We start from the raw sequence: 55,199 nt of genomic DNA, 5'->3' as shown, positions 1-55,199 counted from the left end.
CGATGTCACCTGTAAACGAGCGAATCGGGAACGGCCCTTCGCTGCGGTCAAGGCACACCGCGTCGAAGCCACTGCGCGCCAGTAGAAAGATGCTGTCACCCAGGCTCGCGCACAGCCGCAGCAGCACCGGCCGGCAGATAGAACGCAGGTCGCCCGGGTTGCCCGCGCTCGCGGCGAGCGCGAAGAAATCGATGCTCAGCCGGTAGAGCTTGCTGCGCTCGTCCTGCTCGACCATGCCTTCGGCCATGAGCGATTGCAGCAAACGGTGCGTAGTGGCCTGCGTGAGGCCCACGGAACGTGCGATCTGGGTCACGCGGCCGCCTTCGGCCTGCACCGCGCCGAGCGCGCGGATCACCGAAAAGACGCGCGGCACGCCGCCGCTGGCCGCCGGCGACGCCGAAGAGGTCTCCATACCTTGCTCCTGTGGAATCCGATGTATCAATCGTAGCCATCATATTCCATTGATCGGAATAAATTGAAGAAAGATTCTGATTAATGGAATACCCGAGGCGATCTGGCGCAATCGTTGCAATAGAGTGAATCAAGAGCAGCAAGCTGTCCATGGCCCGCACCAAGGTGAAACAAGGTGCCTGAAGCCATCTTTTCGCCCCCGAAAAAAGGCCCGTTCCATGTCATTCCTCCGGCTTACCGACGTGACCAAGTTCTATGGCGCCACCCGCGCGGTGTCGGCCATGAGCCTCACTGTGGAAAAGGGCGAGTTCGTCTCGCTGCTCGGCCCCTCGGGCTGCGGCAAGACCACCACGCTGCAGATGATTGCTGGCTTCGAGGCCGTGAGCAGCGGCCGCATCGAGCTCGCGGGCAAGGACATCACGCATGCCAAGGCCAACACGCGCGGGCTGGGCATCGTGTTCCAGACCTACGCCCTGTTCCCGCACATGACGGTGGCCGACAACGTGAGCTTCGGCCTCGAGATGCGCAAGATGCCCAAGGCCGAGCGCATCGAGCGCGTGAAACAGGCGCTGGCGCTGGTGCACCTCGAAGCGCATGCCGGGCGCTACCCGCGTGAACTGTCGGGCGGCCAGCGGCAGCGCGTGGCGCTGGCGCGCGCGCTGGTGATCGAGCCGCCGGTGCTGCTGCTCGACGAGCCGCTGTCCAACCTCGACGCCAAGCTGCGCGAGGAAATGCAGTTCGAGTTGCGCCAGATCCAGCGCAAGGTCGGCACCACCACGGTGATGGTCACGCACGACCAGAGCGAGGCCATGTCGATCAGCGACCGCGTGGTGGTGATGGAAGGCGGCTGCGCCACGCAGATCGACCATCCGCAGCGCGTGTACGAACACCCGAGCACGCGCTTCATTTCCACCTTCGTAGGCAAGGCCAACCTGCTGGACTGCCGCGTGTCGAACAGCGGTGCCACGCGCACCTGCGTCGAGGTCGGTGCGCTCTCGCTCGACGTGGACGACACGGGTTTCAGCGTCGACGCCGCCGCGCTGCTGAGCGTGCGGCCCGAAAAGCTGCAGCTGGTGCCGCCGGGCCAAGGCCGCCTCGACGGCGAAGTGCAGGAGCGCTTCTTCCTCGGCAGCCAGTGGCTCTACCGCGTGGCCACGTCCGTCGGTGATCTCACGGTGCTGAGCCCCAACGACGGGCGCGAAGCACTGGAAGAAGGCAGCCGCACGGGCCTCGACTGGCCGGCGCACTGCATGCGGCTGCTGCCAGCGGAAGAAAAGGCTGTCGCGGCATGAGCAGCGTATTGAAGAGCAAGGCCACCCCGTGGTGGCTCTCCGGCCCCGCGCTGCTGCTGTTCACAGCGCTGCTGCTGGTGCCGCTCGCGCTCACTGCCGTGCTGTCGTTCAACGTGTACGACCCGGCCACCGGCCCCAAGTCCGGCGAGTTCACGCTCGCGCACTACGCGCTGGTGTTCTCCGACTCGTACTACCTCGGCATCTTCTGGCGCACCTTCTGGGTCTCGGCCCTTGTCACGCTGATCTGCGTGCTGGTCGGTGCGCCCGAGGCCTATGTGCTGAGCCGCATGCGCAACCCGTGGCGCTCGGTGCTGCTGCTGGTGGTGCTGGCGCCGCTGCTGGTGTCGGTGGTGGTGCGTGCCTTCGGCTGGAGCATGCTGCTGGGCCCCGAGGGCGCGGTGAACGGGCTGCTGGGCCTGCTCGGCATCGGGCCAGTGAAGATCCTCTACACCAGCACGGCCGTGGTCATCGCGCTGGTGCACGTGATGCTGCCCTTCATGGTGATCCCGGTGTGGACATCGCTGCAGAAGCTCGACCCGGGTGTCGAGAACGCAGCGCTCTCGCTCAACGCCACGCCCTTCACCACGCTGCGGCGCATCGTGCTGCCGCAGGTGATGCCGGGCATTCTCTCGGGCAGCCTGATCGTGTTCGGCCTGGCCGCGAGTTCGTTCGCCATTCCGGGGCTGCTGGGCGGGCGGCGCCTCAAGATGGTGGCGACCATCGTCTACGACGAATACCTCAGCGAGCTCAACTGGCCGCTGGGTGCAGCCGTGGCGCTGGTTCTGCTGGTGGCCAATCTCGTCGTGATGCTCAGCTACAACCGCCTCGTCGAAGGCCGCTACAAGAAAGCGCTGGGCTGAAGCGATGAACAAGAACGGCCCCATCGCCCTCGCGTTCAACGCGCTCGTCATCGTCTTCATGCTGGCGCCGCTGGTGGTGGTGTGCATCGTGGCGTTCACGCCCGAGAACACGCTGACCATTCCGACCACGCACTTCTCGCTGCGCTGGTTCAAGGCAGTGTTCGCGCACCCCGACTTCATGCAGTCGTTCTGGAACAGCCTGTGGCTCGCGCTGAGCTCGGCCACCATCGCCACGCTGCTCGCGGTGCCAGCCGGCATGGCGATCACGCGCTATGAGTTTCCGGGACGCAACTTTCTCAACGGCCTGTTCCTGTCGCCGCTGATCGTGCCGCACCTGGTGCTGGGCGTCGCGTTGCTGCGGCTGTTCGCGCTGGTCGGCGGCACGGGCAGCTTCGGCTGGCTGGTGATGGCGCATGCGCTCATCGTCACGCCCTACACGCTGCGGCTGGTGGTGGCGGCGCTGGTGGGCTTCGACCGCAGTGCCGAGCAGGCAGCGCTGTCGCTGGGCGCGAGCCAGGCCACGGTGTTCCGCCGCATCACGCTGCCGATGATCCTTCCGGGCGTGACGGGCGGCTGGATGCTGTCGTTCATCAACAGCTTCGACGAAGTGACGATGTCGATCTTCGTCACCGCGCCGAGCACGGTGACGCTGCCGGTGCGCATGTACATGTATGCGACCGAGTCGATCGATCCGCTGATGGCGGCGGTGTCGGCGCTGATGGTGGCGATCACGGCCTTCGCGATGGTGCTGCTCGACCGTGTCTACGGGCTGGACCGCGTGCTGGTGGGGCGCAGATAAGCAATGACAACAACGACAACTTCGAACGCACTGCTGCACCGTGTGGCCGAAACCACCGGCCGCGACGCCGTGCCATTCACACTCGACGGCGCACCCGCGAGCGCACTGGCCGGCGACACCGTGCTCACGGCCGTGCTCACGCAATGCGCCCAGCTGCGCCGCAACGAATTCAGCAACCTGCCGCGCGCCGGCTTCTGCATGATGGGCGCCTGCCAGGACTGCTGGATCTCCACCGGCGAAGGCGAACGGCTGCGCGCCTGCTCGACCTTCATCGCGCCCGGCATGGCGCTGGTCACGGGAAGGAATGGCGCATGACGACGGCAAGCGAAATCCGCCCCGCGATCGTCGGCGCCGGCCCGGCCGGCGTGCGCGCGGCGCAGACGCTGGTGGCGCATGGCCTGCGGGCTGTGGTGATCGACGAGGCGTCGCGCGCCGGCGGGCAGATTTATCGCCGTCCGCCCGCCAGCCTCTCGCAACGCACCGCGCGAACGCTCTACGGCTTCGAGTCGAAGCGCGCCGATGCCGTGCACGCAGCCTTCGACGCACTGCGGGGCAGCATCGACCACCACCCCGACAGCCTCGTGTGGAACGCACAGGACCACAAGCTCGACGTGATGCACAACCCGACGTGCAGCACCCGTCGCGTGCCCTACAGCCACCTGATCGTTGCGACCGGCGCCACCGACCGCGTGCTGCCGGTGCCGGGCTGGACGCTGCCCGGCGTCTACACGCTCGGCGGCGCGCAGGTCGCGCTCAAGTTCCAGGGCTGCGCCATCGGGCGCCGCGTTGTGTTCATGGGCACCGGGCCGCTGCTGTATCTGGTGGCGTACCAGTACGCGAAGGCCGGCGTGGAAGTGGCTGCGGTGCTCGACACCGCGCGCCTCGCCGACCAGATCGCCGCCACGCCCGCGATGCTGACGCAGCCCGCCGTGTTCGCGAAGGGCGTGTACTACGTGGGCTGGCTCCGCGCGCACGGCGTGGCGCTGCACAGCGGCGTGCGGCCGCTGCGCGTGCTCGGCGACGAGGCGCAGGGCCGCGTCACCGGCGTGGCATGGCAAGACGGCAACGAAGAACGCACACTGGCCTGCGATGCCATCGGCTTCGGCTACGCGCTGCGCTCCGAAACGCAGCTCACCGACCTGCTCGGCTGCCGCTTCGACTACGCGCCGATGCACCGCGCCCACCTGCCGGTGCGCGATGCGGCCGGGCGCTCCAGCGTCGAGGGCGTGTACCTCGCGGGCGACGGCGCCGGCATCATGGGCGCGGACGCGGCCGAGTGGGCAGGCGAACGCGCAGCACTGGCGCTGCTGGCCGACAGCGGCGTAGCGGTCGACACAGCACGCGCCGCCGAACTCGAACGCAAGCTCGGCAAGCTCGCCGGATTCCGCCAGGGCCTTGAACGCGCCTTCCCCGTGCCGCAGGACTGGGCCGCGCACGCGAGCGACGATCTCGTGATCTGCCGCTGCGAAAACATCACGGCCGGCACGCTGCGCCAGACTGTCGCCACCAACGGCGCCGACGAGATGAACCGCCTGAAGGCGCTGTCGCGCGTCGGCATGGGCCGCTGCCAGGGGCGCATGTGCGGCGTGGCGGCGGCGGAGATCCTCGCGCATGCCACGGGCCAGCCGCTGCAGCAGGTTGGCAGGCTGCGCGGGCAGGCGCCGATCAAGCCGATTCCGATCATGCTCGTGCCCGCGGAAGGAGCTGGCGCATGAGCACGATCAAGAAGCTGCAGACCGACGTCGCCATCGTCGGCGGCGGCATCGTCGGCTCTTCTGCCGCGCTGGCCTTGCGCCGCATGGGCCTGGGCGTGGTGCTGCTGGAGCGCGATCTTTGCGGCTCGCGCTCCAGCGGCGTGAACTTCGGCGGCGTGCGCCGGCAGGGCCGGTCATTGAGCCAGCTGCCGCTGACGCAGCGCGCGCACCGCATCTGGGGCCAGCTGCCCGAGCTGCTGGGCACCGACGGCGAATACATCCGCTCGGGCCATTTCAAGATCGCGCGCAGCGAATCGGACATGGCCTCGCTCGAACGCTACCGCGCGCTGAGCAGCGACTTCGACCTGGGCCTCGAGCTGATCTCCGGCGCGCGCCTGCGCGAGCAGTGCCCCTGGCTCGGCGCGCGCGCCGTGGGCGGCTCGCTGTGCGCGGAAGACGGGCAGGCCAATCCGCGCCTCGTGTCGCCGGCCTTCGCGCTCGCGGCGCAGCGCGCGGGCGCGCAGATCTTCGAGCGCCACAAGGTCGACGAGGTCGCGCATGACGGCGCCATGTTCATGGTGCGCAGCGGCAACGCGCTCGAGGTGCAGGCGCCCGTGCTGCTCAACTGCGCGGGCGCCTGGGCCGGCGCCATCGCCAGCCAGTTCGGCGAGACGCCGCCGCTGCGCGCGCGCAGCCCCGTGATGGCGGTGACCGAGCCGGTGCCGCACTTCATGCAATGGAGCCTTGGCGTGGAAGGCGGCGGCATCTACTGCCGGCAGGTGGCGCGCGGCAATCTCGTGCTCGGCGGCGGCACGGGCATCACGCTCGATGCCGAACGCGCGCGCGCCGAGCGCGACGCCATCGCCACGCTCGCGATGCAGGCCGTGGAGCTGTTGCCCGTGCTGCGCCATGCGCACATCATCCGCACCTGGGGCGGCACCGAAGGCTACCTGCCCGACCGCGAGCCGGTGCTCGGGCCCAGCCGCACCACGCCCGGCCTGTTCCACGGCTTCGGCTTCTCGGGCGCGGGCTTCCAGATCGGCCCGGCCGCCGGCGAAGTGCTGGCCGAGCTGGCGCGCGACGGGCGCACCGAGACGCCCATCGACGCCTTCGCCATCGAGCGCTTCGACGAACAACCCCTTACCGTTTCCCCCACCTGAACCTGAACCTGAACCTGATTGGAGAGCATCGCCATGTACCGCATCGCCAAGTCCCCCCGCTTTCTCCTCCTTGCCGCGTTGCTCGCAGCCGCCGGCAGCGCCAGCGCGCAGACCAAGACCATCTACATCGGCATGAACGGCGGCACCATGGAGAAGGCGTACACGCAGTACGTCTTCCCGGCCTTCGAGAAGGCCTACGGTGCCAAGGTGGTGGTGGTGCCCGGCACCTCGTCCGACATCCTCGCGAAGGCGCAGGCCAACAAGGACAAGCCGCAGATGCACGTGATGTTCCTGGACGACGGCGTGATGGTGCGCGCCATCGGCATGGGCCTGTGCCAGAAGCAGAAGCCCAGCCAGTCGCTCAGCGAGATCTACCCGGCCGCGCGCTTCAAGGACGACATGGCCAGCGGCGTGAGCCTGGGTATGACGGGCCTTGCCTACAACGCCAAGATGTTCAAGGAAAAGGGCTGGGCGCCGCCCACCTCGTGGATGGACCTGGCCGACCCCAAGTTCAAGGGCAAGGTGGTGTTCCAGTCGATGTCGTCATCGTCCTTCGGGCTGCACGGCTTCCTGATGTTCAACCGCATCCAGGGCGGCAACGACAAGAACGTGGAACCGGGCTTCAAGGCGTGGCCCACCACCGTCGGCCCGAACGTGCTGGAGTACATCCCCAGTTCGGCCAAGCTGTCCGAGATGATCCAGACCGGCGAGGCGGCGATCTTTCCGCTGACGCCCACGATCGTGGGTGCGCTCAAGGAAAAGGGCATCCCGGTCGAATATGCGCCGCCCAAGGAAGGCGCGGTGGTGCTGGTCACGGCCCAGTGCGTGATCGCCAACAACAGCGAGCCCGAGCTGTCGCAGAAGCTCGCCGAGTTCCTGCTCAGCCCGGTGGCCCAGGCCAACGTGCTGCAGTACGGCGCGCAGATCCCGACCAACCCCAAGGCCCCGGTCGTGGGTGAAAGCGCGACGCAGGTGGCGAACATCAACAAGTGGATGAAGGCCGCTGTCACCATCGACTGGGAGAGCATCAACGCGAACCGGCCCGCATGGAACGCGCGCTGGAACAAGACGATCGAGAAGTGATTCGTCAGCCCTGCGCGGCGGCTTGCTTGGTCCTGCGCAGCAGCACCGGCAGGCACAGCAGGTAGAGCGACGCTCCCGCCAGCCACACGATGCCCGGAAAGCGCGTGCGGAACGCGAAGTAGAGCGGGCTGATGAGCAGCGGGCCGAACACCGCGGCCAGGCTGGTGATGCTCGCGAGCACGCCCTGCAGCCGCCCCTGCTGCGCCTCGCCCACGCGCGCCGAGAGCGTCGCCTGCAGCGCGGGTGCGCAGACGCCGCCCATGCACAGCAGCGGCAGCAGTACGATCACCATCCAGCCCTGCGTGGCGAAGGCGATCAACGCATAGCCCGTGCCGTCGGCGATGGTGCCGACGGCGATGGCTGCGCGTTCGCCCCAGCGCTCGACCAGCGGACCCGCCACGAAGCCCTGCACCAGCGCATGGAGCAGGCCGAAGACCGCCAGCGAGAGGCCGACCATGGTGCCGTTCCAGGCGTAGCGGTCCTGGCCGTAGAGCACCCAGGTCGTGCCGGCGACTTCGCCCACCAGCACGAGCAGCAGGAACACGCCGAGCAAGGGCAGCAGCGCGGGAAAGCTCCCGGCCCAGCGCAGCGGCGCGAGCGGATGCAACACGCCGCGGTCGAAGGGCTGCGACGCGAGTGCCGGCGGGCGCGACTCGCGCAACACCAGCAGACCCACGAGAAAGGTCACGCCATTGAGCAGTGCGGCCGCGATGAACGGCAGCCGCACGCCGTGGTCGCCGAGCACGCCGCCGATCGCCGGCCCGGCGATGAAGCCCAGGCCGAAGCAGGCGCCCATGCGGCCGAACCAGCGCGCGCGCTGGTGCTCGGGCGTGAGGTCGGCGATGGCGGCGGAGGCCACGGCGGTGCTCGCGCCCGTCATGCCCGCGATCGCGCGGCCCACGAACAGCATCCACAGCGAGGGAGCGAAGGCCATGAAGAGCGCGTCGACAGCCGCGCCCAGCACGGAAGCCAGCAGCACCGGGCGGCGGCCGAAGCGGTCGCTCAGTGCACCGAGCACGGGCGCACAGAGGAACTGCATCAGCGCATAGAGCGAGAGAAAGGCACCGAAGTGCCAGCCGAGGTCGCCGGTGTGGCCGACCTCGCGCAGCAGGCTCGGCACGATCGGCATGACCAGGCTGATGCCGATGGCGTCGAGCGTGACGATCGCGAGGATCACGAACTGCGCGTGGCGGCCGTTCGTCGCGAAAGAAGTTGAAGAACTGTTGGAATTTATCATTGATAAGGAATTATCAGCGATAAATTCCAGGCTGTGAAGTACCCGCACGAACTGGCATCGACATCGACATGAAACTGGACCGCGAAGTGATCCTCGAGGCAGCGCTCGCGCTGCTCGACGAGGTCGGCATGGACAAGCTCAGCACCCGGCTGCTGGCCGAGCGGCTCGGCGTGCAGCAGCCCGCGCTGTACTGGCATTTCAAGAACAAGCGGGCTCTGCTCGACGCGATGAACAGCGAGATCCTGCACCGCGCCCACGAGCGCAAGCTGCCGCTGCCTGGCGAGACCTGGGACGGGTTCCTGCGCGAGAACGCGCACAGCTTCCGCCGCGCGCTGCTGGCGCGGCGAGACGGCGCGCGGCTGCATGCCGGCTCCGAGCCCGACCCGGGCGACCTCGACATGGTCGAGGCCCAGCTTGCAGCCGTGGTCAACCTGGGCGTGCCGGCGACGCAGGCGATGACGCTGCTGATCGCGCTGGGCCGCTACACCGTGGGCTGCGTGCTGGAAGAACAGGCGGCGCCACCCGACGCGGAGATGCGCCAGCAGGCGCTCGATGCCGCCGCGGCCTCGCGTCCGCTGCTGGCCGAGGCGTTCGCCCACTACCGCCGGGCCGGGCCCGACGCGCTGTTCGAGATCGGCGTGGACCTGATGCTCGAAGGCGCGAAGGCGCGCCTCGCGGGCAAGGGCCAGGCCGCCGAGGCTAGCCCCCCGCCCCGCCGAGAATCCAGCCGGCGGCCTTCTCCGCCATCATCAGCGTAGGGCTGTTGGTGTTGCCGCTGGTGATGGTCGGCATCGCGCCCGCATCCACCACGCGCAAGCCCTGAATCCCACGCACCCGCAGTTGCGAATCGAGCACGGCCATCGGGTCGCTCCCGGCGCCCATCTTCGTGGTGCCCACCGGATGAAAGATGGTCGTGGCGATGTCGCCGGCCAGGCGCGCCAGGTCTTCGTCGGTCTGGTACTGCACGCCGGGCTTCCACTCCTGCGGCTTGTACTTGGCAAGCGCGGGCTGCTCGGCGATGCGGCGCGTGACGCGCAGCGAATCGGCCGCCACCTTGCGGTCTTCGTCGGTACTCAGGTAGTTGGGCGCGATGGCCGGCGCGTCTTCGAATCGCTTGCTCTTGATGCGCACCGAGCCCCGGCTCGTGGGGTTGAGGTTGCACACGCTCGCGGTGAAGGCCGGAAAGCTGTGCAGCGGATCGCCGAAGGCGTCGAGCGACAGCGGCTGCACGTGGTACTGCAGGTTGGGCCATTCACGATCGGGCGAGCTGCGCGTGAAGGCACCGAGCTGCGACGGCGCCATGCTCATCGGGCCGCTGCGCTTGAGCAGATATTCGAGGCCGATCTTCGCCTTGCCGACCATCGACGAAGCCATCACGTTGAGCGTGGGCGCGCCCTCGATCTTGTAGACCGCGCGGATCTGCAGATGGTCCTGCAGGTTGGCGCCGACACCTGGCGCGTCGAGCACCACGTCGATGCCGTGCTGGCGCAGCAGGTCGGCCGGGCCGATGCCCGAGAGCTGCAGGATCTGCGGCGAGCCGATGGCGCCCGCGCTCAGGATCACTTCGCGCGTGGCGTGCGCAGTGGTCATCTCGCTGCCGTTCCACACCTCGGCGCCGGTGCAGCGGCGCGTGCCGTCGGGCAGCGTCTCGAACAGCAGGCGCGACACCTGCGCGCCGGTCCAGAGCTCGAAGTTGGGCCTGCCATAGCAGGTCGGGCGCAGGAAGGCCTTGGCGGTGTTCCAGCGCCAGCCGTTCTTCTGGTTGACCTGGAAGTAGCCCACGCCTTCGTTGTTGCCGCGGTTGAAGTCGGCGGTGTGCGGCACGCCGGCCTGCGAAGCGGCTTCGGCAAAGGCGTCGAGGATGTCCCAGCGCAGGCGTTGTTTCTCGATGCGCCACTCGCCGCCGGCGCCGTGCATTTCGTCGGCGCCGAGGTAGAAGTCCTCGTGCTTCTTGAAGGCCGGCAGCACGTTCTGCCAACGCCAGCCTTCGTCGCCGGTGAGATCGGCCCAGTGCTCATAGTCGCGCGACTGGCCGCGCATGTAGATCATGCCGTTGATGCTGGAGCAGCCACCCAGCGTCTTGCCGCGCGGGTAGCGCAGCACGCGGCCGTTGAGGCCGGCGTCGGGCTCGGTGCTGTAGAGCCAGTCGGTACGCGGATTGCCGATGCAGTACAGGTAGCCCACCGGAATGTGGATCCAGTGGTAGTCGTCCTTGCGGCCCGCCTCGATGAGCAGCACGCGCTTGCTCTTGTCGGCACTGAGCCGGTTCGCCATGAGCGAGCCGGCGGTGCCCGCGCCGATGATGATGTAGTCGAAGGTGTTGTCGTTGTCTCTCATCTTTTTTCTCAGGGTTTCACGGTCATGGTCTGGGCGGTGCCCTCGCCGAAAACTTCGGGCGCGTACATGGCCTCCACGCGCACCGGGGGCAGCTTGAAGTCGCCCGCGTTGTTCAGCCGCACGGTGTATTCCACGCGCCAGTTGCCGCGCGGCACGTAGCGGAAGTACGCACGGTAACTGTCGGTGGCGCGTTCGATGTAGCTGGGCCAGGCCCAGCCCTCGCTGGTCTCGCCGCGCTGCGCGAGATTGCTCTCGCGGCCCAGGCCGCGGCCGAGCTGGCTCGCGCCCGAGGGCACGGCGTCGCGCACCACCACCCAGGTCTGCTCGGCGGTCGATTCGAGGTCCAGCCGCACCCGGTAGACGTCGCCCACCGACCACTGGCCTTTGCGCTTCTGCTCGACCGGCGCGACGCTGCGGCGTACCACGAGACCGTTGGCGACGGGCTGCGTGTTGCGCACTGCTGCCAGCGTGCTGATGGTGGCCCATGGCTTGCCGCTGCCTTCGTGGCGCAACTGCAGCGTGCCCTGGGCGCCTTGGGCTGGCCAGGGCAGCAGCACACTCGGAGCCTTGGCATCGGTCCACGCCGCATCGCGCGTGGCGCGGCCCAGCGTGGCACGCGTCACGCCATCGACCGGGCCGGCTTCGAACTGCTGCTGGAAGCGGCGCAGCGCGACCGTGCTCCAGGCATTGCCGGTGGTGGTGCTCCAGCGGCCGGCGCTCTGGCGGCCGACCAGCCCTTGCGTGATGAGCGGCGCATCGGCCTTCCAGCTTGCGTCGGTCTCGGCCCATTGCTGCGCGAGCAGGGCCATGCGCGCGGCGGTGCTGTCGCCGCTCCACATGAACCACCACCAGTGCAGCGACGATTCATCGCGCCAGCGCAGGCGCGTGCCCTGCACGTCGAAGCGGCTGCGCAGCTGCGCGCCGGCTTCCTTCAGCGCAGCATCGCGCTCGGCATCGGCGGGCATCGCCATGAGCGCGCGCGACCAGTCGACCAGCGACTGGGCCGAAAGCGCGTCGAGCGCCTTGGGCTTGACCACGATCTTCGCGCGGCCATGCTCCACCAGCGTTGCCTGCGCGGCGAGCTGCTGCGGCTCCAGGTAATTGCGCGGCGCCCAGTCTTGCGCGGCCAGGCGGCCTTGAAGCAGGGCATCAAGCGCCTCGAGCATCTGGCGGCGTGGGACTTCGGGCACAGGCCAGCTCTTGGCGTGGGCGAGGTCGAGCAGCTGCACGGTGAGCATCTCGCTGCCGGACAGCGAGGATTCGGGGAAGTAGCGTGCCAGCCCCTTGCCGTCGATGTACTTGGGCAGCTGGGCCATCAGCTTGTCCCAGCTCGCGCGGTCGTCGAGCGACACGTAGCGCGAGCTCTGCTGCTCGAGGCAGCTGTACGGGTACTGCGCCATCCAGCGCGTGGATTCGGCCAGCGCCGCATCCACGAGGCTGGACTGCAGCGCCACGCGCACGCCCCCTGTGAGCGGCACGGCATCGCGCGGCTGCACAACGGGCACCGCGCCCGCGTCGGCCACCGACAGCAGCGTCGACTGGCGCACCGTGGCGGTCAGTGCTGGCACCACGCGCTGCGTGATCTCCAGCGCGTCGCTCTCTTCGCCGCCCTGCGCACTGATGCGCCAGCGCAGCGTGCCGGCACCACCGGGCACGGCCACAGGCCACAGCACTTCCTGCGTCTGGCCGGCCGCAAGCTGCACGCGGCGCTCGATCTTCAGGCCGCGCGCGGCCAATGCATCGGCGGGCACCACATCGCGTGCGCCGGACCATTCGCCATTGGGCTCGACGACGGCCTCGGCCTTGAGCACCACAGCGAGCGGCGACGCGCCGGTGTTGCGCAGGCTGAGCTTCTGCACGATGGCATCGTCCGCGCGCAGCAGCTCGGGCAGGCCGCTGAAGATCTGCAGCGGCTGCGTGCTGGTGATGGTGGTTTCGCCCTGGCCGAACTGCGCCTCGCCCGCACTGGCGATGGCGACGATGCGGAACTGGGTGAGCGCGTCGTTGAGCGGCACCGTGGCGCGGGCGATGCCTTGGGCGTCTGTGCGCAGGTCGGTGCGCCAGAGGATGAGCGAGGAGAGGTCAGTGCGCGGGGGCGGTTCGTCCGGCGCGTCCGGCTTCGAGGCGCGCATCGCGGCGGCCGCGACCGGGGCCGGAGCGCCCGGTACGGCGCCGAACAAGCCGCGCGCGGCCTCATCGTCCGGCCGGTGCTGCGGCTGCAGACCGAGCTCGACCCGGCGCAACAGGCGGGCATCGAGCGCCGTGCTGGTGACCGAGTTGCCGCGCGCTGCGAGCATCGCCCGGGCCAGCGCCCAGGTGCCATTGGGCTTGAGCGCCAGCAGGGCCTGGTCCACCGCGACCAGCGTCACGCGCGCGCCACCCATGGGCTGGCCGGCGACATCGCGCACCGCGATTTCCATCGGCAGCTGCGTGCGCGGCCGCGCCGTTGCAGCCTCGGGACGCAAACCGACGGAAAGCGTCCACGCGTCGGGACGCACCGGCACCTCCGCGCGCTGTACGCTCGCCAGCGGTGCGTCCTTGCCTGCGTCCTGCAGCGGATACACATAGCGCGCCGCCAGATGCACGTTGGGCGCATGTTGCGCAGTCAGCGGCAGTTCGATGCGCTGCGCCATCGCGGTGATCGCATGCACGCTGGCTGCCATCACACCTTCGCGTTCCACGGTGAGCAGCAGGTTCGCCGGCAGACGCTCGGGACGCGCGATCACGATGGCGGTCTCGCCAGGGCCGAAGGCCGGTCCGTTCTCCAGCTGCAGCGCTGAACGGGCCAGCGCCTCCTGCCAGCCCAGTGTCCAGCGGTACTGCAGCATGTCGGTGCGCACGACGGCGCGGCTGTGCTTCAGGCTGCTGGCGCTCGCGCTGAACAGCCATTGCTCGGGCACCTGCTGGCCCGACACCGCGGCGGGTAACTGCCACTCGCAGGCCCACCGCCCTTGCGCGTCGGTGCGGGTGCTGCACACATCCACCTCGGGGCCGAGGTCGGTGATTCGCGTCTGTCCGTTGTTCCAGTTCCGCTGCACCGGCTTGACACGCACGCTCACGGGTTCGTCGGCCACCGGCCGGTTCTGGTCGTCGAGTGCAATGCCTTCGATGGCCTGCGGCCGATCCCGGTCTTTCGCCCGCACGCGCAGGCCGAGCTTCATGCGGTCGGGCCACAGCATGGTGCTGGCGCCGACGGTCTGGGTTTCGCCGTTGGGGTCCTGGAACTTCAGCTCGGTCTGCAGCAGCATCGGCCGTTCCAGCGATGGCGCCTTGAGCCGCAGTTGCGTCCTGCCAGCGGCATCGAGCTTCGTGGCCTGCGGTGGAATGGACGGCGGCATGGCAGGCACGGCATCGAGCGTTTCGTCGTAGAACGCGTAGCCGGGCTGCGGACCTTGCACCTGGCGCGCCCAGCCCTGCTGCACGGTCACCGGCAGCCCGGCCGCGGCGCCGCCGGCGAAGTAGCTCAGCCGCGCATCGACCACCGCGAGTTGAGCGTCGCGCTCCCACAGCGCCTTGGTGCGCAGTTCGCTGTCGAACACCGGCGTGCGGAACTCCTCGACCTGGAACTGCGCACTGGCCAGCTGCCGGCCGCCCTGCAACACCAACACGGTGTAGTTGCCGAGCTTGGCGTCGAACGGGATCGTCCATTGGCTGGTGGCGCTCCCGTCGGGGCTGAGCGGCACACTGGACGTGCTCACCTTGTCGCTCCAGCTGTAGCGAATCTCGATATCGAGCGTGCCTGCCGGCGGCAGCGCGAAGCCGCGGCTTTCAAGCAGCCGCACGACGTGCTGCATGCTGACGGTCTCGCCTGCCTTGAACAGCGTGCGGTCGAGCACGGTGTGGGCGCGGAAGTTCTGCGCATCGCGACCTACGGGAAAGCCGTTCCACCCTGCGAAGACCTGCATCAGCGCCATGTCGTCGCCCGCGCGCACCACCACCCAAGGGCCGTTGTTGCCGCCGCCACCGTAGCGTGGCGTCACGGCGCGGGTGTTGTTGCTGCACGCCAGCTTGCCACGCAAGGCCTCGTCCGGCCGGGCCAGGCCCTGCGCGTCGGTCTTGCCGCGCCAGAGCAGTTCGCGGTTGCACGAGTACACGGCCACGTCGGCGCCCGCCACCGGCTTGGCGCTGTCGAACGCGGTGACCCAGATCACCGAAGCACCTGCATTGCCGAAGCTCGCGCCGGGGTTGAGGTTGGTGGCCTGCACCACCGCATAGCGCTGGCGTGGCGAGGCATCCCGGGTTTCGTTCGGACCAAGCGGGCGTGTGTCGATGTATTGCGTGAAGGCGGCGCTGTCGGCGCGCACCACGTGCAAGCCGGGCGCGGCGAGCGGCACGCCGACGAATTCCATTGCATCGCCTTGCGTGGCCAGCGTCGATATGCGCGGTGCCCCTGCCTTGGCGTTCAGCTCTTCGGTGGGCCACTGGCCGGCCTGCTGGCTCTGCAGCAGTTCGATGGCGTAGGCCTCGATGCCCACGCCCATCTCGCCGCCGAGCCGCCATTGCCGCAGCGGCACCGACTTCTCGACGCGGCGCACGGCAAAGGCCGCCACTGCGTCGGACTTGCCGGCTTGCCACGGCATGACGGCGAGAGAGTTGGCCACACCCAGATATGGCGGCAGGCGAGCGAATTCGACTGTCTTGGGAAACTCCGACGCGTTGACCAGCGGCCGGCCGAGCACGTCGCGGAAGTCTTCGGGCAGGCGCGCAGTGAAGCGGGTTCCCTCGCCGAAGCTGCCCTTGGGCGGCATCACGCGCAACTGCCGGACCTCGTCACGACGCCATGTGTCGACGGCATCGAAAGACAGGTCGGCGCCCGACGCGTCGGTCAGGCGAATGCCGCCGGACCCCATGAGGCCGATGCCGGCGGAGAAAGTCAGTTCGACCGGCCGTCGCGGGTCGCAGGCCTTCTGTCCCTGGGGGTAGTCGAGCACCGTGCACTCGACACGCGCGGTGAAGCGCGGACGAGTGGTGTAGTTGAAGAGCTTCGGCTCGGCACCGCCCACGGGCGCCTGGCGCAAGCGCAATTGCACGCCTTCGGGCAGCGGCTGCACACAGCGCAGTGCCAAGGCATAGGTACCCGACTGGGCTGCGCGCAGCGCCGAGGCCAGGGCGGCCCCGGTGACCAGCTCCGCCGGCTGGCTCTGCACCTTGTCGCCGTCGCGCAGCTCGCAGGTGAAGCCGGCCGCCAGCGTCTGCGGATCACCCACGGGCTGGGGGTCGTAATGGCGCAGCAGGAAGACCTGGTCGGGCGCAACCTGCGAGCCCTCGGCCGGAAAGGAAGTAGAGAAACCATGGGGGCCGGCCACGAAGCTCGCAGCCGGCAGCGTGGTCACCGCCTCGCCCGCCAGCGTCTTCAGCCCAGCCTTGAACACGACATTGCATCGCGTCCCACCACGCACATCCTTCTCGAACTCAAAGGCCCAGGCGCGCGGACCGATCCAGCGCGCGCGCCCTGCCGGTGTCTGCGGCGAGCACTGCACGTTCGCGGGCTCGGCGCCTTCGCTCTGGCCCAGCGGCACCATGTCGGCGTCGAAGCGGATCGACACCTGCCGCACGTCGCGCGCTTCGCCTTGCGGGCTCACGCTGAGCACGCCGGCAGCGTGCAGCGTCGGCGCCGCGACGAGCGCCACGGCCAGGGCCAGCAGCCGCCAGAGCGCGCCGCCGGCCGAAGCCGGGTTTCGGAAAGTCCTCGTGTTGTTGTTCGCAGCCATGTCTCCTCGGTCCTCTCTGGTCTTCTGATGCTGGACGCGGGATGCGTCCGGGTTTCTAGGCGGTCATGGCGAACTCTACGGAAGAAACGTTTCAGAACCCGAAGGATCGGAGAGACCCCGGCGACGGTGGCCGGGGGGCCTGCTTTTACTTGGCAGTCGGCATCACGAACTCGGCGCCCTTGCCGATGCTCTCGGGCCAGCGCTGCATCACCGACTTCTGCTTGGTATAGAAGCGCACGCCCTCTTCGCCGTAGGCATGCATGTCGCCGAACAGCGAGCGCTTCCAGCCGCCGAAGCCGTGCCAGGCCATGGGCACCGGGATCGGCACGTTGATGCCGACCATGCCGACCTGGATGCGGCGGCTGAATTCGCGCGCCACGTTGCCGTCGCGGGTGAAGCAGCTCACGCCGTTGCCGAACTCATGCGCGTTGACGAGGTCGACTGCGTCCTTGAAGTTGGCCACGCGCACGCAGCTGAGCACCGGACCGAAGATTTCTTCCTTGTAGATGCGCATCTCGGGCGTGACGTTGTCGAACAGCGTGCCGCCCATCCAGAAACCGTCGCCGCAGCCTTCGCCAGCGGTGCTGCCATTGAAGTTGCGGCCGTCGACCAGCAGCTTCGCGCCTTCCTTCTCACCCAGGTCGATGTAGCCGGTGATGCGCTCGTGCGCGGCGCGCGTGACGATCGGGCCCATCTCGGCGGCGAGATTGGTGCCGTTGAGCACCTTCAGCGTCTTTGTGCGTTCGATGAGCTTGGGAATGATCTTGTCGGCCACGTCGCCGACCAGCACCGCCACGCTGATGGCCATGCAACGTTCGCCGGCAGAGCCGTAGCCCGCGCCGATGAGGGCGTCGACCGTCTGGTCGATGTCGGCGTCGGGCAGCACCACCATGTGGTTCTTCGCGCCGCCCAGGGCCTGCACGCGCTTGCCGTGGCGTGCGCCGGTTTCGTAGATGTAGTTGGCGATGGGCGTGGAGCCGACGAAGCTGATGGCCTTGACGTCCGGATGTTCGAGCAGCGCGTCGACGGCAGCCTTGTCGCCCTGCACGACGTTGAACACGCCGTCGGGCAGGCCGGCTTCCGTCAGCAGCTCCGCCATGCGCAGCGAGGCGCTCGGGTCGGTCGGGCTGGGCTTGAGCACGAAGGTGTTGCCCGCGGCAATGGCCACCGGGAACATCCACATCGGCACCATCACCGGGAAGTTGAAGGGCGTGATGCCGGCGACCACGCCGAGCGGCTGGCGCAGCGTCCAGTTGTCGATGCCGGTGCTCACCTGGTCGGTGAAGTCGCCCTTGAGCAGTTGCGGAATGCCGCAGGCGAATTCGACGATGTCGATGCCGCGGCTGACTTCGCCCTGCGCGTCGGTGAAGACCTTGCCGTGCTCGGCGGTGATGAGGTGGGCCAGTTCGTCCTTGTGCTCGTTGAGCAGCTGCAGGAACTTGAACATGACGCGCGCGCGGCGGATGGGTGGGGTGTCGGCCCAGGCCGGGAAGGCGGCCTGCGCGGCGGCGACGGCTGCGGAGACCTGCGCGGTGTCGGCCAGGCCGACCTTGCCGGTGACGGCGCCGGTGGCGGGGTTGGTCACGTCCTGCGTGCGGCCGGAGGTGTTGGCGGCAGGCTTGCCTGCGATGAAGTGGTCGATGGAGGTGGGCATGGGGAGGGCTTTGAGAAGGCTTTACTGGCGGAGGAGTGCAATCAGTTTAGGCAGCACCTTGTTCCGCGCCTAGTCACGAAGACTGAACTTATTGTTCAGAATAGCGAACAATAGAACCATGAAACCCCAAAATATCGAGTCGCTCTGGACGCACCTGCACTGGCTCACGGTGCTGGCGCAACAGGGCAGCTTCACGGCGGCGGCGCTGCGCCTGGGTGTGAGCAAGGCGGCCATGAGCCAGCGCATCGCCGAGCTGGAGCGCGCGGCCGGCGCGCCGTTGGTGCAGCGCACCACGCGCAGCGTGCGGCTCACCGAGGCCGGCCAGCGGCTGGTGGAAGACATGCGCGGCCCCTTCGAGCAGATTGCCCACAGCTTCGCGGGCGTGCGCGATCTCGCGGGGGTGCCGCGCGGGTTGGTGCGGGTAACGGCGCCGGTGGCATTCGCGCGCCAACAGCTGGTGCCGCGGCTGGCCGACTTCCTGCGCGTGCAGCCCGAAGTGCGCCTCGAGCTCGATCTGTCGGACCGGCTCAGCTCGCTGGCGATGGAGGGCTTCGACCTGGCCATCCGCCACACGGCCGCGCCGCCCGACACGCACGTGGCCTGGACGCTGTGCGAAACCCGCTCGGTGCTGGTGGCCAGCCGTGCCTACCTGCGCCGCCGCGGCACGCCGCGCGAGCCGCAGGCGCTGGCGGAGCACGACTGCCTGCACTACCCGCGCGCGCAGGAAACGCCGACCTGGCACTTCGAGGCAAAGGCCTCGGCGCCGCGCATCACGGTGCCGGTCTCGGGGCCGCTGGTCGCGAACAACAGCGAGGCACTGCGCGACGCGGCCCTGAGCGGGCTTGGCATTGCGCTGGTGCCCGATTTCAGCGCGCAGGCGGCGCTGCAGTCGGGCAAGCTGCAACAGGTGCTGCCGCAGTGGCGCTCGGTGGGTGCTTTCGGCGAGCGGCTGTATGCAATACGACCCTACGCCACGCATGTGCCGCAGGCTGTGACGGCCTTTGTGGGGTGGTTGCGTGAAGCCCTGTCCGAGGGCTTTTCAGCGTGATCGCACCTGCCCTGAAGAAAACCCGAAGAAACGGCGTTGTGCCCTACGCAAACGAGGGGTCTGGAGCACCTTCACACTGGATGCACCCGGTTACGATGCGCGCTTCCACCCCCGCCTTTGTTAACTTTCCCGCTCACCCGCCCTATGTCCCCTGCCACATCGACTGCCGACGCCTCCGCCGCCGACAGCGCGTGGCCTCGCGTCGAGCAGCGGGAACAGGAAGGCCGCCAGTGGACGGTGGCCAGCGGCTGCTGGACCACGCTGGCGATGTCGTCCAAGCCGGCATGGCAGGCGCTGGCCAAAAGCCTGGAAACCGCCCCGCCCGCCGACGACCGCGCGTGGGACCTGCGCCCCATCGGGCAACTCGACCACATCGGCGCGCAGTTGCTGTGGGAACACTGGCGCCACCAGTGGCCGGCCACGCTCGAAATGTTGCCGCAGCACAAGGCCGTGCTCGACCAGGTGGCGCAGTACACCGTCGCCACGCCGGACGAGCCCCCGCCCTCGCTGAGCGACCGCATCCGCGCGTTCTCGCACAACGGGCCGCGCGCGATGTACGTGGTGCGCGACTTCACGAGCCTGATCGGCCAGCTGGCGCTCGACGTGGGCCGGTTGATCCGTGCGCCGCACCGCGGGCCGTGGCGCGATTTCTCGGGGCACCTGTATCAGTTCGGCGCCACGGCGCTGCACATCACGGCGCTGGTCGGGCTGCTGATCGGCGTGGTGCTGGCCTACCTGATCTCGCAGCAATTGCGGCAGTACGGCGCCGAGACTTTCGTGGTGAACATCCTCGGGCTCTCGCTGATCCGCGAACTGGGGCCGGTGCTGGCAGCCGTGCTGATCGCCGGGCGATCGGGCTCGGCCATCACTGCGCAGATCGGCGTGATGCGGGTAACGGAAGAACTCGACGCAATGCGCGTGATGGGCATCCCGCACGGCTTTCGCCTCGTGATGCCGCGCGTGCTGGCGCTGGCCATCGCAATGCCGCTGATCAGCCTCTGGACTTCGATGGCGGCGCTCGCGGGCGGCATGCTGGCGGCCGATGCGGCGCTCAATATTTCGCCCGCCTACTTTCTTTCGGCGCTGCCGCGCGCGGTGCCGATTTCAAACCTCTGGCTGGCGCTGGCCAAGTCGGCGGTGTTCGGCATTCTGATTGCGCTGATCGGCTGCTACTTCGGCATGAAGGTCAAGCCCAACACCGAGAGCCTCGGGCGAGGCACCACGCAGTCGGTCGTCACGTCGATCACCGCGGTGATCCTTGTAGACGCGCTCTTCGCCGTGCTCTTCAAGGGCATCGGATTCAGGGCCTGACACCATGAGCATGCCCGTACGCTCCGACACCTACACCACCGTGGTGGACATCCGCGGCCTGTGGACGGTGTTCCAGAGTCCCGACGGCGAGCAGGTGGTGCACCGCGACCTGCAGCTGCACATCGACCGTGGCGAGGTGCTGTCGCTGGTCGGCGGCTCGGGCACCGGCAAGACGGTGCTGTTGCGCCAGATCCTCGGGCTCGAGAAACCCACGCGCGGCCACGTCGAGGTGCTGGGCCAGGAGCCTGGCGAACTCAGCGCATCGGGCGCGGCCAACGTGGGCATGCTGTTCCAGCACGGCGCGTTGTTCTCGGCCTTCAGCGTGCTGGAGAACATCGCCTTTCCGCTGCGCGAGCTGAAGCTGCTGCCCGACGAGCTGATCCGCCACGCGGCGCTGGTGAAGCTGCAGATGGTGGGCCTGGGCCCGCAGCATGCGAACAAGAGTCCATCAGACCTCTCGGGCGGCATGATCAAGCGCGTGGCGCTGGCGCGCGCGCTCATCATGGACCCGCCGCTGCTGCTGCTCGACGAGCCCACGGCCGGCCTCGACCCCGAGGCGTCCGACAGTTTCTGCGACCTGCTGCGCGGCCTGCACCGCGAGCTGGGCCTCACGGTGGTGATGGTCACGCACGACCTGGACACGCTGTTCGACCTGAGCACCCGCATCGCGGTGCTGGCCGACCAGAAGGTGATCGTCACCGGCGCGGCGCGCGAAGTCATCGCGTACCCGCATCCCTTCATCCACGAATACTTTCTCGGCGGGCGCGGCCAGCGCGCCCTGGAGGCTCTGCACGACAAGCCCGCCGAACAATCTCCGTCGCAGCCCGCCGCCGAGGCGGGCCGCTGAAAGGTAGGTAGCCACCATGGAAAACAAGGCCCACGCCCTCGCCGCCGGCGCCTTCGTGCTCGGCCTGATCGCCGCGCTCGTCGGGCTGGTGATCTGGTTCACGCGCGACAACACCGTGCGCAACATCTACGAGCTGTCCACGCGCGACGCCGTCAGCGGCCTGCAGCCGCAGGCCATGGTGCGCTACCGCGGCATCGCGGTGGGCAAGGTGGCGTCGATCGACTTCGACCCCAAGGTGAAAGGCAATGTGCGCGTGCGCATCACGGTCGACGAGCGCGTGCCGCTCACCACTTCCAGCTTTGCCACGCTGAGCTACCAGGGCGTGACCGGCCTGGCCTTCATCGCGCTGGACGACAAGGGCGAGTCGACGGTGTCGCTGAAGCCGGACGACGACAACCCGCCGCGCATTCCGCTCAAGCCATCGATGCTGGCGCAGCTGCAGGACCGCGGCGAGGCCATCATCAACCAGGTCGAGGAAGTGACGAAGCGCGCCAACCAGCTGCTGAGCGACCCCAACCAGAAGCGCGCGGCCGAAGCGCTGGAGAACATCGCGGCCGCCTCGTCCAGCGCCAACACGCTGCTCAAGACGCTCGACAACACGGTGAAGACCGGACTGAATCCCGCACTGACGAAGCTGCCCGACACGCTGGCCTCGGTGAAGAAGGCGGCCGGCGACGTCTCGCGCGTGGCCACCAACTTCAACACCACCGTGGGCCGGCTGAACGCACCCGACGGCCCGGTCGAGCGGCTGAGCGACGGCACCAAGGCGCTGGCGCAGGCGGTCGATTCGTTCAACGCGGCGACGCTGCCGCGCGTGAACCGCGTGGCCGACGACACCTCGCACGCCGTGCGCCGGCTGGGCCGCGCGGCGGACAACATCAACGACAACCCGCAATCGCTGCTGTTCGGCAACGGCGGCGCAGTCGCGGGCCCGGGCGAGCCGGGGTTCAGCGCGCCCGCTGCGACGCGGCCCTGAGCAGCATCCAGGGAGGACCGTCCACCATGAAGAACGCCATTCGCTCCTTGATGAACCCGGCCGGCATCGCGCTCGGCGCCGCGCTGCTGGTCGCAGGCTGCGGTGCGCTGCCGGACAAGCCCGCACGCACCACGCTGTACGACTTCGGCCCCGGCCTGACGGCGCCTGCTGCTGCCGCTGCGCCTGCCGCGGCCACCCTTCCCACGCTGGCGCTGGCCGAGTTCGACAGCAACTCCCGCCTGGACGGCACGCAGATCCTCTACCGGCTGGGGTACGCCGACGCCAACGAGCTGCGCCCCTACGGCCAGTCGCGCTGGAGCCTGCCGCCCGCGCAGCTGCTGCGCCAACGGCTGCGCGACACGCTGTCGGAGCGCCGCACCGTGCTCGGCCCCGAAGAAAGCGCCACCATCTCGCGCAGCCGGGGCGAGACGCCCGACACGCTGCGCATCTCGCTCGACGAGTTCAGCCACTACTTCGATTCGGCCAGCGCCAGCGTGGGCCTGGTGCGCCTGCGCGCCACGCTGGTCCGCAGCGCGCCCGCCGGCGACCGCGTGCTCGGCCAGCGCACTTTCACCGTGCGCCGCCCTGCTTCCAGCGCCGACGCACCCGGCGGTGTGAAGGCGCTGATCTCGGCCAGCGATGCCGCGATGGCCGAGGTGGTGCAATGGGTGGACCAGCTGCAGCAGCAAACGCCGCAGCAGCCCCGGCAATAGCAGCCATTCAACGGACGGAGGATCGACCCCATGAACGCAACACGCATCGTCGGCATCCTGCTGATCGTGGCCGGCATCGCCGCCCTGGGCCTCGGCAGCTTCAGCTTCACCAAGGAAACCCACGAGGCCAAGCTCGGCCCGCTGGAGTTCTCGATGAAGGAGAAGCAGACGGTCAACTTCCCCACCTGGGCCAGCGTGGCCGTGATCGTGGTGGGCGGAGCGCTGGTGCTGCTGGGCGGCAAGAAGGGCTGATCGCCCTCAGCCCCTGAGGCCTGGCAAGGCTGCCAGCAGCTGTGGCAGCAGGTCTTCCGAGGCGCCGCGCAGCACCACGGTCGCGGCCTCGTCCAGGTGCGGCAGCGGCTCCAGGTTGAGCGCGATGAGCCGCGCGCCATGCGCCAGCGCGGTCTGCGGCAGCTCGGCCGCCGGGTAGACGATGGTCGTGCTGCCGACCACCATGAACAGATCGCATTCCTGCGCGGCCACCTGCGCATCGAGCAGCACGCCTTCGTTCAGCATCTCGCCGAACATCACCACGTCGGGCCGCGCGTGCGAGCCGCAGCGCAGGCAGCGGTGAAAGGGCCATGGGCCGCTGCGGTTGCCACAGCGGTCGCAACGCCAGCGGCGCAATGAGCCGTGAAGTTCGAGCACGTCTAGCCCGCCCGCCTGGGTCAGCAAGCCGTCGACGTTCTGCGTGACCAGCCGGGTGGCAGGGCGCAGCCTTTGCAGCAGCGCCAGCGCGGTGTGGCCCGGGTTGGGCTGCGCCGATTCGATCAGCGACAGGCGCTGCGCCCAGAATTTCGTGAAGCCCGAAGGGTCGCGCTGAAGGTCTTCGGCATGCGAGAACTGCAGCGCGTTCTGGTTCTTCCACAGGCCGTCGGCGTCGCGGTAGGTCGGGATGCCCGAGGCGCGCGACAGGCCGGCGCCGGAGAAGACGACGATGCGCCGGGCGTTGCGCAGCAGCTCGATGGCCGCGTGGAGAGGAGAAGAAGAGATGTCTGGTGTGACTGGCGTCATCGCTCTGGTCTGGGGGGATTCGCGGCAGGCGGGTTGGCGGTGGCGCCCAGGCGCTGCGACACGGTGTCCGCGCAGGCCTTGAGCGCGCGGGAAATCTCGCCGTCCCACGCGGTATTGAAGATGCCGGCCGGGCCGATGGCGGTCACGGCCAACACGATGGCGCCAGTGTGGTCGAAGACGGGCGCCGCCATGGCGCTCACGCCTTCGATGACCTCGCCGTCGGAGCGGCTGATGCCGTGCGCGCGCACTTCCTGCAGTTGGCGCTCGAAGTCGCTCCACGAGGGCAGCGGCTGCACCGGCGGCATGCCGGCCGGAACGGGCTCGGAGCCCTTGCGCTGCTTCTGGCGCTGGCGCTCGTCCTCGAGCAGCTGGCGCACCGCGTCGACATCGAGGAAGGCTGCGAACACACGGCCCGAGGCCGTGTTGGTCAGCGAGAACACCGTGCCGTGCCGCATGTTCACGTGCACCGGCGAGGGCGATTCGGCCGTGCGCACGATGGTCGCGCCGCGCGCGCCCCACACGGCCAGCGCCACGGTGTGGCCGGTCTGCTGGGCCAGCTGGGCGATCAGCGGGGTGGCGATGTGCACCGGGTCGGCCTGCTGCAGGCTGATGAGCCCCAGTTGCAAGGCGAGCGGGCCGAGCAGATAGTGGCCGCTGGCACGGTCCTGCTCGATCAGGCCCAGGCGCCCGAAGCTGACCATGTACGGGTGCGCCTTGGCGGCCGTCATGTCGGCTTCCCGCGCCAGGTCTTTCAGCGCCATGGGCCGGCCGTGGTGCACCAGCGCGCGCAGCAGCTGGCCGCCGACTTCGATGCTCTGGATGCCGCGCTGGGCGCGGTCGGTGTCACTGGCTGCCATGGCCGGCCTCACCTTCTGGTCGTTCGTTCATGAAGAAGGGATTAGACATTAACTGATCAGCGGCTTACACTGCGGAAAATTCGTTCACCGCGAATTCGTTCAGATTAGACGAATCCCAAATCCCGAAACTCACCCACCCCCACCCCACAGACGGAGACAACCGATGAGCCAAGCCAAGAAATTCGCCAGCCAGGCCGACATGGAAGAAAAGAAGATCACCTTCAGCCAGATCTCCGAACATGCCTGGGCCTACACCGCCGAGGGCGACCCCAACACCGGCATCGTCATCGGCGACGACTGCGTGCTGGTGGCCGACACCCAGGCCACCCCCGCCATGGCGGCCGACGTGGTGCGCCGCATCCGCGAAGTGACCGACAAGCCCATCAAGTACGTGGTGCTCACGCACTACCACGCGGTGCGCGTGCTGGGCGCGGCGGGCTACGGTGCCGAACACATCCTGGCCAGCCAGGACACGCGCGACCTGATCGTCGAGCGCGGCGAGCAGGACAAGGCCAGCGAAATCGGCCGCTTCCCGCGCCTGTTCCAGAACGTCGAGACGGTGCCGCCGGGTTTGACCTGGCCCACCATGACCTTCACCGGCAAGATGACGCTGTGGCTCGGCAAGCTTGAAGTGCAGCTGATCCAGCTCGGCCGCGGCCACACCAAGGGCGACACCGTCGTCTGGCTGCCGGGCGAGAAGACGCTGCTGTCGGGCGACCTGGTCGAGTTCGGTGCCACGCCGTATGCGGGCGACGCCTACTTCAAGGACTGGCCGCAGACGCTGGACAACATCGCCGCCCTGAAGCCCGCCGCGCTGGTGCCGGGCCGCGGCGCCGCGCTGACCACGCCGGCCGAAGTGGCCGAGGGCCTGACCGGCACGCGCAACTTCATCTCCGACGTGTACGCCAGCGTGCAAGAGGGCGTGAAGGCCGGGCGCGACCTGAACGCGGTCTACAAGGACACCTACGAGAAGCTCAAGCCCAAGTACAGCCAGTGGGTGATCTTCGACCACTGCATGCCCTTCGACGTGAGCCGCGCCTACGACGAGGCTTCGGGCCATGCCGACCCGCGCGTGTGGACGGCCGAGCGCGACATCGAGATGTGGAAGGCACTGGAAGGCTGATTGCGCGAGACGACAGAAGAAGACACGGAGACAACACGTGATCGACTATCAAAGCCTGCGCTTCGACTATCGCCGCCACGCTGACCAGGACTCGGCCACGCCCGCCCGCCACCCGGTGGTGATCGTCGGCGCCGGCCCGGTCGGCCTCGCGCTGGCCATCGACCTTGCGCTGCGGCAGGTGCCCGTGGTGCTGCTCGACAACGACAACACCCTCTCAAGCGGCTCGCGCGCGATCTGCTTCGCCAAGCGCACGCTGGAGATCTTCGATCGCCTCGGCTGCGGCGACCGCATGGTCGACAAGGGCGTGTCGTGGAACGTGGGCAAGGTGTTCTTCCACGACGAGCAGGTCTACCGCTTCGACCTGCTGCCCGAGCCCGGCCACGAGCGCCCGGCCTTCATCAACCTGCAGCAGTACTACGTCGAGGGCTACCTCGTCGAGCGCGCGGCCACGCTGCCGCTGATCGACCTGCGCTGGAACAGCAAGGTCACGGGCATCGAGCAACGCGACGACGGCGCGGTGCTGACCGTGGAGACGCCCGAGGGCGACTACCGGTTGCACGCGGACTACGTTGCCGCCTGCGACGGCTCGCGCTCCAACCTGCGCCAGCTGCTGGGCCAGGAAGCAAAAGGCCGCGTGTTTCGCGACCGCTTCCTGATTGCCGACATCACGATGGATGCACACCTGCCCACCGAGCGGCGCTTCTGGTTCGACCCTTCGTTCCACCCCGGCCAGAGCGTGCTGCTGCACAAGCAGGCCGACGGCATGTGGCGCGTGGACTTCCAGCTCGGATGGGACGCCGACCCGGTGGAAGAACGCAAGCCCGAGAACATCACGCCGCGCGTGCGTGCGCTGCTCGACAGCATCGGCTTCGAAGGCGTGCAGTTCCAGATCGGCTGGGCCAGCGTCTACACCTTCGCCTGCCAGCGCATGGAGCACTTCCGCCACGGCCGCGTGCTGTTCGCGGGCGACTCGGCGCACGGCGTGTCGCCCTTCGGCGCACGCGGCGCCAACTCGGGTGTGCAGGACGCGGACAACCTCGCATGGAAGCTCGCGGCGGTAGTGCGGGGCGACGCGCCCGATGCGCTGCTCGACAGCTACGCCAGCGAACGCGAGTTCGCGGCCGACGAGAACATCCGCAATTCCACGCGCGCGACCGACTTCATCACGCCCAAGAGCGAGGTGAGCCGCCTCTTCCGCGACGCGGTGCTGGAGCTGACCAAGCGCCACGCCTTTGCGCGCACGCTGGTCAACAGCGGGCGGCTATCGGTGGCCACGGTGCTGCGCGATTCGCCGCTCAACACGGCCGATGCCGACGCCTTCGCCGGTGTGATGGTGCCGGGCGCCGCGGCGGCCGATGCGCCTGTCGTGCGCGCCGATGGCAGCACCGGCTGGCTGCTGCGCGAGTGCCATGTCTCGCAGTTCACCGCACTCGTGTTCGGCCAGGGTGAGACGGCCGAGCGGAGCCTGCAGGCGCTGAAGGCGAGCGACTTTCCGCTGCACGTGGTGCACGTGGAAGGCGGCGGCGCCGACGTCGCACTCGCCACCCAGCGCTACGACGCGCAGCCCGGCACCGTCTACCTGCTGCGGCCCGACCAGCACGTTTGCGCGCGCTGGAGACGACCCACGGCGGCAAACATCCGCGCAGCCATCGGCCGCGCACTGGCAAAGGCGTGAACACCATGCAGCAGCAACAGCACCTGACCACCGAACCGAACCTCGAAGCTCCCGACGACTTCTACGAAGCGCTCATCGAGGCGCATCAAGGGCTTTCCACCGAGGAAAGCCATGCCTTCAATGCGCGCCTCGTGCTCGTGCTGGCCAACCACGTCGGCTCGCTCGCCGTGCTGCGCGAAGCCTTCGAGGCGGCGCGTGCCGGCTAGGCTGCACGCATCCCGACCTCCTCATTGCGACTTTCGAAAGAGAAGCCCATGACCCCAGCAACCCCAGCCTCCGAACGGCGCTACCAGAGCGGCTTCGGCAACGAACACGCCTCCGAGGCGGTGCCCGGCGCCCTGCCCCAGGGCCGCAACAACCCGCAGCGCGGGCCCTTCGACCTGTACACCGAGCTGATCTCCGGCACCGCCTTCACCGCGCCGCGCCACGAGAACCGCCGCACCTGGCTGTACCGTCGCCAGCCCTCGGTGGTCTCGGGCCGCTACCAGCCCTACGCGCAGGCGCACTGGACGACCGGCGCCGACCGTGAGATCTCCCTGCCGCCTGAGCCCCTGCGCTGGCATCCGCAGCCGCTGGACGGCGCGGCCGACAACGACTTCGTCGACGGCATGCGCACCATCGCGGCCAACGGCGATGCCGAGTCGCAGGTCGGCATCGGCTCGCTGATGTACCTCGCGGGCCGCTCGATGGAGCGCCGCGCCTTCGTCAACGCCGACGGCGAGATGTTGCTGGTGCCGCAGCAGGGCCGCCTCGTCATCACGACCGAACTGGGCGTGCTCGACGTGAAGCCCGGCGAAATCGCGGTGTTGCCGCGCGGCATGGCCTTCAAGGTGGCGTTGCCCGACGGGCTCTCGCGCGGCTACGTGTGCGAGAACTACGGCGCGCACTTCCGCCTGCCCGAGCTCGGCCCGATCGGCTCGAACGGCCTGGCCAACGCGCGCGACTTCCAGGCGCCCGTGGCGGCTTTCGAATCGGAAGAAGGCGCCTACGAAATCGTCAAGAAGTTCGGCGGCCGCTTCTGGCAGGCGCCGATGAAGCAGTCGCCTTTCAACGTGGTCGCCTGGCACGGCAACCTCGCGCCGGTGAAGTACGACACGGCGCATTTCATGGTGATCGGCTCGATCAGCTTCGACCATCCCGATCCGTCGATCTTCACCGTGCTGACTTCGCCCAGCGACACGCCCGGCACGGCCAATTGCGACTTCGTGATCTTCCCGCCGCGCTGGATGGTGATGGAGAACACATTCCGCCCGCCATGGTTCCACCGCAACCTGATGAGCGAGTTCATGGGCCTGGTGCTGGGCGAATACGACGCCAAGCCAGGCGGCTTCAAGCCCGGCGGCGCGAGCCTGCACAACTGCATGGTGCCGCACGGGCCGGACGAGGAAGCCTTCGACAAGGCCACGAATGCCGACCTCAAGCCGCACAAGCTCGACAACACGCTGGCCTTCATGTTCGAGAGCCGCTACCGCTTCATTCCGACGGACTTCGCGCTGAAGAGCCCTGCGCTGGACATCGACTACGCGGACTGCTGGGCGGGACTGAAGGACCAGTTCAAGGCATGAAGAACGCATTCACCCTCACCCGCCGGGCGGCGGCCGTGGCGCTGCTGGCGGCGCCCTTCCTCGTGCACATCGCACAGGCCGCCGACTTTCCGACGAAGCCCATCCGCTTCATCGTGCCCTACACGCCGGGCGGCACCACCGACCTGGTGGCGCGCACCGTAGGCCAGAAGGTGTCGGAGAAGCTGGGCCAGCCGGTGCTGATCGACAACCGCGGCGGCGCGGGCGGCAACATCGGCATGGACGCCGTGGCCAAGGCCGCGCCCGACGGCTACACCATCGGCTTCGGCGCCATCTCGACGAACGCGCTGAACCCGCACATCTACAAGTCGATGGCCTTCGACCCACGCAAGGATTTCACGGCCATCAGCCTGCTGGGCACCTCGACCATCGTACTCGAAGTGCCGGCCGCCTCGGCCATCAGGACCGTGCCCGACCTCGTTGCCGCCGCGAAGAAGAACCCCGGCCTGCCCTACGCCACCGCGGGCGCCGGCACCTCGATGAACCTGGCCGGCGTGATGTTCGCGCAGATGACCGGCACCGAGCTCGTGCACGTCGCCTACAAGGGCAGCGGCCCGGCCATCACCGACATGCTGGGCAACAACATCGGCGTGATGTTCGACAACCTGCCGGCGTCGCTGCCGCACATACAGGCCGGCAAGCTGCGCGCGCTGGCAGTGGCGGGCCCTACGCGCTCGCCTTCGCTGCCCGATGTGCCGACGATGGCCGAAGCCGGTCTCAAGGGCTACGCGCTGGAGCCATGGTTCGGCGTGTACGGCCCGGCGAAGCTGCCGGCGCCGATCGTCAAGGCGCTGAACGAGGCCTTCGTCGAAGCGCTTGCCATGCCCGACGTGAAGGCCAAGCTGGCGCAGGCAGGCTTCTCGCCGCGCGGCTCGACCGCGCAGGAGCTGACCACGCTGACCGAGACCGAATACAAGCGCCTGGGCGATGTGGCCAAAAAGGCCGGCATGACCGCAGACTGAACCGATTCACAGAAAGACATCCATGACCGCACTGAACGCCACCCATGACCCGAAGCTGCGCAGCTGGGTCGCCTCGGCCAATGAAGCCGGCACCGACTTCCCGATCCAGAACCTGCCCCTCGGCCGCTTCCGCACGGCCGGCAGCAGCGAGGCCTTTCGCATCGGCGTCGCCATCGGCGACCAGGTACTCGACCTGCGCGCAGCGGGCCTCGTCGACACCGACGACATGAACGTGCTGATGAACGCCAGCATCAAGGACCGCCAGGCCCTGCGCGCCGCGATCTCCGCTGGCCTCGCCGAAGGCAGCGACAAGCAGGCCGCGTGGTCGAAGGCGCTGCTGGCGCAGGCCAAGGCCGAGATGACGGTGCCCTGCCGCATCGGCGACTACACCGACTTCTACACGGGCATCCATCACGCGACCACCGTCGGCAAGCTGTTCCGCCCCGACCAGCCGCTGCTGCCCAACTACAAGTGGGTGCCCATCGGGTATCACGGCCGCGCCTCGTCCATCGTCGTGAGCGGTCAGAGCTTCAAGCGCCCGCAGGGCCAGACCAAGGCGCCCGACGCCGCATCGCCGAGCTTCGGCCCCTCGAAGCGGCTCGACTACGAGCTGGAGCTGGGCTTCCTGGTAGGCCGCGGCAACGCGCAGGGCGAACCCATTGCCATCGGCGAAGCCGAAGACCACCTGTTCGGTGTGACGCTGCTCAACGACTGGTCGGCGCGCGACGTGCAAGCCTGGGAGTACCAGCCGCTCGGCCCCTTCCTCTCGAAGAATTTCGCGAGCTCGCTGTCGCCGTGGATCGTGACGATGGAGGCGCTGGCGCCGTTCCGCGCGAAGTTCGAGCGGCCCGCGGAAGACCCGCAGCCGCTGCCGTATCTCGACTCGGCATCGAACCGCGAGAGCGGCGCGCTCGACATCACGCTCGAAGTGCTGCTGCAGACCGCGAAGATGCGCGCCGAGGGCGTTGCACCGGCGCTGCTCACGCGCGGCAACACCACCGAGGCCGCCTACTGGACGGCCGCACAGCTCATCGCTCATCACACGGTGAACGGCTGCAACCTGCAGCCCGGCGACCTGCTGGGCTCGGGCACGCTGTCGGGCCCGAAGCCCGACGAGGCCGGCTCGATGATGGAACTGACGCTGGGCGGCAAGCAGCCGATCACGCTGCCGAATGGCGAGAAGCGCACGTTCCTGGAAGACGGGGACACGCTGATCATTCGCGGTTACTGCGAGCGCGCGGGCGCCGTGCGCATCGGCCTCGGCGAAGTCAGCGGAACGGTGGTCTGAAGGGGTATCAGGGCGCGGTGGCGGGCGTCGCCACGGGCGCCGGCCACGCCACTTCACTTGCCACGCGCGGCTTGCCGATCGGCGCGGTCGCCTTGCCGGTCTTGATGGCCGCCAGGTCGGCCTCGCTCGGGTACTGGTTCGCAAGCCAGTAGTCGAACACCCGGCGCGCGATGGGGGCTGCGGCGCCTGCGCCCCAGCCGGCGTTTTCCACGATCACGGCCACGGCGATCTTCGGGTCGTTCACGGGCGCGAAGGCCATGAAGAGGGCGTGGTCGCGCTGGTGTTCTTCGAGGGCGCGCGCGTTGTACTTGGTGTTCTGCGCCTGCGTTACCGCCTGCGCCGTGCCCGTCTTGCCGGCTGCCTGGTAGGCTGCGCCCGCAAACACGCCGCGCGCCGTGCCGGCAGTGACCACGCTGGTCAGGCCGTCGCGGACCACCGCGACGTTGGCGGCCGAGAAGCCGAGGTTTTCCGCCGGCGGCTGTGGCAGCGGCACCACCTGCCCGCTGACGGTGTTGCGCGTGGCCAGCACGAGGTGCGGCTTGTGCTTGAGGCCACCGTCGGCCACGATAGCCGTGGCCTGTGCCAGCTGCAGCATCGTGAAGGCGTTGTAGCCCTGCCCGATGCCCAGCGAGATGGTCTCGCCCGCGTACCACTTCTTTTGCTCGGGACGCTTGTAGGTGTTGCGCTTCCACTCGGTGCTGGGCAGCACGCCGCGCACCTCGCCACCCAGGTCGATGCCGGTGATCTGGCCGAAGCCCAATGGCTTCATGAAGTCGTGGATCAGGTCCACGCCCATCTCGTTGGCCAGCGAGTAGTAGTAGATGTTGCTCGACAGCTGGATCGAGCGGCGCATGTCGACGCCGCCCAGGTTGCCTTCGGGGCTGCCGAAGCGGTGGCCGCCGAAGTTGAAATAGCCGGGGTCGTTCACCACCACGTTGGGTCCGCGCTTGCCGGTTTGCAAGGCCGCCATTGCCATGAAGGGCTTGTAGGTGGAGCCGGGCGGGTAGGTGCCGCGCAGGGCGCGGTTCAGGAGCGGCTTGTCGAGGGACTCGGTCAGCGCCGCCCAGCTCTCGTTGTCGATGCCTTCGACGAACAGGTTGGGGTCGAAGGTGGGCTTGCTCACGAAGGCCAGCACCTCGCCGGTCTTGGGGTCGATGGCCACCAGCGCGCCGCGCCGGTCGCCGTACATGTCTTCCACCAGCTTCTGCAGCTTGATGTCGAGCGACAGCATCACGGTGTTGCCGGGCGTGGCCGGGTGGCTGGCCAGGCGACGCACGGCGCGGCCGCCCGCGGAGGTTTCCATCTGCTCGACGCCGGTCTGGCCGTGCAGCGTCTTCTCGTAGCTCTGCTCGATGCCGAGCTTGCCGATGTAGTCGGTGCCCTTGTAGTTGGCCTGGTCTTCTTCGTCCCAGTCTTCCATCGCGGTCTTCTCGCGCTGGTTGATGCGGCCGATGTAGCCGAGCACGTGCGAGGCCAGCTCGCCCTGCGGGTAGTTGCGGAACAGGCGCGCCTTGATTTCCACGCCCGGGAAGCGGTAGCGCTGGGCCGCGAAGCGCGCCACCTCTTCGTCGCTCAGGCGGGTGCGGATCGGAATGGAGTCGAAGCTGCGCGAGTCTTCGCGCAGGCGCTTGAAGCGGCGGCGGTCGCGCGGCGAGACTTCGAGCACCTGGGTCAGGCTGTCGATGGTTTCCTCGACGTCGTTCACCTTCGAGGGCGTGATCTCCAGCGTGTAGGCCGAATAGTTCGAGGCCAGCACGATGCCGTTGCGGTCGAGGATCAGGCCCCGGTTGGGCACCACCGGCACCACGGCCGTGCGATTGCTCTCGGCCTGCTCGGCCAGGTCTTCGTGGCGCGTGACCTGCAGGTACACCAGCCGCGCGCACAGCAGGCTGAACGCGAAGAGCACCGCCAGGCCAATGACGATCACGCGGCGCTTGAAGCGCGCGAGGTCGGCGGCGACGTTGCGGATTTCGGTCATGGCGGTGGGAGCTTAGGCGCGTGCAGTTGCTTTTGGCAAATGCGGCAGGCAGGGCTTAGAGGGGGCGGTTCTCGTCCGGTTCCGGGGTGCGGCGCTGGGGCGCGAGCAACAACGCCGTGACCAGCGGCCACAGCGCAGCCTCGATGGCGGGCGAGATCAGCACGGTCCACCCCGGGAACACGCCGCCGCCGATCATCCGCGTGACGACCTCGATCAGCTGCGACAGCGCAAAGAGCGGCAGCACCTGCAGCGCCTGCGACAGCACCGGATACCAGAGCAGGCGCCGGTGGATGGTGATCGCGAAGAAGCCCAGCGTGGTGTAGGACAGCGCATGCTGGCCCAGCATCGACGACTGGTGCACGTCCATGCACAAGCCGAACACGAAGGCCGCGCCGATGCCCACGCGCGCGGGCTGGTGCACGCCCCAGAACACGATCACCAGCGCCAGCAGGTCGGGCATCCAGACCGCGCGGCCGATGGGGATCATGTTGATGAGCAGCGCCACCACGAGGCTGCTCCACATGAAGAGCGGGCTGACGGGCAGCAGGAGCTGCTGCTGGCCTGGACGCTTGATCATGGGCGCGCTCCCGCTGGCTTCTTTTCGTTCTTGCCCGCGCCGGGCTTGCCTTCAGGCCGCTTGCGCTGGGCGGCGGCGGGCGCGGCAGGCGGCGGCGCGGCCGGCGTGCCGGTGGGCTCGAGCACCAGCACATAGCGCGCGGCCGTCACATGGGCCAGCGGCATGCAGTAGATGCGGGCGAAGGCCGAGTCGGCACGCCGCTCGATGCGCTCGATCTTCGCCACCGGCAGGCCGGCGGGGTAGATGCCGTCGACGCCGCTGGTGGAGAGCAGGTCGCCCTCCTGCAGGTCGGCATTGGCGGCCATGAAGCGCAGCTCCAGCCCGCCGCCGTGGGCCGAGGCGTCGCCGAAGGCCACGCTGCGCACGCCGGTGCGGGTGTTCTGCACGGGAATGGAAAGATCGCGGTCGATCACCAGCGTGACCTCGCTCGTGAAGGGCAGCACCTGCGTGACCTGGCCGAGCACGCCGCGCGCGTCGATCACCGGCGAGCCGGGCGCCACGCCCTGGGTCAGGCCCTGGTCGATGACGATCTTGCGGGTGTAGGGGTCGGCCGCGTCGTAGAGCACCTCGGCCGCGCGGCCCGGCGTGGCCGTGGTCTGGCGCAGTTCGAGCAGCTCGCGCAGGCGGGCGTTGTCCTGCAGCAGCGTGTCGGCCTGGGCGGCGCGTTCGGCCTGCATCATCAGCGCCTTGCGGGCGTCTTCCTCGTTGCGCTGCGCGGTCTTCAGGTCTTCGAGGTAGCGCCCGCCCCCCAGCACGGCCTGCACCGGCTTCAGCGCCACCCATTGCACCGGGTAGAGCACCGCGCCGATGGCCGCGCGGATCGGCTGCACGATGTGAAAGCGCGCATCGGCCACCATGAGGAACAGGGACAGCGCGCCGAAGAAGATCAGCTTGCTGAGCGCCGACTGCCCCTGGTTGAACAGGGGTGGCGCTGTGCGATCGAGCGTGCCCAGAGGCATGAATTCAGACCCGGCGGTGGTGCGGAATCAAATAACAAAAAGCCGGCCTGCGCAAGCAGAGGCCGGCCGATGATGGCTTTCGCCTTTTACTCGCTCGTGAAGATGCTGCCGAGACGGTCCATGCGCTCCAGCGCAATGCCGCAGCCGCGCACCACGCAGGTCAGCGGGTCTTCGGCCACCAGCACCGGCAGGCCGGTTTCCTCGGCCAGCAGGCGGTCGAGGTCGCGCAGCAGCGCGCCGCCGCCGGTCAGCATCATGCCGCGCTCGGCGATGTCGGCGCCCAGCTCGGGCGGCGTCTGTTCCAGCGCGTTCTTCACGGCCGAGACGATGTTGTTGAGCGGATCGGTCAGGGCTTCCAGCACTTCGTTGCTGCTGATGGTGAAGCTGCGCGGCACGCCTTCGGAAAGGTTGCGGCCCTTGACTTCCATTTCCTTGACTTCGGAGCCCGGGAAGGCCGAGCCGATGTTCTTCTTGATGACTTCGGCCGTCGGCTCGCCGATCAGCATGCCGTAGTTGCGGCGGATGTAGTTGATGATGGCTTCGTCGAAGCGGTCGCCGCCGACGCGCACCGAGCCCTTGTAGACCATGCCGCCCAGGCTGATGACGCCCACTTCGGTGGTACCGCCGCCGATGTCCACCACCATCGAGCCCGAGGCTTCGCTGACGGGCAGGCCCGCGCCGATGGCCGCGGCCATGGGTTCTTCGATGAGGTAGACGGAGGTGGCGCCTGCTGCTTCGGCCGCGTCCTTGATGGCGCGGCGCTCGACCTGGGTGGAGCCGCAGGGCACGCAGATGATGATGCGCGGGCTCGGCGTGAGCAGCGTGCGCGGGTGCACCATCTTGATGAACTGCTTGATCATCTGCTCGGTGATCACGAAGTCGGCAATGACGCCGTCCTTCATCGGGCGGATCGCCTCGATGTTGCCGGGCACCTTGCCCAGCATGGCCTTGGCCTCGCGGCCGACGGCCTGGATCACCTTCTTGCCGTGGGGGCCACCTTCGTGGCGAATGGCGACAACCGAGGGTTCGTCCAGCACGATGCCCTTGTTACGGGCAAATATCAGGGTGTTGGCGGTGCCGAGGTCGATCGCAAGGTCGGTGGAAAAGTACCGACGGAAAGCTCCAAACATGTGCGGAATTCCTCTGAGTACGGCCTGCGCATCGGCAGGTCGTCACTCTATTTTTTGGGTCGTTTGACGGGGTGAATTGATCGTTTTTGGCGCAAAAGCCGGCGCGTTCGCGGGGGTTGCGGCAAAGGCGGGATAATACCCGAATCCCCTCTGATTCCTGTATTAGCACCCGCTTCGGCGTGCGATTACCTTCGCTTTTTTGGGCCGTTCCGACCTATGTCACTCTCCGCTTCCGATATTGAGCGCATTGCCTCTCTGGCGAGGCTGCAGCTTGCCTCCGATGAAAGCGAGCGCATGCTCAGCCAGATCAACGGCTTTTTCGATTTAGTCGAACGTATGCGTTCCGTGGACACCACGGGCGTCGAGCCGCTGGCCCATCCGGTGGCCGCGCTCGAAGACATCACGCTGCGCCTGCGCGACGACGTGGTGAGCGAACCCAATAACCGCGAAGCCAACCAGAAGAGCGCCCCGGCCGTCGAAGCCGGCCTGTTTCTCGTGCCGAAGGTGATCGAATAATGAGCAGCGGTGAATTGCACCAGATGAGCGTGGTCGCGCTGGCCAAGGCGCTGGCCGAGCGCAAGGTCTCGGCCGTCGAGGCCTCGCAGGTTTTTCTCGGCCGCATGAAGGCGCACGAGTCGCTCGGCACCTTCGTCGACGTCAATGAAGAAGTCACGCTGGCCCAGGCCCGCGCCGCCGACGCGCTGATCGCCACCGGCAACGCACCGGCGCTGGCCGGCGTGCCGATCGCGCACAAGGACATCTTCGTCACCGCCGATTTCGCCACCACCGCCGGCTCGAAGATGCTCGCGGGCTACCGCTCGCCCTTCGACGCCACCGTGGTCAGGCGCCTGGCCGAAGCCGGCGCGGTCACGCTCGGCAAGCTGAGCTGCGACGAGTTCGCGATGGGCTCGGCCAACGAGAACATCGCCGTGCCCGCCGTGGGCCACGACAAGGCCGTGCCCGTGCAGAACCCCTGGAACCGCGAGCGCATTCCGGGCGGCTCGTCCGGCGCCAGCGCGGCTGCAGTCGCGGCACGCCTGGCTCCCGCAGCCACCGGCACCGACACCGGCGGCTCGATCCGCCAGCCCGCGTCGTTTTGCGGCGTGACCGGCATCAAGCCCACCTACGGCCGCGCCTCGCGCTACGGCATGGTGGCCTTTGCGTCGAGCCTCGACCAGGCCGGCCCGATGGCCCACTCGGCCGAAGACTGCGCGCTGCTGCTGTCGGCCTTCTGCGGCCCCGACCTCGACCGCGATTCGACCTCGCTCGACAAGCCCGCCGAGAACTTCGGCCGCTCGCTGAACGACTCGCTCGAAGGCCTGCGCATCGGCGTGCCGAAGGAGTTCTTCGGCGAAGGCGTGGCGCCCGGCGTGCGCGCGGCCATCGATGCCGCACTCGCGCAGTACGAAAAGCTCGGCGCCAAGCGCGTCGAGGTCACGCTGCCGCGCACCGAGCTGTCGATTCCCGTGTACTACATCATTGCCGCGGCCGAGGCCTCGAGCAACCTGAGCCGCTTCGACGGCGTGAAGTTCGGCCACCGCGCGAAGCAGTACAAGGACCTGTCCGACATGTACGAACGCACGCGCGCCGAAGGCTTCGGCGATGAAGTCAAGCGCCGCATCATGATCGGCACCTACGTGCTCTCGCACGGCTACTACGACGCCTACTACCTGCAGGCGCAAAAAGTGCGCCGCATGATCGCCGACGACTTCCAGCAGGCCTTCAGGCAGTGCGACGTGATCGCCGGCCCCGCCGCGCCCACCACCGCATGGAAGCTCGGCGAGCACGGCGACGACCCCGTGGCCGACTACCTCGCCGACATCTTCACGCTGCCCGCCTCGCTGGCCGGCCTGCCCGGCATGAGCGTGCCCGCGGGCTTCGACGGCGGCATGCCCGTGGGCCTGCAGCTGATCGGCAACTACTTCGGCGAAGCGAAGCTGCTAAATGCGGCGCACCGCTTCCAGCATGCCACCGACTGGCATGCACGCACGCCGGAGGGCTTTTGAGATGAGCGAGACCGTGAACACATTCGAAGCACAACAACAGGGCCGCCCGACCGGTCCGCTGGTGCGCGGCTATGAAGTCATCATCGGCTTCGAGACGCACGCGCAGCTGTCGACCGCGAGCAAGATCTTCAGCCGCGCCTCCACCGCCTTCGGCGCCGAGCCCAACACGCAGGCTTGCGCGGTCGACCTGGCACTGCCCGGCACGCTGCCCGTGATGAACAAGGGCGCCGTCGAGCGCGCCATCAAGCTCGGCCTGGCGCTGGGCTCGCACATCGCGCCGCGCAGCGTGTTCGCGCGCAAGAACTACTTCTACCCCGACCTGCCCAAGGGCTACCAGATCAGCCAGTTCGAGATCCCGGTCGTGCAGGGCGGCTCGGTCTCGTTCTTCCTCGGCGAAGAACAGAAGACCGTGCGCCTCGTGCGCGCCCACCTCGAGGAAGACGCGGGCAAGTCGCTGCACGAGGACTTCATCGGCCAGAGCGGCATCGACCTGAACCGCGCCGGCACGCCGCTGCTTGAAATCGTGACCGAGCCCGACATGCGCTCCACTGCCGAGGCCGTGGCCTATGCGAAGGAGCTGCACAAGATCGTCACGTGGATCGGCATCTGCGACGGCAACATGCAGGAAGGCAGCTTCCGCTGCGACGCCAACGTGTCGGTGCGCAAGCCCGGCGACAAGCTCGGCACGCGCCGCGAGATCAAGAACCTGAACAGCTTCAAGTTCATGCAGCAGGCGATCGACTACGAGATCCGCTGGCAGATCGAAGAGATCGAGGACGACCGCGAGATCGAACAGGCCACCGTGCTGTTCGACCCCGACACAGGCGAGACGCGCGCGATGCGTGCCAAGGAAGACTCGGCCGACTACCGTTACTTCCCTGACCCCGACCTGCCCCCGCTTGTCATCGCCGCCGACTGGATCGAGCGCGTGAAGGCCACCATGCCCGAGCTGCCGCGCGCGATGGCCGAGCGCTACGTGCGCGACCACGGCCTGTCGGAATACGACGCGGCGCAACTCACGCAGAGCGCTGCGCTCGCCGCTTACTTCGACGAAGCCGTGAACGCGGGCGCCACGCCCAAGCTCGCCAGCAACTGGATCACCGGCGAAATGGCGCGCCGCCTGAACGCCGCCGAGATCGGCATCGAGGCCGCACCGGTGAAGGCACAGCAACTGGCCCAGCTGGTGAAGCGCATCGCAGACGGCACGCTGCCGAACAACGCCGCGCGCCAGGTGTTCGAAGCCCTGTGGACCGGCGAAGGCAGCGATGTCGACGCGATCATCGAAGCCAAAGACCTGAAGCCGATGAACGACACCGGCGCGCTCGACAAGATCCTCGACGAAGTGATCGCCAAGAACGCGAAGAACGTCGAGGAATACCGCGGCGGCAAGGAGAAGGCGCTCAACGCCCTCGTGGGCCAGGTCATGAAGGCCAGCGGCGGCAAGGCCAATCCGGCGCAGGTCACCGAGCTGCTGAAAGCCAAGCTGGGCTGATGGCAAGAAACCGGGGCCTTGGTGCAAGGCCCCGGCAGGTTCATCAGCGGGGATTCCCGCCGTTCTGCGGCGACCAGAGCGTCTTCAGACGCGTGCGCTCTTCGTCGAAGCGCGCATTCACCCGCTTCTTCTCTTCTTCCTGCTCCGCAATGAAGCGGTTCTGCACCGCCACGCTCTGGGTGTTGTCTTCAAGCTTGCGGCGCACCGCGCCCGGCGCCTTGCTGGTGTCCTGCTTGTAGAACTCCATCTCCTCGTCGATCTTCTTGCGGTCTTCGCTCAGCTCGGCAATGCGCTTGCGCGCCGCCTGGGTCACCGCATCGATCTGCGCCAGCGCCTCGCTGCGCTCGCGGTCGTGCGTGGCGAGGTTGGGGTAGCGCACCAGCAGCGCACGTTCGCGGCGCCGCTCGTCGGTCAGGCGCGCGGTCTGGATGGCGGCTTCGCGGGCGCGGTCTTCGCGCTCCTGCAGCTCGCGCGCGGTGTAGGTGGGCTCGACTTTGCGGCGCACCGAGCCGCTCGGGTTCAACTCGCGCTGCTCGCGGTCGGTGCACTCGGCAATCGGCCGGTCGGCCGTCAGCGTGCGGCCGCGGGCATCGGTGCAGGTATAGATGCCGGGGGAGGCGCCTTCCACTTTCTGCGGTTGCGCTTGCAAGGCGCCGCAGAACGAAGAAACCGCCAGGAAGAAAGAAGCCGACGCCAGCAGGCGGATCGGCTTGCCGTGATCGTCGCGTGCGTCGTGCATGGGTGCCCTTGCCTCAGCTGGTGGCGCCGTAGCGCGTGCGGTAGGCCAGCACGCGCTCGCGGTGCGCGCCCAGGTCGGCAGCGGCGTTGCCCGAGAGGTAGCTCAGCAGGTCGTCCAGCGTGGCGATGGCAATCACCGACAGGCCGAGCTGGTTGCGCACGTACTGCACGGCGCTGTGGTTTACGTCGACACCGTTCTCGGTGGCCTTTTCCTGACGGTCGAGCGCGATGGCCACTGCATGCGGCGTGGCGCCCGCTGCCTGGATCGCCGCGATCGACTCGCGTACCGCGGTGCCGGCCGACATGACGTCGTCGACGATCAGCACGCGGCCCTTGAGCGGTGCGCCCACCAGGTTGCCGCCTTCGCCGTGCGCCTTGGCTTCCTTGCGGTTGTAGGCAAAGGGGTAGTTGCGCCCGCGCCGGGCAAGCTCGGCGGCTACCGTGGCGCCCAGCGGAATGCCCTTGTAGGCGGGGCCGAAGATCATGTCGAATTCGAGCCCGCTTTCGATCAGCCGGTCTGCATAGAATCCGGCGAGCCGGGCGATCTTGCCGCCGTCGTCGAAGAGCCCCGAATTGAAGAAATAGGGGCTCATTCGACCGGCCTTGGTCTTGAATTCGCCAAAGCGCAGCACGCCGGCATCCAACGCAAACTGGACGAAGTCCTGTGCGACCGCGCTGCTTTTCTCACCATCTACAGCCATCGGGAATTCCTTGTGTTCAAACTGACCAGTCTCAATCTCAATGGCCTGCGTTCGGCCGCTACCAAAGGCGTGGCCGACTGGGTGGCCGAACTTGCGCCGGATTGTATTTGCATGCAGGAGATCCGCGTCCAGGCCAGCGACATCGAAGGCCGGTTCGAGGAAATGGCCGGCCTCAAGGGCCACTTCCACTTCGCCGAGAAAAAAGGCTACGCCGGCACCGCCATCTACACCAAGCACAAGCCAAGCCAGGTCGTGGTGGGCTGGGGCGACGCCGAGTTCGACGCCGAGGGCCGCTACCTCGAACTGCGCTTCGACACGCCCAAGCGCAAGTTCTCGGTCATCAGCTGCTACTTCCCGAGCGGCAGCTCGGGCGAGGAGCGGCAGGAGGCCAAGTTCCGCTTCCTGAAAGGCTTCTTTCCGCACCTGCTGGCACTGAAGAAAGAGCGCGAGTTCGTGCTGTGCGGCGACATCAACATCGCCCACAAGGAGATCGACCTGAAGAACTGGCGCGGCAACCAGAAGAACAGCGGCTTCCTGCCTGAAGAACGCGCCTGGATGACGAAGCTGCTCGACGCCGGTGCCGAGGGCGCCGGCCTGGTCGACGTGTACCGCATGCTCAAGCCCGACACCACCGGCGATGCCTACACCTGGTGGAGCAACCGCGGCCAGGCCTATGCGAACAACGTGGGGTGGCGGCTCGACTACCACCTGGCCACGCCGAAGACCGCGGCGCTGGCGCGTACCGAGCAGATCTACAAGACCGTGAAGTTCAGCGATCACGCGCCGATCACGGTGGACTACGACTTCAAGCTGTAAGGCGCGGCCTAGCCGCAGCAGCCACCCATCCGCCCGCGCCGGTAGAACGGCCCGAGGTCCTCGGCCAGCGCCTTGACGGTCTCACGCCACGACAAGGCGCCGGCAGCATCCGCCGCCAGCGCGCTGCGCATGCGTGCCAGCAGTTCGGTGCGCAGCGCGGGCTCGTCGACGCCCTGCACGCGGCCCGCATCGACCACCACGCGCCCGCCGACCAGCACCTTGGCGATGTGGCTGCCGTTGCCGCGCGCCAACAGCAGGTCGAGCGGATCCGTCTCGGCGAAGAGCGCGTCGTCGTCGAGCGCATCCCAGTCCAGCAACACCAAGTCGGCCGCGGCGCCGGGCACGATGCTGCCGCCGCCAGCCAGCCCGCCGCGCACGCTGCGCGGACCGTTGCGCGCGGCAAAGGCCCAGAGCTGGTCGCGCGTCATCGTGGTGTCGTAGCCCCAGCCGCGGTGCAGCGAGTACGCCAGCCGCATCTCGCGCAGCGCGTCGTCGTCTTCGTCGAAGGCCATGCCGTCCAGGCCCATGGCCACGCGGCATCCGTGCCGCAGCATCTCGGGCACCGGCGCAATGCCCGACTTGAGCCCCAGGTTGGAGCTGGTGTTGACCGCGATCGTCGCGCCGCGCTCGGCAATCAGCGCCAGTTCCTCGGGCCGCGCCCAGGCGCAGTGCGCGAGCGTGAGGCGCGGGCCCAGCAGCCCGATGTCGTCGAGAAAACGGACGATGCCGCCGGGGTGGTTGGCATCGGCCCAGTCGCGCTGATAGCGCGTTTCGAGCAGGTGCATGTGAACGGGCCGGCCCGTGTCGGCCGATGCCTGCGCAATTGCCTCGAGCAGCGGCGTGCTGCACCACTGCACCGCCGTCGGGCCGTACTGGACGGTCGCGTGGCCGCCATGGCCGTCCTCTTCCACCATGCGCGCGACCTCGTCGACCAGCGCAAGCTGCTGCGCGGGCGCCACCGGCTTCACCGCCAGCCGTTCGGCCACTGCATGGCGGATGCCGGGGCGCAGCGCCGCCAGAACGCTCGCGTCGTCGCAGTAGGCAATGCCGTGGCGGTCGCGCATGGCAATGGCGAAGCCGATGCGCACGCCGACGTCGCGCGCCGCGCGCGCCACCGCCCTAGCCTCGTCGACATAGGCCATGCCGCCCTGCACGCGCGTGTAGTGGACCATCAGGTTCGCCACGCCATGCCGCACCGAACGCGCGAACGAGGTCGCGGCGCAAAGGTACGGGTCCATGCCCGGCACCACGCCCAGGAACGGCAGCCAGCCTTCGAGCGGCTGGCCGAAGGCGCCCAGCGTGGCGCTGCGGAAGGTGCGCGCATGATCGTGCGCGTTGGTCAGCGCCGGCAGCGCGAGCAGGCGCGGCGTGCCCGTGCCGGCGACGGCCTCTTCCGCCAGCGGCGCGATCGACCGGATGCAGCCGTCCTCCAGCTCGATGCGCACATCCGATTGCGCAGGCTGCGCGCCGGGATCGGCCAGCAGCCAGGCGCAGTCGAGCGGGCCTTCGTGCATGCGAGCGGACATGGCGTTTCCTTCGTAGTCGGGTGGGCGTTCAGGGCGCAGCGATCTTGCGCTCCGCAAGCGGCGGCAGGAAGCGCCGGTCGAAGACCTCGCCTGCGGTCGGTGCATTCGCCAGTTCGAACGCTTCCTTCACCTGCCCGATGGCACGCGTCATGCGCTCGTCGTTCACGTCACCGATGCCGCCGGTGCCAACCTCGGGCGTCAGCATCACGGTGCGAAGCGTGTAGAGCAGGCGCCGCTTCTCCAGCGCCTGGTTGAGCAGCGGCTCGCGCTTCATCAACGCGGCAATGGCCGCGTCGGGGTCGGCCACCGTGTCGCGCACCGCCTTGTTGACGGCACGCACCAGCCCGGCCACGGCCTGCGGCTTGTCCCTGAGCAACTGGCGGGACACCAGCACGCCGTTGCCGTACAGGTCGACGCCGTGGTCGCCGTAGTGGAACCAGCGGATGTCCTTGTCCGGGTCCACGCCCTGCGCCACCAGGTTCATGTAGCTGGTCACCGAGAACACGGCCGAGCCCTCGACGTGGTCCTTCAGCAGCATCTGCTCCTGCAGGTTGGGTGCCATGCTGGTCCACTTGACCTTGCCCGCGTCCACGCCGTTGCGGGCCGCCATCAGCGGGAACATGCGTTGCGCGGCGCCGCCGGCCGGCGAGCCCAGCGTGCGGCCCTCAAGGTCCTTGAGGGTCCTGATGGGGCTGCCCGCCTTCACGATGAGCGCGAACGGCGCGCGGTTGTAGACCATGTAGACCATCACGGGCGCGGCGCCGGGCTTGGCGGCCGCGTTCTGGATGACCGCATTCACGTCGCCGAAACCCGCGTCGTAGGCCCCGGCCATCACCTTGGTCACGGCCGCCGCCGAGCCGTCGCCCTGGTCGATCGTCACCGCGAGCTTTTCCGCGGCGAAGTAGCCCCGGTCTTCGGCGAGGTAGTACCAGGCATGGATGCCCTGCAACTTCCAGTCGAGGACGAACTTGATAGGCGTGAGCTGCTGGGCGCGTGCTTCGCGCACCGGAAGCGCCGCGAGCGATGCGCCCAACGCGGCGGACACCGCGACGACCGCTGCGCGGCGGGATACTGGAAAGGACATGCGAGGCTCCCGTGGGTTGAATCAGATGGCTTCAAAGAGAACGTCCTGCGCGCCTTCCCACAGCACCCTGGTGCCGAGCGTGCGCAACTGCTCCCGCCCTTCGACGATGGTGAGGAAGTGGTTGCCCGCAAGCGTGCCCATCTTGCTGGCGAAGCTGCAGGCGCCGTAGGCCAGGATGATCTCGGTCTCGCTGTAGCCGCCGGGGTAGAACAGGATGTCGCCCACCGACGGATGGCTGGTGTGGTTCTCGAAGCCCACGCCCAGCTGGAAGTCGCCCAGCGGCACCCAGCAGCCTTCGCCGCTCCAGCGCACGTGAATGAGCTTCTGCCGGTAAGGCAGCAGCCGGCGAAAGGCCGCGACGGTGAGCGGCGCGTCGGGGTGCGTCTGCGCCACGAAGCGCAGGCCGCCGGCGGTGATACGGACGAGATCGCTCATGTCGTTCATGCCATCGCCATGTCGGTCTTGCGCTGGGCCCAGCCCGTCATGCGCCGCTCGACCAGCGACGAGACGGCATACAGCGCCACCCCCATCGCAGCAAGCAGGAAGAGCCCGGCGAACACCATCGGCACATCGAAGTTGCCGCTGGCGATCATCATCACCGTGCCGATGCCCTGGTTGGACGCGACCGTCTCGCTCAGCACGGTGCCCACGAAGGCCAGCGTGATCGCGATCTTGAGCGAGGCGAACAGGTAGGGCAGCGCACGCGGCAGGCCCACGTTCCAGAGAATGTCGCGCTTCCTCGCGCCGAGCACGCGCAGCACGTCCTCCAGCTCGGGCTCGGTGCTCGCGAGGCCGGTGGCCACGTTGACCACCACCGGAAAGATGCTGATCACCATCGAGGTCAGGATCGCCGGCACCGTGCCCGCGCCGAACCACACCACGAACAGCGGCACCACCGCCACCTTCGGAATGCTGGAGAACCCCACCAGCAGCGGATAGGTCACGTCGTAGGCCAGCTTCGAAGAGCCGATCATCACGCCGATGACGATGCCCGCTCCCACGCCCAGCACGAAGCCGGCGAGCGTGGTGTAGAGCGTCTGCACGGTGTGCGGCCACAGCAGCGGCATCTTCTGGATCAACACCGCCGCGATCTGGCTCGGGCGCGGCAGGATCAGGTCGGACACGCCGAAGGCCAGGCACACCACCTCCCAGAGCACGAAGAAGCCGACGAGCGCGCCCGCGGAAAGCAGGCGTTGCCGTGCTAGCGGCGCGATCATGCGGCCACCTCTTCGAGCACATTCCCAGGCGGCACCAGCATCGGTACTGGCACCGCATCGCTTTCGCGGCGCGCCTGCGCGATGCGCATGCGCAGCTGCTGCACCAGCGCCGCGAACTCGGGCGCATAGCTGCTCTCCAGCGTGCGCGGCCGCGCGAAGCCCACGTCGCGCGTTTCGAGAATGCGCCCCGGCCGCGCGCTCATCACGCAGATGCGGTTGGCCAGGTAGGCCGACTCGCGCAGGTCGTGCGTCACCAGCAGCACGGTCGGGCGCTTGGCGATCCACAGCGTCTGCATGATGTCCCACAGCTCCTCGCGCGTGAACTGGTCGAGCGCGCCGAAGGGCTCGTCGAGCAGCAGCAGTTCGGGCTCGTGCACGAGCGCACGGCACAGCGAGGCGCGCTGCAGCATGCCGCCCGACAGCTGCCACGGCCGCTTGTCGCCGAAGCCCTTGAGCCCCACCTGCGCCAGCAGCGCATCGGCGCGCTCGGCGTATTCGCCGCGCTTCTTGCTGCGGTAGTGCTGCCGGAAGGGCTCGACGATCTTGAGCGGGATCATCACGTTCTCGCGGATCGTGAGCCACGGCAGCATGGTTGGGTTCTGGAAGGCGAGGCCGATGCGAAGGCGCGGTGCTGTCGACGCATGCGCACCCGCCGGGGCCAGCGTGCCGGCCGCGCCCACCTCGCGCCCACCGGCAATCACCGCGCCCGCACTCGGCCTCAGCAGGCCGGCCACCAGCTTCAGGATGGTCGACTTGCCGCAGCCGCTCGGGCCCACCAGGGCAACGAAGTCGCCCTTCTCGATGTCCAGCGTCGTATGGTCCAGCGCGATGGTGCCGCCGCCATAGCGCAGCATCACGTCGGACAGTTGGATGAATGCGTTGCCCATGAGGTCCTTCAGGAAAATGTGGAGTCCGTGTCGTCCACCCGCAGGATCGCGGCCACCGGGCCGCCGCCCGCGGGCCCCTGGTGCTCGGCGCCGCCCGACACGTACAGCGCCGTATGGCCGGCCACCGAGGCCAGCACACCGCCCACCACGGCACGCGCATGGCGCGTCGAGTGAATGTCGGAGTCGTTGAGCATGGTGTGGCGCGTGTCGCGCACGCGGCCGTCGGGGCTGGCCTCGGCCTTCGCGAGCAGGTTCACGAGCCGCGCCGACAAAGCCTGCGCATCGCGCTCCGGGTCGAGCCCGAAGGCATCGCGCAGCAAGGCGCGCACGCTCGCGGCGTCGATCGCATCGCGCATCACCGCATGGGCGATGCGGAACGCCGACGCGCTGCCTTGCGCCTCGCCGAGCACGATGACGACGTTGTCTTCCAGCTCGATGCCGGCCGAGGCCGATGCGCGCGCGGAGAACAGCCGCCAATCGCTCATCACGCTGGCATCGCAGACCTCTTCGCGCGCGACTTCGCCAAGCGCGACCGCCACACCGAGCGCCGATGCGCCGCGCGAATAGCCCATCGACTCATAGCTGTCGTGGGTCACGGGTGCGGCGCCGCGTGCCAGCGCGGCGGAGACCTTGGCCGCGGTAAGCAACGGGCACTTGACCTGCACGAAGTGCACGTCGTCCGCGCTCTCGATGCCCGCATCGCGCATGGCCTCGGCCACGGCTTCGGCCGTGGCGTCGACCTGTGCGGTGCGGCCCAATTCCTCCGGCAGGAAGGCGCGCGTGTGCGCGACGCCGACCACGAGGCGCTTGCCCGGGCCAGCCGGCGCTTCGGCCACCCAGCGCCGCGTGAACACCGTGAAATGCGGCGACAGCACGCCCTCGGTGCCGCCCGACATCACCAGCGCCACGCGGGCATGCACCGCGTCGGGCGTGCAACCCAGCGCGGGCGCCAGCAGATGGCACCAGGCACTGGATGCGTACTCGCGCGTGAAGTCGTTGACGCAGCCGTTGCCTTCGGTCTTTCCCATCACGGCCACGATGTCGGCCGCGACGATCTCGCCCGCATCGATCAGCGCCCTGGCGCCGCTCAGGTCGCCCGGCCCGCTGCACGGGATGCGCCATACCTGCACCTGCTGCACGCGACCCGCGTTCATGCGGCGCTCCAATCCACCGCACCCACCGGCACGGCCGTCGCAGGCACGCCGGCCGGCGTCTGCAGGATGGCGCTGCTGTAGTGCTCGGTGTTGCGCGGCTTCGGAGTGGGCATCTTCTGCACACCCTTCACCGTGCGCCCCCAGCCGACCGCATCGCTCACCAGCTTGCCTTCGCGCATCACGAAGCGCCCGCGCAGCAGCGTGTGCAGCGGATAGCCCTTCACCGCGCGGCCGTTCCACGGCGATATCTTGCTGATGCTCTGCAGCCGGTTCTGCGACAGCGTGCCGGCGCGCTGCATGTCGACGATCGCGATGTCGGCGTGCGCACCCGGCGCGATCACGCCCTTGGTGCCATACAGGCCCCAGGCCCTGGCCGGGTTCACCGCGCTCCAGCGCACGTAGTCCATCAGCGTGGCGCGCTCGCGGTTCACCTCGGTCAGCATCAGCGGCATCTGCGTCTCCACGCCCGGAAAGCCGCAGTCGCAGTCCCAGATGCTCTCGCGGGTCTTCTCTTCGGGGGTGTGCGGCGCGTGGTCGGTCGCGATCATGTCGAGCGTGCCGTCGAGCAGCGCGTCCCACAACGGCTGGTTGTGGCGCGCCTCGCGGATCGGCGGATTGAGCCGCATCACGCCGCCGAGCTTCAGCATGTGGCTGGTGTTCAGCAGCAGGTACTGCGGGCAGGTCTCGGCCGTCACGTCGACGCCGCGGCGCTTGGCTTCACGCAGCAGGAAGAGCGAATCGGCCGCGCTGTGGTGCGCGATGTGCACGCGCGCGCCGGTCCACTCGGCCAAGGTGAGCACGCGGCCAATGGCTTCGATCTCGGCCACCGCCGGGCGCGCGGCCAGGTGCGCCATCGCGTCGATGCGGCCGGCGGCCTGCATCTGCTTCTGGCGGCGCTGCAGGATTGACGAGTTCTCCGCATGCACCACGGTGCGGATACCCAACGGGGCGAGCTTCTCGAAACCCTCGAGCAACGCACCATCGGTAGGCGCGGGCAGGTTGCCGAAGGTGTTGCCGACAAAGGCCTTGAAGCTGGTGACGCCGGCGTCGAGCAGTTCTTCGAGCCGCTCGACCGTATCGTCGCCCAACAGGCCGTGGATGCCGAAGTCGCAATACGACGACTCGGCTGCCTTCTGCTTCAGGCGCAGGGCCTCGACGGTGCCCGTCGCCGGATTGGTGTTGGGCATCTCGAACACGGTGGTCACGCCGCCCATCGCGGCGGCGGCCGAGCCGGTCTTCCAGGTTTCCTTGTTCGGGTAGCCCGGGTCGCGGAAATGCACGTGGCTGTCGATGGCGCCCGGCAGCAGAAACAGCCCGTCGGCGCGCATCTCCTCGCGCGCCGGCGGCATGGTGTCGTCATGGCCGACGGCCACGATGTGCTCGCCTGCGATGGCCACGCTGGCTTCGATGATCTGGTCTGCGGACACGACGCGCGCGCCGCGAATGACGAGGTCGACTTCTTTCATGCCGGTCTCCTCAGAGCATGGCCCAGCCGCCGTCGACGGGCAGGTCGACGCCGGTGATCTGTCGGGACACATCGCTCGCCATGAAGAGGCAGGCGTTGGCAACGTCGGCATCGGTGGAGACGCGGCGCAGCGCATAGTCGGCCGCGTGCCGCGTCATCGCTTCTTCCAGCGTGATGCCGAGCTTGTCGGCCATGTTGGCGCACACCTTCTCGCGAAAGCGCGGCCCGTCGACCATGCCGGGCGCCACGCAATTCACATTGATGCCGTACGGGCCGGCCTCCAGCGCAAAGCTCTTGGTGATGCCGCGCAGGCCCCACTTCGAGGCCGAGTAGGCCATGCGGCCGGCGCGTCCGCGCATGCCGAAGGTGCCGCCGACGTTCACCACCTTGCCGCTCCTGCGCTCGATCATCGAGGGCAGCACGGCGCGCATTGTGTTGAAGCAGCCTGTCATGTTGAGCTGCACGATCTCGTCGAATTCCTCGCTCGTGGTTTCCCAGCCGGTCTTGCCGATCGGGCCCGAGCCGCCGGCCACGTTGACCAGCACGTCGATGCGGCCGAAGGCCTCCAGCGCATGCGCGGCCAGTGCCTCGGTCTGCGAGCCCACGGTCAGGTCGCAGGGCACGACGACCGCATCGACGCCGAGCGCGCGCGCCTCCTCGGCCACAGGCTCGATGGCGCCGATGTCGCGCCCGGCCAGCACCAGCTTCGCGCCTTCCCGGGCAAAGGCCAGCGTCACGGCGCGCCCCATGCCCTTGGCCGGGCCGGTGATGAGCGCCACCTTGTCTCTCAGTTGCAGTTCCATGTCGTTTCTCGCTTTCAGTTCAAAGTCTTGGAGGGGCGCTCGGCGCGCGCGGGCAGGAAGCTGCGGTCGAACACTTCGGCAGGCGCCGGTGTGCGCGGCAGCTGGTTGGCGTCCACCACGATGTCGATGGATTTCTTCAATCGCGCGTCGTCCACGTCGCCCAGGCCGATGCGGGCCACCTCCGGGTGGCTCATGTCGTTGCGCAGCGTGGCGAGCAGCTTTTCCTTCTCGACCTCGCGCTTGAGCAGCGGCTCGCGCTTCATGACGTAGTCGATGCCCATGTCCGGGTCGGCAATGACTTCCTTCACCGCGCGGTTCAACGCCTTCACGAAGCCTTGCACCGCCTTGGGGTTGTCCCGGGCGAAGACGCGCGAGAAGAACACGGCGTTCGAATACAGGTCCATGCCGTGGTCGCCGTAGCGGATGAAGCGCAGGTCCTTCGCCGGATCGAGCCCCATCGCCTTCGCGCTGAAGCTCACGGTGGTGACGTAGCCGAAGGCGGCGTCGATCTGCCCGCGCGTGAGCATCTGCTCGCGCAGGTTGGGCGCCATGTTGGTGATGCTTACCTTCGACGCATCGACCTTCGCGATCCTGGCGAAGGCCGGGAACAGCTTCAGCGCGCCGTCGTTGGCGGGGCCGCCGATGGTCTTGCCTTCGAGGTCCTTGGGCGTCTTGATGGGGCTGCCCTCCTTCACCACCAGCGTGAAGGGCGGCGTGTTGTAGAGCATGTAGACCGCCACCGGCGCATCGGCCGGGCGTTTCGATGCCAGGTCGACCAGTGCGTTGAGATCGCCGAAGCCGGCCTGGTAGGCGCCCGCCGCCACCTTCGGGATCGAGGCCGCGGAGCCCTCGCCCTGGTCGATCTCGACGTCGAGGCCCTCGGCCTTGAAGTAGCCCTTGTCCTGGGCGACGAAGAACCAGGCCTGCGGGCCTTCGTACTTCCAGTTGAGCACGAGCTTGACCGGCACCTGCGCGGCGGCGGAAACGGCCGCCAGGGCCAGGCCGGCGGCAGCGCCCAGCGAAGCGAGCGAACGCACGAGGCGCGAGTTGGCGAAGAAGGACAGCGGCATGCGGAGGACTCCTAGCGTTTCTTGGAGAGTGAGGAAAGCGAAGCGAGCAGCGACTCGGCGGTTGCAACGAAACCGTGCAGCTGCTGCACGATGAAATGAATGCCGCGCGTCACGTAGGCCGGCGACGGGGTGCCGCACGCGTCCTTCAGCAACACGCAGTCGTAGCCGAGGAAGTTCGCGTCCTGCAGCGTCGAGAACACGCAGCGGTCGGTGTTGATGCCGGCGAACAGCAGCGTCGTGATGCCCTGCTGGCGCAGGACGCTGTCGAGCTCGTTGTCCCAGAAGCCGCTGAGGCGGTGCTTGTGCACCGTGATGTCTCCGGGCGCTACAGCCAGCTCGTCGATCACCTGCGCACCCCACTCGCCCTGCACGAGCGACGGGCCGTGGTCGATGGGCGAATGCTCCGCATAGCCCACGCCGTCTGCGCTGCGCTTGCCCTTGAATTGCACCGTGGGCGACAGGTTGAGGCGGTCCGCGCGAATACCCCAGTTGAGCCACACCACGCCGCCGCCAGCCGCGCGCCATGCCGGCAGCAGCCGCGCGATGGTCGGAATGGGCTTGCGCGCCGCGCGAATGCCGATGCCCTTCTGCGCGAACCAGCCCTCGGGATGGCAGAAGTCGTTCTGCATGTCGACCACGACGAGCGCGCTGCGCGCCAGGTCGAACTCGATCGGCTGCGGCTCGGCGGGCATCTGCACGGGCCGTGGCCGCTTCGGGAAGCGCACGAGGCTGACCCGGCCGCCGGCGAGTGTCCAGGCGTTGTGGGGCGCCGGACCGAAACGGACGGGCGGTTGCGCCGCATTGGTGCGCGAGGGTGCAGATCGGCGTGTCATGCGAGATCGGCACGCAGTCGCCGTGCCAGAAGGTGCTCCGAATCCATACCGATTCACGTACTGCCCGTTGCCGTTGCGGCAACGGTAAAAGCGGCACTCCTGGCGCGCTTCGTGCAATCGCCACGGGCATGAACCACCTTCGCTTCCTGCGCTATGCAGACGAGGTCGCCCGGGCCGGCTCGATCCGCCAGGCGGCCGAGCGGCTCCATGTCGCACCCTCCGCCGTCAACCGCCGCATCCAGGACCTGGAGGACGAACTGGGCACACCGCTCTTCGAGCGTTTGCCGCGCGGCATGCGCCTGACCGCCGCGGGCGAACTGTTCGTGCGCTACATCCGCGGCCGCTCTTCGGAGCTGGAGCGGGTGCGCTCCGAAATAGAAGACCTGCAGGGCCTGCGCCGGGGCGCCGTCCGGCTGGTGGCCAGCCAGGCGCTCGCGCCGCGCTTCCTGCCGGCGGCCGTGAATGACTTCGCTGCGGAGCACCCGCTGGTGGCTTTCGATGCGCGCATCGGCGACCACGTGCAGGCCGCCGACGCGCTGCGCAGCTTCGAGAGCGACCTCGCGCTGGTGTTCAACCTGGCGCCGGAGTCCGACATCGAGCGCGTGTGCGCGGTCGAGCAGAAGCTCATGGCCATCATGCACAAGCGCCATCCGCTGGCGAAGTCCAAGACCCTGCGCCTGAGCGATTGCGCCGACTACCCTGTGGTGCTGCCGAACCGCGACACCGGCGGGCGCCAGATGCTGGAGCGCTTTCTCGCCCGCAGCTCCACGCGGATAAGGGCCATGGTGGAGAGCAACAGCTTCGAGTTCCTGCGCGGCTGCCTCTACGACGGGCGCTCGATCTCGTTCCAGATGGCCATCGGCGCCGCGGCCGAAGCCCCCGACATCGTGGCGCGGGACATCGAGGACCGCGGCTTTCCGCGTGGCGAACTGGTACTGGCCAGCCTGCGCGGCCGGCAGTTGCCGGTGATCGCCTATGCCTTCGCGGAGTTCCTGCGCAAGCGGCTCACCGGGGCGCAGGCCGCGGACGCCCGCTAGCGCGACAGCGCGGGCAGCGCCTTCTCCAGCGTGGCGACGAAGGCCTGCATGGCTTCGGTCTCGTGCGCGCCGCGCTTGGTGATGCGGAAGAAGTCGAGCCCCACCTTCGGCTTGGTCAGCACGTCGGTGCGCACGCGGTGCCGGCGGCAGGCGGCCAGCGCAAAGGTCGGCATCACGGCCGTGCCGAAGCCGGCCTCCACCATCGAGATCAGCGTGCCGAAGAAGTTGAACGCGGGCCGCTGCGCGTCGGCGCGGCCGATGATGGCCAGATGCTGGTCGATCACCTTCTGGATCGGGTTGCCGGGCGGCAGGCCGAGGAGTTCGGCGCTGCGCAACACGGACCATGGCGCGGTGCCGATGGCAGGCGGCTCTTCGCCATCACCATCGCAAGGCGCCACCCGCATCAGGTGAAAGCGCCCTACCGGCGTGCGCTCCAGCCCCGCCGCGGCCTTGAAGAAAAAGCCCAGGCCCACATCGGCATCGCCGGCCGCCACCATCGCCTCCACGTCGCGCAGGTCGGCGTCGAACAGGCGCAGGCTCACCTGCGGATGCGCCGCGCGGAAGGTGGTGAACACCTGCGGCAGCAGATGCGAGGACACCAGCGGCGTGGCCGCAATGCGCAGCGTCTGGCGCGCGGCGTCGCCCTCGGCGCCCAGCTCGGCCGCCACGTCGTCGAGATCGGTCACCAGCCGTTCAACCACTGGCAGCAAGCGCCGCCCTGCCGGCGTGAGGCTCACCACGCGCGTGGTGCGATCGAACAGCCGGCAGCCCAGCTGCCTTTCCATCTCGCGGATCAGGATGCTGAGCCCCGCCTGCGTGATGTGCGCCTGCTCGGCCGCGCGCGTGAAGTTGCCCATGCGTGCCACCTGCAGGAATGCGCGCATCTGGCGGGTCGATAGGTTCATAAGGATTCATGATAAATCCATATCACATCTAAATTTCCCAAATGACCAGCTTGCGTTCCTAATGCGGCCCGAGACAAAACCGAACGCAACGACCGACCATTCATGAGCAACGAAGTCATCATCCTGGGCGCCGGCATCGGCGGCCTGACCCTGGCGCTGAGCCTGCACCAGGCCGGCATTCCCTGCCGCGTATACGAGGCCGTGCCCGAGCTGAAGCCGCTGGGCGTGGGCATCAACCTGCTGCCGCATGCCGTGCGCGAGCTCACCGAACTCGGGCTGCTGGACGCCCTCGACAAGGTGGGCGTGCGCACGCAGGAGGCCGTGTTCTTCACCGAGCACGGCCAGTTGATCTTCCGCGAGGCCGCCGGCCAACACGCGGGCTACGACTGGCCCCAGTTCTCCATTCACCGCGGCGACCTGCAGACGGTGCTGTACGAAGAGACGCTGAAGCGCCTCGGCCCCGACAGCGTGGTGTGCAACCGCCGCTGCACGGGCGTGACACAGGACGCCGGGGGCGTCACCGCGCACCTTGCCGATGCGCCTTCGGTGCGCGGCGCAATCGCGGTCGGCTGCGACGGCATCCACTCGGCGCTGCGCAAGCAGCTGTACCCGGATGAAGGCGCACCGCGCTATTCGGGCGTGAACATGTGGCGCGGCACCGCGCGCTGGAAGCCCTTTCTCTCGGGCGGCAGCATGGTGCGCGCGGGCTGGCTCGCGGTCGGCAAGATGGTGATCTACCCGATCCGCAACGACATCGACGCCGAGGGCAATCAGCTCGTGAACTGGGTCGCCGAGATCCACGCGCCACAGCCCGCCCTGCGCGACTGGAGCCGCGCGGGCCGGCTCGAAGACTTCCTGCCTGCGTTTGCCGACTGGCACTTCGACTGGCTCGACGTGCCCGCGCTGATCCTCGCGTCGGACACCATCCTCGAGTACCCGATGGTCGACCAGGACCCGCTGCCGCGCTGGACGCACGGCCGCCTCACGCTGCTGGGCGACGCGGCGCATCCCATGGTGCCGCGCGGCTCCAATGGCGCCGGGCAGGCGATCATCGATGCGCGCTTCCTGGCCGGTGCGCTGAAGGACCTGGGCGTAGGCACCGCCGCGCTGGAGGACTACGACCGCGTGCGCGTGAAGGCCACCACGAACGTGGTGCTGACCAACCGCAGCAACCCGCCCGACGCGA

General features: G+C 68.4%; 50 protein-coding genes (2 of these 50 only partly in view). 26 read left to right on the top strand and 24 right to left on the bottom strand.

Going from position 1 to position 55,199, the window contains the following annotated elements; genetic code table 11:
- Positions 1–412, bottom strand: the 5' end (the start) of a protein-coding gene (locus ACN9MV_RS01930; RefSeq protein ID WP_093053620.1) for an IclR family transcriptional regulator. 455 nt of this gene lie to the left of the window's left edge; 412 of the gene's 867 nt are visible here — the first part of the coding sequence; it begins with the start codon at positions 410–412; its stop codon lies off the left edge, out of view.
- 217 nt (positions 413–629) lie between these two features.
- On the opposite strand from ACN9MV_RS01930, the gene ACN9MV_RS01925 reads away from it, so the two are divergent.
- From ACN9MV_RS01925 to ACN9MV_RS01895, 7 genes are read left to right on the top strand one after another with little or no spacing between them, the layout of a single operon-like run.
- Complete coding sequence (locus ACN9MV_RS01925) at positions 630–1,703, top strand: ABC transporter ATP-binding protein (protein ID WP_426391138.1); 1,074 nt, start codon at positions 630–632, stop codon at positions 1,701–1,703.
- Entirely contained in the window at positions 1,700–2,563 is an 864-nt protein-coding gene (locus ACN9MV_RS01920; protein WP_093053615.1) for an ABC transporter permease, read from the top strand. The genes ACN9MV_RS01925 and ACN9MV_RS01920 overlap by 4 nt, the downstream gene beginning before the upstream one ends.
- A 4-nt stretch (positions 2,564–2,567) precedes the next feature.
- Positions 2,568–3,362 carry an ABC transporter permease gene (locus ACN9MV_RS01915; protein ID WP_093053612.1) on the top strand — a complete coding sequence of 265 codons (795 nt, stop codon included), beginning with the start codon at positions 2,568–2,570 and terminating at the stop codon, positions 3,360–3,362.
- Between the two features lie 3 nt (positions 3,363–3,365).
- Positions 3,366–3,677 carry a (2Fe-2S)-binding protein gene (locus ACN9MV_RS01910; RefSeq protein ID WP_354337255.1) on the top strand — a complete coding sequence of 104 codons (312 nt, stop codon included), beginning with the start codon at positions 3,366–3,368 and terminating at the stop codon, positions 3,675–3,677.
- Complete coding sequence (locus ACN9MV_RS01905) at positions 3,674–5,077, top strand: FAD-dependent oxidoreductase (RefSeq protein WP_426391137.1); 1,404 nt, start codon at positions 3,674–3,676, stop codon at positions 5,075–5,077. The genes ACN9MV_RS01910 and ACN9MV_RS01905 overlap by 4 nt, the downstream gene beginning before the upstream one ends.
- Positions 5,074–6,216, top strand: a complete 1,143-nt coding sequence (locus ACN9MV_RS01900; protein WP_426391136.1) for an NAD(P)/FAD-dependent oxidoreductase — start codon at positions 5,074–5,076, stop codon at positions 6,214–6,216. Before ACN9MV_RS01905 ends, ACN9MV_RS01900 begins: the two co-directional genes overlap by 4 nt.
- A 33-nt stretch (positions 6,217–6,249) precedes the next feature.
- Positions 6,250–7,299 carry an ABC transporter substrate-binding protein gene (locus ACN9MV_RS01895; RefSeq protein WP_354337260.1) on the top strand — a complete coding sequence of 350 codons (1,050 nt, stop codon included), beginning with the start codon at positions 6,250–6,252 and terminating at the stop codon, positions 7,297–7,299.
- Positions 7,300–7,303: 4 nt separating this feature from the next.
- Here the strand turns inward: ACN9MV_RS01895 and tet are convergent, their stop codons facing one another.
- Positions 7,304–8,536, bottom strand: a complete 1,233-nt coding sequence (gene tet, locus ACN9MV_RS01890) for a Tet(A)/Tet(B)/Tet(C) family tetracycline efflux MFS transporter (protein ID WP_426391135.1) — start codon at positions 8,534–8,536, stop codon at positions 7,304–7,306.
- 68 nt (positions 8,537–8,604) lie between these two features.
- Here tet and tetR point away from each other — a divergent pair, with 68 nt between their 5' ends.
- Complete coding sequence (tetR, locus tag ACN9MV_RS01885) at positions 8,605–9,294, top strand: tetracycline resistance transcriptional repressor TetR (protein WP_426391134.1); 690 nt, start codon at positions 8,605–8,607, stop codon at positions 9,292–9,294.
- On the opposite strand, the gene ACN9MV_RS01880 is transcribed toward tetR, so the two are convergent.
- The 3 genes from ACN9MV_RS01880 to ACN9MV_RS01870 form a co-directional block, all read right to left on the bottom strand.
- Positions 9,236–10,873: a GMC family oxidoreductase gene (locus ACN9MV_RS01880; RefSeq protein WP_093053593.1), complete on the bottom strand. Its 1,638-nt coding sequence runs from the start codon at positions 10,871–10,873 to the stop codon at positions 9,236–9,238. The two genes, tetR and ACN9MV_RS01880, sit on opposite strands and share 59 nt — an antisense overlap.
- Before the next feature lie 8 nt (positions 10,874–10,881).
- Positions 10,882–16,584 (bottom strand): MG2 domain-containing protein, encoded by a 5,703-nt coding sequence (locus tag ACN9MV_RS01875; protein ID WP_426391133.1) that lies wholly within the window; start codon positions 16,582–16,584, stop codon positions 10,882–10,884.
- A gap of 145 nt (positions 16,585–16,729) precedes the next feature.
- Positions 16,730–18,238, bottom strand: coding sequence for a CoA-acylating methylmalonate-semialdehyde dehydrogenase (locus ACN9MV_RS01870; RefSeq protein ID WP_093053588.1), 1,509 nt, complete (start codon positions 18,236–18,238; stop codon positions 16,730–16,732).
- A 118-nt stretch (positions 18,239–18,356) separates the two neighbouring features.
- Here ACN9MV_RS01870 and ACN9MV_RS01865 point away from each other — a divergent pair, with 118 nt between their 5' ends.
- The 6 genes from ACN9MV_RS01865 to ACN9MV_RS01840 all read left to right on the top strand — a co-directional run bounded on the left by ACN9MV_RS01865 (position 18,357) and on the right by ACN9MV_RS01840 (position 23,385).
- Positions 18,357–19,286, top strand: coding sequence for a LysR family transcriptional regulator (locus ACN9MV_RS01865; protein WP_093053586.1), 930 nt, complete (start codon positions 18,357–18,359; stop codon positions 19,284–19,286).
- Positions 19,287–19,430: 144 nt separating this feature from the next.
- On the top strand, positions 19,431–20,597 hold the full coding sequence (locus ACN9MV_RS01860; RefSeq protein ID WP_093053583.1) for an MlaE family ABC transporter permease: 1,167 nt from the start codon (positions 19,431–19,433) through the stop codon (positions 20,595–20,597).
- 4 nt (positions 20,598–20,601) lie between these two features.
- Complete coding sequence (locus ACN9MV_RS01855; protein WP_093053581.1) at positions 20,602–21,444, top strand: ABC transporter ATP-binding protein; 843 nt, start codon at positions 20,602–20,604, stop codon at positions 21,442–21,444.
- Positions 21,445–21,460: 16 nt separating this feature from the next.
- Positions 21,461–22,420, top strand: a complete 960-nt coding sequence (locus ACN9MV_RS01850; protein WP_093053578.1) for an MlaD family protein — start codon at positions 21,461–21,463, stop codon at positions 22,418–22,420.
- A 26-nt stretch (positions 22,421–22,446) separates the two neighbouring features.
- Positions 22,447–23,133, top strand: a complete 687-nt coding sequence (locus ACN9MV_RS01845) for an ABC-type transport auxiliary lipoprotein family protein (RefSeq protein WP_093076770.1) — start codon at positions 22,447–22,449, stop codon at positions 23,131–23,133.
- A 30-nt stretch (positions 23,134–23,163) separates the two neighbouring features.
- The gene (locus tag ACN9MV_RS01840; RefSeq protein WP_093053572.1) at positions 23,164–23,385 is read left to right on the top strand and encodes a hypothetical protein; all 222 of its coding nucleotides are present in this window, start codon (positions 23,164–23,166) and stop codon (positions 23,383–23,385) included.
- A gap of 6 nt (positions 23,386–23,391) precedes the next feature.
- On the opposite strand, the gene ACN9MV_RS01835 is transcribed toward ACN9MV_RS01840, so the two are convergent.
- Both ACN9MV_RS01835 and ACN9MV_RS01830 read right to left on the bottom strand, forming a co-directional pair.
- Positions 23,392–24,147: an SIR2 family NAD-dependent protein deacylase gene (locus tag ACN9MV_RS01835; RefSeq protein ID WP_426391132.1), complete on the bottom strand. Its 756-nt coding sequence runs from the start codon at positions 24,145–24,147 to the stop codon at positions 23,392–23,394.
- Entirely contained in the window at positions 24,144–25,004 is an 861-nt protein-coding gene (locus ACN9MV_RS01830; protein ID WP_426391131.1) for an IclR family transcriptional regulator, read from the bottom strand. The genes ACN9MV_RS01835 and ACN9MV_RS01830 overlap by 4 nt, the downstream gene beginning before the upstream one ends.
- 163 nt (positions 25,005–25,167) lie before the next feature.
- Between ACN9MV_RS01830 and ACN9MV_RS01825 the strand changes: the two genes are divergently transcribed.
- The 6 genes from ACN9MV_RS01825 to fahA are packed head-to-tail and all read left to right on the top strand — an operon-like array spanning position 25,168 to position 31,635.
- Complete coding sequence (locus ACN9MV_RS01825; RefSeq protein WP_093053563.1) at positions 25,168–26,127, top strand: MBL fold metallo-hydrolase; 960 nt, start codon at positions 25,168–25,170, stop codon at positions 26,125–26,127.
- A 37-nt stretch (positions 26,128–26,164) separates the two neighbouring features.
- The gene (locus ACN9MV_RS01820) at positions 26,165–27,802 is read left to right on the top strand and encodes an FAD-dependent oxidoreductase (protein WP_426391130.1); all 1,638 of its coding nucleotides are present in this window, start codon (positions 26,165–26,167) and stop codon (positions 27,800–27,802) included.
- Positions 27,803–27,807: 5 nt separating this feature from the next.
- The gene (locus ACN9MV_RS01815) at positions 27,808–28,008 is read left to right on the top strand and encodes a DUF2783 domain-containing protein (protein WP_426391129.1); all 201 of its coding nucleotides are present in this window, start codon (positions 27,808–27,810) and stop codon (positions 28,006–28,008) included.
- Between the two features lie 48 nt (positions 28,009–28,056).
- Complete coding sequence (gene hmgA, locus ACN9MV_RS01810) at positions 28,057–29,367, top strand: homogentisate 1,2-dioxygenase (RefSeq protein WP_426391128.1); 1,311 nt, start codon at positions 28,057–28,059, stop codon at positions 29,365–29,367.
- Complete coding sequence (locus ACN9MV_RS01805) at positions 29,364–30,347, top strand: Bug family tripartite tricarboxylate transporter substrate binding protein (RefSeq protein WP_426391127.1); 984 nt, start codon at positions 29,364–29,366, stop codon at positions 30,345–30,347. The genes hmgA and ACN9MV_RS01805 overlap by 4 nt, the downstream gene beginning before the upstream one ends.
- Before the next feature lie 22 nt (positions 30,348–30,369).
- A complete protein-coding gene (gene fahA, locus ACN9MV_RS01800) occupies positions 30,370–31,635 on the top strand; it encodes a fumarylacetoacetase (protein ID WP_093053551.1) in 1,266 nt (421 codons plus the stop codon).
- Positions 31,636–31,642: 7 nt separating this feature from the next.
- Here fahA and mrdA read toward each other — a convergent pair whose 3' ends face one another.
- From mrdA to ACN9MV_RS01780, 4 genes are all read right to left on the bottom strand, one after another.
- Positions 31,643–33,613, bottom strand: coding sequence for a penicillin-binding protein 2 (mrdA, locus tag ACN9MV_RS01795; protein ID WP_093053547.1), 1,971 nt, complete (start codon positions 33,611–33,613; stop codon positions 31,643–31,645).
- Positions 33,614–33,668: 55 nt separating this feature from the next.
- Positions 33,669–34,190: a rod shape-determining protein MreD gene (gene mreD, locus ACN9MV_RS01790; protein ID WP_093053544.1), complete on the bottom strand. Its 522-nt coding sequence runs from the start codon at positions 34,188–34,190 to the stop codon at positions 33,669–33,671.
- Positions 34,187–35,149 carry a rod shape-determining protein MreC gene (gene mreC, locus ACN9MV_RS01785; RefSeq protein WP_426391126.1) on the bottom strand — a complete coding sequence of 321 codons (963 nt, stop codon included), beginning with the start codon at positions 35,147–35,149 and terminating at the stop codon, positions 34,187–34,189. The genes mreD and mreC overlap by 4 nt, the downstream gene beginning before the upstream one ends.
- An 86-nt stretch (positions 35,150–35,235) precedes the next feature.
- Positions 35,236–36,279 carry a rod shape-determining protein gene (locus ACN9MV_RS01780; protein WP_007833435.1) on the bottom strand — a complete coding sequence of 348 codons (1,044 nt, stop codon included), beginning with the start codon at positions 36,277–36,279 and terminating at the stop codon, positions 35,236–35,238.
- Between the two features lie 216 nt (positions 36,280–36,495).
- Here ACN9MV_RS01780 and gatC point away from each other — a divergent pair, with 216 nt between their 5' ends.
- From gatC to gatB, 3 genes are read left to right on the top strand one after another with little or no spacing between them, the layout of a single operon-like run.
- Positions 36,496–36,795: an Asp-tRNA(Asn)/Glu-tRNA(Gln) amidotransferase subunit GatC gene (gene gatC, locus ACN9MV_RS01775; RefSeq protein WP_093053537.1), complete on the top strand. Its 300-nt coding sequence runs from the start codon at positions 36,496–36,498 to the stop codon at positions 36,793–36,795.
- Positions 36,795–38,285, top strand: coding sequence for an Asp-tRNA(Asn)/Glu-tRNA(Gln) amidotransferase subunit GatA (gatA, locus tag ACN9MV_RS01770; protein ID WP_426391125.1), 1,491 nt, complete (start codon positions 36,795–36,797; stop codon positions 38,283–38,285). The genes gatC and gatA overlap by 1 nt, the downstream gene beginning before the upstream one ends.
- A gap of 1 nt (position 38,286) precedes the next feature.
- Positions 38,287–39,777, top strand: coding sequence for an Asp-tRNA(Asn)/Glu-tRNA(Gln) amidotransferase subunit GatB (gene gatB / locus ACN9MV_RS01765; RefSeq protein ID WP_426391124.1), 1,491 nt, complete (start codon positions 38,287–38,289; stop codon positions 39,775–39,777).
- 43 nt (positions 39,778–39,820) lie between these two features.
- On the opposite strand, the gene ACN9MV_RS01760 is transcribed toward gatB, so the two are convergent.
- Both ACN9MV_RS01760 and pyrE read right to left on the bottom strand, forming a co-directional pair.
- On the bottom strand, positions 39,821–40,516 hold the full coding sequence (locus ACN9MV_RS01760) for a DUF4124 domain-containing protein (protein WP_176928763.1): 696 nt from the start codon (positions 40,514–40,516) through the stop codon (positions 39,821–39,823).
- A gap of 13 nt (positions 40,517–40,529) precedes the next feature.
- Positions 40,530–41,216, bottom strand: a complete 687-nt coding sequence (pyrE, locus tag ACN9MV_RS01755) for an orotate phosphoribosyltransferase (protein ID WP_093053529.1) — start codon at positions 41,214–41,216, stop codon at positions 40,530–40,532.
- A gap of 12 nt (positions 41,217–41,228) precedes the next feature.
- Here pyrE and ACN9MV_RS01750 point away from each other — a divergent pair, with 12 nt between their 5' ends.
- Entirely contained in the window at positions 41,229–42,032 is an 804-nt protein-coding gene (locus tag ACN9MV_RS01750; RefSeq protein WP_426391122.1) for an exodeoxyribonuclease III, read from the top strand.
- Between the two features lie 8 nt (positions 42,033–42,040).
- Here the strand turns inward: ACN9MV_RS01750 and ACN9MV_RS01745 are convergent, their stop codons facing one another.
- Genes ACN9MV_RS01745 through ACN9MV_RS01700 form a run of 10 tightly spaced genes read right to left on the bottom strand, consistent with a single transcriptional unit; the run spans position 42,041 to position 52,071 of the window.
- Positions 42,041–43,558 (bottom strand): amidohydrolase family protein, encoded by a 1,518-nt coding sequence (locus ACN9MV_RS01745; protein WP_426391121.1) that lies wholly within the window; start codon positions 43,556–43,558, stop codon positions 42,041–42,043.
- Between the two features lie 28 nt (positions 43,559–43,586).
- A complete protein-coding gene (locus ACN9MV_RS01740; RefSeq protein ID WP_426391120.1) occupies positions 43,587–44,642 on the bottom strand; it encodes an ABC transporter substrate-binding protein in 1,056 nt (351 codons plus the stop codon).
- 21 nt (positions 44,643–44,663) lie between these two features.
- Complete coding sequence (locus tag ACN9MV_RS01735) at positions 44,664–45,077, bottom strand: DUF3830 family protein (RefSeq protein ID WP_093054233.1); 414 nt, start codon at positions 45,075–45,077, stop codon at positions 44,664–44,666.
- Between the two features lie 5 nt (positions 45,078–45,082).
- A complete protein-coding gene (locus tag ACN9MV_RS01730) occupies positions 45,083–45,859 on the bottom strand; it encodes an ABC transporter permease (RefSeq protein ID WP_093076753.1) in 777 nt (258 codons plus the stop codon).
- Positions 45,856–46,746, bottom strand: a complete 891-nt coding sequence (locus ACN9MV_RS01725; protein ID WP_426391119.1) for an ABC transporter ATP-binding protein — start codon at positions 46,744–46,746, stop codon at positions 45,856–45,858. Before ACN9MV_RS01725 ends, ACN9MV_RS01730 begins: the two co-directional genes overlap by 4 nt.
- Before the next feature lie 8 nt (positions 46,747–46,754).
- Entirely contained in the window at positions 46,755–47,900 is a 1,146-nt protein-coding gene (locus tag ACN9MV_RS01720) for a ring-opening amidohydrolase (RefSeq protein ID WP_097200605.1), read from the bottom strand.
- On the bottom strand, positions 47,897–49,366 hold the full coding sequence (allB, locus tag ACN9MV_RS01715) for an allantoinase AllB (protein WP_093053511.1): 1,470 nt from the start codon (positions 49,364–49,366) through the stop codon (positions 47,897–47,899). Before allB ends, ACN9MV_RS01720 begins: the two co-directional genes overlap by 4 nt.
- Before the next feature lie 10 nt (positions 49,367–49,376).
- Positions 49,377–50,168, bottom strand: a complete 792-nt coding sequence (locus tag ACN9MV_RS01710) for an SDR family NAD(P)-dependent oxidoreductase (protein WP_426391118.1) — start codon at positions 50,166–50,168, stop codon at positions 49,377–49,379.
- A 14-nt stretch (positions 50,169–50,182) separates the two neighbouring features.
- Positions 50,183–51,238 (bottom strand): ABC transporter substrate-binding protein, encoded by a 1,056-nt coding sequence (locus ACN9MV_RS01705; RefSeq protein WP_093053504.1) that lies wholly within the window; start codon positions 51,236–51,238, stop codon positions 50,183–50,185.
- Positions 51,239–51,249: 11 nt separating this feature from the next.
- On the bottom strand, positions 51,250–52,071 hold the full coding sequence (locus ACN9MV_RS01700) for a cysteine hydrolase family protein (RefSeq protein WP_426391117.1): 822 nt from the start codon (positions 52,069–52,071) through the stop codon (positions 51,250–51,252).
- A 128-nt stretch (positions 52,072–52,199) separates the two neighbouring features.
- Between ACN9MV_RS01700 and ACN9MV_RS01695 the strand changes: the two genes are divergently transcribed.
- Positions 52,200–53,108 (top strand): LysR family transcriptional regulator, encoded by a 909-nt coding sequence (locus tag ACN9MV_RS01695; RefSeq protein WP_093175520.1) that lies wholly within the window; start codon positions 52,200–52,202, stop codon positions 53,106–53,108.
- Here the strand turns inward: ACN9MV_RS01695 and ACN9MV_RS01690 are convergent.
- Positions 53,105–54,013, bottom strand: a complete 909-nt coding sequence (locus ACN9MV_RS01690) for a LysR family transcriptional regulator (protein ID WP_426391115.1) — start codon at positions 54,011–54,013, stop codon at positions 53,105–53,107. The two genes, ACN9MV_RS01695 and ACN9MV_RS01690, sit on opposite strands and share 4 nt — an antisense overlap.
- 102 nt (positions 54,014–54,115) lie before the next feature.
- Between ACN9MV_RS01690 and ACN9MV_RS01685 the strand changes: the two genes are divergently transcribed.
- Positions 54,116–55,199 carry the 5' portion of a flavin-dependent oxidoreductase gene (locus ACN9MV_RS01685; RefSeq protein ID WP_426391114.1) on the top strand. The gene runs 155 nt beyond the window's last position, so the window shows 1,084 of its 1,239 coding nt (coding positions 1–1,084); it begins with the start codon at positions 54,116–54,118; its stop codon lies off the right edge, out of view.

It is taken from the genome of Variovorax sp. R-27 (assembly GCF_049913215.1).
Classification (GTDB): domain Bacteria; phylum Pseudomonadota; class Gammaproteobacteria; order Burkholderiales; family Burkholderiaceae_C; genus Variovorax.
This window is presented reverse-complemented; position numbering and strand designations above follow the sequence as displayed.

Coding starts and splice junctions, on each gene's coding strand:
- ACN9MV_RS01925 (WP_426391138.1), top strand. CDS start 630: ATGTCATTCCTCCGGCTTACCGACGTGACCAAGTTCTATGGCGCCACC.
- ACN9MV_RS01920 (WP_093053615.1), top strand. CDS start 1,700: ATGAGCAGCGTATTGAAGAGCAAGGCCACCCCGTGGTGGCTCTCCGGC.
- ACN9MV_RS01915 (WP_093053612.1), top strand. CDS start 2,568: ATGAACAAGAACGGCCCCATCGCCCTCGCGTTCAACGCGCTCGTCATC.
- ACN9MV_RS01910 (WP_354337255.1), top strand. CDS start 3,366: ATGACAACAACGACAACTTCGAACGCACTGCTGCACCGTGTGGCCGAA.
- ACN9MV_RS01905 (WP_426391137.1), top strand. CDS start 3,674: ATGACGACGGCAAGCGAAATCCGCCCCGCGATCGTCGGCGCCGGCCCG.
- ACN9MV_RS01900 (WP_426391136.1), top strand. CDS start 5,074: ATGAGCACGATCAAGAAGCTGCAGACCGACGTCGCCATCGTCGGCGGC.
- ACN9MV_RS01895 (WP_354337260.1), top strand. CDS start 6,250: ATGTACCGCATCGCCAAGTCCCCCCGCTTTCTCCTCCTTGCCGCGTTG.
- tet (WP_426391135.1), bottom strand. CDS start 8,536: ATGATAAATTCCAACAGTTCTTCAACTTCTTTCGCGACGAACGGCCGC.
- tetR (WP_426391134.1), top strand. CDS start 8,605: ATGAAACTGGACCGCGAAGTGATCCTCGAGGCAGCGCTCGCGCTGCTC.
- ACN9MV_RS01880 (WP_093053593.1), bottom strand. CDS start 10,873: ATGAGAGACAACGACAACACCTTCGACTACATCATCATCGGCGCGGGC.
- ACN9MV_RS01875 (WP_426391133.1), bottom strand. CDS start 16,584: ATGGCTGCGAACAACAACACGAGGACTTTCCGAAACCCGGCTTCGGCC.
- ACN9MV_RS01870 (WP_093053588.1), bottom strand. CDS start 18,238: ATGCCCACCTCCATCGACCACTTCATCGCAGGCAAGCCTGCCGCCAAC.
- ACN9MV_RS01865 (WP_093053586.1), top strand. CDS start 18,357: ATGAAACCCCAAAATATCGAGTCGCTCTGGACGCACCTGCACTGGCTC.
- ACN9MV_RS01860 (WP_093053583.1), top strand. CDS start 19,431: ATGTCCCCTGCCACATCGACTGCCGACGCCTCCGCCGCCGACAGCGCG.
- ACN9MV_RS01855 (WP_093053581.1), top strand. CDS start 20,602: ATGAGCATGCCCGTACGCTCCGACACCTACACCACCGTGGTGGACATC.
- ACN9MV_RS01850 (WP_093053578.1), top strand. CDS start 21,461: ATGGAAAACAAGGCCCACGCCCTCGCCGCCGGCGCCTTCGTGCTCGGC.
- ACN9MV_RS01845 (WP_093076770.1), top strand. CDS start 22,447: ATGAAGAACGCCATTCGCTCCTTGATGAACCCGGCCGGCATCGCGCTC.
- ACN9MV_RS01840 (WP_093053572.1), top strand. CDS start 23,164: ATGAACGCAACACGCATCGTCGGCATCCTGCTGATCGTGGCCGGCATC.
- ACN9MV_RS01835 (WP_426391132.1), bottom strand. CDS start 24,147: ATGACGCCAGTCACACCAGACATCTCTTCTTCTCCTCTCCACGCGGCC.
- ACN9MV_RS01830 (WP_426391131.1), bottom strand. CDS start 25,004: ATGGCAGCCAGTGACACCGACCGCGCCCAGCGCGGCATCCAGAGCATC.
- ACN9MV_RS01825 (WP_093053563.1), top strand. CDS start 25,168: ATGAGCCAAGCCAAGAAATTCGCCAGCCAGGCCGACATGGAAGAAAAG.
- ACN9MV_RS01815 (WP_426391129.1), top strand. CDS start 27,808: ATGCAGCAGCAACAGCACCTGACCACCGAACCGAACCTCGAAGCTCCC.
- hmgA (WP_426391128.1), top strand. CDS start 28,057: ATGACCCCAGCAACCCCAGCCTCCGAACGGCGCTACCAGAGCGGCTTC.
- ACN9MV_RS01805 (WP_426391127.1), top strand. CDS start 29,364: ATGAAGAACGCATTCACCCTCACCCGCCGGGCGGCGGCCGTGGCGCTG.
- fahA (WP_093053551.1), top strand. CDS start 30,370: ATGACCGCACTGAACGCCACCCATGACCCGAAGCTGCGCAGCTGGGTC.
- mrdA (WP_093053547.1), bottom strand. CDS start 33,613: ATGACCGAAATCCGCAACGTCGCCGCCGACCTCGCGCGCTTCAAGCGC.
- mreD (WP_093053544.1), bottom strand. CDS start 34,190: ATGATCAAGCGTCCAGGCCAGCAGCAGCTCCTGCTGCCCGTCAGCCCG.
- mreC (WP_426391126.1), bottom strand. CDS start 35,149: ATGCCTCTGGGCACGCTCGATCGCACAGCGCCACCCCTGTTCAACCAG.
- ACN9MV_RS01780 (WP_007833435.1), bottom strand. CDS start 36,279: ATGTTTGGAGCTTTCCGTCGGTACTTTTCCACCGACCTTGCGATCGAC.
- gatC (WP_093053537.1), top strand. CDS start 36,496: ATGTCACTCTCCGCTTCCGATATTGAGCGCATTGCCTCTCTGGCGAGG.
- gatA (WP_426391125.1), top strand. CDS start 36,795: ATGAGCAGCGGTGAATTGCACCAGATGAGCGTGGTCGCGCTGGCCAAG.
- gatB (WP_426391124.1), top strand. CDS start 38,287: ATGAGCGAGACCGTGAACACATTCGAAGCACAACAACAGGGCCGCCCG.
- ACN9MV_RS01760 (WP_176928763.1), bottom strand. CDS start 40,516: ATGCACGACGCACGCGACGATCACGGCAAGCCGATCCGCCTGCTGGCG.
- pyrE (WP_093053529.1), bottom strand. CDS start 41,216: ATGGCTGTAGATGGTGAGAAAAGCAGCGCGGTCGCACAGGACTTCGTC.
- ACN9MV_RS01745 (WP_426391121.1), bottom strand. CDS start 43,558: ATGTCCGCTCGCATGCACGAAGGCCCGCTCGACTGCGCCTGGCTGCTG.
- ACN9MV_RS01740 (WP_426391120.1), bottom strand. CDS start 44,642: ATGTCCTTTCCAGTATCCCGCCGCGCAGCGGTCGTCGCGGTGTCCGCC.
- ACN9MV_RS01735 (WP_093054233.1), bottom strand. CDS start 45,077: ATGAGCGATCTCGTCCGTATCACCGCCGGCGGCCTGCGCTTCGTGGCG.
- ACN9MV_RS01730 (WP_093076753.1), bottom strand. CDS start 45,859: ATGATCGCGCCGCTAGCACGGCAACGCCTGCTTTCCGCGGGCGCGCTC.
- ACN9MV_RS01725 (WP_426391119.1), bottom strand. CDS start 46,746: ATGGGCAACGCATTCATCCAACTGTCCGACGTGATGCTGCGCTATGGC.
- ACN9MV_RS01720 (WP_097200605.1), bottom strand. CDS start 47,900: ATGAACGCGGGTCGCGTGCAGCAGGTGCAGGTATGGCGCATCCCGTGC.
- allB (WP_093053511.1), bottom strand. CDS start 49,366: ATGAAAGAAGTCGACCTCGTCATTCGCGGCGCGCGCGTCGTGTCCGCA.
- ACN9MV_RS01710 (WP_426391118.1), bottom strand. CDS start 50,168: ATGGAACTGCAACTGAGAGACAAGGTGGCGCTCATCACCGGCCCGGCC.
- ACN9MV_RS01705 (WP_093053504.1), bottom strand. CDS start 51,238: ATGCCGCTGTCCTTCTTCGCCAACTCGCGCCTCGTGCGTTCGCTCGCT.
- ACN9MV_RS01700 (WP_426391117.1), bottom strand. CDS start 52,071: ATGACACGCCGATCTGCACCCTCGCGCACCAATGCGGCGCAACCGCCC.
- ACN9MV_RS01695 (WP_093175520.1), top strand. CDS start 52,200: ATGAACCACCTTCGCTTCCTGCGCTATGCAGACGAGGTCGCCCGGGCC.
- ACN9MV_RS01690 (WP_426391115.1), bottom strand. CDS start 54,013: ATGAACCTATCGACCCGCCAGATGCGCGCATTCCTGCAGGTGGCACGC.